The sequence below is a fragment of the Actinocrispum wychmicini genome (assembly GCF_004345645.1).
GTDB classification, from domain to species: domain Bacteria; phylum Actinomycetota; class Actinomycetes; order Mycobacteriales; family Pseudonocardiaceae; genus Kibdelosporangium; species Kibdelosporangium wychmicini.
On sequence record NZ_SLWS01000003.1, the window covers coordinates 457,054 to 514,724 of the forward strand.

19 protein-coding genes and 2 pseudogenes (2 of these 21 only partly in view) are annotated in these 57,671 nt (G+C 70.0%); 13 read left to right on the forward strand and 8 right to left on the reverse strand.

Features of this window, described 5'->3' with window-relative positions; translation table 11 throughout:
- From EV192_RS53820 to EV192_RS16300, 4 genes and pseudogenes are all read right to left on the reverse strand, one after another.
- A pseudogene (locus EV192_RS53820) lies at positions 1-4,025 on the reverse strand (SDR family NAD(P)-dependent oxidoreductase); its annotated part reaches 1,144 nt to the left of the window's first position; the annotation flags it as partial.
- Between the two features lie 20 nt (positions 4,026-4,045).
- Entirely contained in the window at positions 4,046-19,384 is a 15,339-nt protein-coding gene (locus tag EV192_RS54790) for a type I polyketide synthase (protein WP_207926079.1), read from the reverse strand.
- 37 nt (positions 19,385-19,421) lie between these two features.
- Positions 19,422-24,086 (reverse strand): annotated as a pseudogene (locus tag EV192_RS16295) (type I polyketide synthase); the annotation flags it as partial.
- Between the two features lie 28 nt (positions 24,087-24,114).
- Positions 24,115-37,200 (reverse strand): type I polyketide synthase, encoded by a 13,086-nt coding sequence (locus tag EV192_RS16300; RefSeq protein ID WP_132116052.1) that lies wholly within the window; start codon positions 37,198-37,200, stop codon positions 24,115-24,117.
- A 276-nt stretch (positions 37,201-37,476) separates the two neighbouring features.
- Between EV192_RS16300 and EV192_RS16305 the strand changes: the two genes are divergently transcribed.
- From EV192_RS16305 to EV192_RS16355, 11 genes are all read left to right on the forward strand, one after another.
- Positions 37,477-38,637, forward strand: coding sequence for an acyl-CoA dehydrogenase family protein (locus EV192_RS16305; RefSeq protein WP_132116054.1), 1,161 nt, complete (start codon positions 37,477-37,479; stop codon positions 38,635-38,637).
- A gap of 18 nt (positions 38,638-38,655) precedes the next feature.
- Complete coding sequence (locus EV192_RS16310) at positions 38,656-39,861, forward strand: nucleotide disphospho-sugar-binding domain-containing protein (protein WP_132116056.1); 1,206 nt, start codon at positions 38,656-38,658, stop codon at positions 39,859-39,861.
- Positions 39,862-39,864: 3 nt separating this feature from the next.
- The gene (locus EV192_RS16315) at positions 39,865-41,019 is read left to right on the forward strand and encodes a DegT/DnrJ/EryC1/StrS family aminotransferase (RefSeq protein ID WP_132116058.1); all 1,155 of its coding nucleotides are present in this window, start codon (positions 39,865-39,867) and stop codon (positions 41,017-41,019) included.
- Complete coding sequence (locus tag EV192_RS16320; RefSeq protein ID WP_132116060.1) at positions 41,019-42,062, forward strand: ketoacyl-ACP synthase III family protein; 1,044 nt, start codon at positions 41,019-41,021, stop codon at positions 42,060-42,062. The genes EV192_RS16315 and EV192_RS16320 overlap by 1 nt, the downstream gene beginning before the upstream one ends.
- Positions 42,063-42,090: 28 nt before the next feature.
- Complete coding sequence (locus EV192_RS16325; RefSeq protein ID WP_132116062.1) at positions 42,091-47,265, forward strand: type I polyketide synthase; 5,175 nt, start codon at positions 42,091-42,093, stop codon at positions 47,263-47,265.
- Positions 47,266-47,301: 36 nt separating this feature from the next.
- Positions 47,302-48,648 carry an NAD(P)/FAD-dependent oxidoreductase gene (locus EV192_RS16330; protein WP_132116064.1) on the forward strand — a complete coding sequence of 449 codons (1,347 nt, stop codon included), beginning with the start codon at positions 47,302-47,304 and terminating at the stop codon, positions 48,646-48,648.
- Positions 48,649-48,673: 25 nt separating this feature from the next.
- The gene (locus tag EV192_RS16335) at positions 48,674-48,940 is read left to right on the forward strand and encodes an acyl carrier protein (RefSeq protein WP_132116066.1); all 267 of its coding nucleotides are present in this window, start codon (positions 48,674-48,676) and stop codon (positions 48,938-48,940) included.
- Between the two features lie 32 nt (positions 48,941-48,972).
- Entirely contained in the window at positions 48,973-50,022 is a 1,050-nt protein-coding gene (locus EV192_RS16340; protein ID WP_132116068.1) for a ketoacyl-ACP synthase III family protein, read from the forward strand.
- Between the two features lie 379 nt (positions 50,023-50,401).
- Entirely contained in the window at positions 50,402-51,133 is a 732-nt protein-coding gene (locus EV192_RS16345; RefSeq protein WP_243726870.1) for a thioesterase II family protein, read from the forward strand.
- A complete protein-coding gene (locus EV192_RS16350) occupies positions 51,130-51,900 on the forward strand; it encodes an AfsR/SARP family transcriptional regulator (protein ID WP_132116072.1) in 771 nt (256 codons plus the stop codon). The genes EV192_RS16345 and EV192_RS16350 overlap by 4 nt, the downstream gene beginning before the upstream one ends.
- 43 nt (positions 51,901-51,943) lie before the next feature.
- Positions 51,944-52,492, forward strand: a complete 549-nt coding sequence (locus EV192_RS16355) for an allene oxide cyclase barrel-like domain-containing protein (RefSeq protein ID WP_132116074.1) — start codon at positions 51,944-51,946, stop codon at positions 52,490-52,492.
- 59 nt (positions 52,493-52,551) lie between these two features.
- Here the strand turns inward: EV192_RS16355 and EV192_RS16360 are convergent, their stop codons facing one another.
- Both EV192_RS16360 and EV192_RS16365 read right to left on the reverse strand, forming a co-directional pair.
- On the reverse strand, positions 52,552-53,586 hold the full coding sequence (locus tag EV192_RS16360; RefSeq protein ID WP_132116076.1) for a methyltransferase: 1,035 nt from the start codon (positions 53,584-53,586) through the stop codon (positions 52,552-52,554).
- 49 nt (positions 53,587-53,635) lie between these two features.
- Positions 53,636-54,106, reverse strand: coding sequence for a carboxylesterase family protein (locus tag EV192_RS16365; RefSeq protein WP_165960409.1), 471 nt, complete (start codon positions 54,104-54,106; stop codon positions 53,636-53,638).
- Here EV192_RS16365 and EV192_RS53830 point away from each other — a divergent pair.
- Together EV192_RS53830 and EV192_RS53835 are read left to right on the forward strand one after the other, a co-directional pair.
- On the forward strand, positions 54,093-54,458 hold the full coding sequence (locus EV192_RS53830; protein ID WP_165960410.1) for a hypothetical protein: 366 nt from the start codon (positions 54,093-54,095) through the stop codon (positions 54,456-54,458). The genes EV192_RS16365 and EV192_RS53830 overlap by 14 nt on opposite strands.
- Positions 54,455-54,877, forward strand: coding sequence for a PucR family transcriptional regulator (locus EV192_RS53835; protein WP_165960411.1), 423 nt, complete (start codon positions 54,455-54,457; stop codon positions 54,875-54,877). Before EV192_RS53830 ends, EV192_RS53835 begins: the two co-directional genes overlap by 4 nt.
- Here EV192_RS53835 and EV192_RS16375 read toward each other — a convergent pair.
- Both EV192_RS16375 and EV192_RS16380 read right to left on the reverse strand, forming a co-directional pair.
- Complete coding sequence (locus EV192_RS16375; protein ID WP_132116082.1) at positions 54,874-56,664, reverse strand: ABC transporter ATP-binding protein; 1,791 nt, start codon at positions 56,662-56,664, stop codon at positions 54,874-54,876. The genes EV192_RS53835 and EV192_RS16375 overlap by 4 nt on opposite strands.
- A protein-coding gene (locus EV192_RS16380) for an ABC transporter ATP-binding protein (RefSeq protein WP_207926080.1) crosses the window boundary here: on the reverse strand, positions 56,661-57,671 show its 3' portion. Its footprint extends 666 nt past the window's final position; only the last 1,011 of its 1,677 coding nucleotides appear in the window; the start codon falls outside the window, past its right edge; the stop codon is at positions 56,661-56,663. Before EV192_RS16380 ends, EV192_RS16375 begins: the two co-directional genes overlap by 4 nt.

Consider the following 57,671-nt stretch of genomic DNA (forward strand, 5'->3'; position numbering starts at 1 on the left):
CCGCGGCGGCTGGCGAGCAGCAGACGCTGCACGCCGTGCACGTCGACAAGGTGCCTGGCGAGGAGCGTGCCGAGAGCGCCCGTGCCGCCGGTGATCAGGACAGTGCCGTCCGCGAACTCCGGAATGGCGCCCTGGGGCCGGACTCGCTCCAGCCGAGGCACGAACAAGTTCCCGTCGCGTACCGCGACTTGCAGCTCGCCAGTTGCCAGTGCCCGGGGCAACGCGGCAGGGTCGTCCAAGTCCACGAGGACGAACCGACCGGGATGTTCGGTCTGCGCCGAGCGGACCAGGCCCCAGACCGCGGCCCCCGCCAGGTCGCGGACCTCGCCGGGCGGGACCGCGCCTTCGGTGACGATGGCCAGTGTGGACGAGTCGTGTCGCGGGTCGGCCAGCCAGTCCTTGACCAGCGTCAGCACTTCGCGAGTAGCCGCGTGGGTGTCGCTGACCGGATCGCCGCCCGAGTGGCCGGGCCGCACGACCACGACATCCGGCGGTGCCTCACTGGACGGTTCCGGAATCCGTGTCCACGCCAGGCCGAAGAGCGCATCCTGGGTGAACCCGTTCGCGGCCTGGAGCACGACGGTGAGCTCGGCGACGGGCGTGTCCTGCTCGTCGGTCAGTGTCACCGCGACCTCGTGGTCGGCGACCGTCAGCCGGGCGCGGACCGTGGAACCGGTTGCGGCGTAGGAGGAAAGTCGGGTGATGGCGACCGGGAGCCGGAGCGTGTCCAGTGCGGGGTGCAGGACCGCGTCGAGCAACGCCGGGTGGACGTGGAAACCCGCCGCGGTCAGATCCTCTGGCAAGTCCGCCTCGACGAGGATGGACGTGCCGTCCTGCCAGGCCGCCCGGACGCCCTGGAACGCGGGGCCGTGGCTGAAACCCGCCTGGAACAGGCGCGCGTACAGCTCGTCCACGTCGATCGGGGTCGCCCCGGCCGTGGACCAGGCGCCGGCCGGGGTCGGGCCGTCCTGCGGCACGAGGGTCGCGGTGGCGTGGCACGTCCACTCGCCAACGCGTTGTCTACTGTATATCTTCAGCGACGGTCCGGCGGTAACCCGTAGCCACACCGGTTCGGTGAGCGATAGTGGCTCGTCCAGGGTGAGGTCGCGGAACCCGTTGTATCCCAAATGGTCGGCGGCATGCAGGGCGAGCTCGACGAACACGCTGGCCGGGACCACGACACGGTCCAGTACCTGGTGGTCCGCGAGCCATGGGTGCGTTTCGGTCGACAGTATGCCGGTGAACACCGTCCCGTCGGGCAGGTCGACGGCGGCGGAGAGCAGCGGATGCCCGGCTGGAGCGAGCCCGGCGGACGTCACGTCACCCGCCGCGGCCGGGAGGTCGAGCCAGTACGGCCGGTGCTGGAATGCGTACGTGGGCAGCTCCGCCGCCGGACCGTCCGAACTGGACACAGCGGCCATGACCGCCGGCCAGTCGACCGTCACGCCACTGACATGGGCGTGCGCGACAGCGGTCAGAACACCGTCCGGCTCCGGCACGTTCGCGCGGATCGACGGGATCAGCGTCGCGTCGGGCAGGGTTTCGTCGGCCATCGCGGTGAGGACGCCGTCCGGTCCGAGTTCGAGATACGTGGTGACACCGTGCGCGGAGAGCGTGCGGATGGTGTCGTGGAAGCGCACGGCTTCACGGATGTGCCCCGTCCAGTAGTCCGGGGTGGCGATGTGGTCGGGTTCGGCGATCCGGCCGGTGAGGTTGGCGACGATCGGGATCGTCGGCGGCCGGTAGGTCAGTTTTTCGGCCGTGCGGGCGAACTCGTCGAGCAGACCGGCCATGTGCGGCGAGTGGAACGCGTGGCTGACCTTGAGATTCTTCGTTTTGCGGCCGGCGGCCTGGAAGTGCGCGACGACCTCGGCCACCGCGCCGGTGTCGCCGGAGACCACAGTGGACTGAGGTCCGTTGAGGGCGGCGATGGCGACCGTGTCGGGGTTGAGCAGCGGCCGGATTTCCGACTCGGTGGCCTGGATCGCGGCCATCGCACCCCGGACCGGCAGCTGTTGCATCAGCCGGGCGCGGGTGGTGACGAGCAGGCTGGCGTCGGGCAGGTCGAAGACCCCGGCGACGTGCGCGGCGGTGAGTTCGCCGATCGAGTGGCCGGCGAGGTAGTCGGGGACGACGCCCCAGGACTCGACCAGCCGGTAGAGCGCGGTCTCCAGGGCGAACAGCGCGGGCTGGGTGTACTGGGTCTGGTGCACCAACTCGCCCTCGAACATGACCGCGCGCAGCGGCCGGTCCAGGTACTGGTCGAGACTGGCGCAGATCTCGTCGAATGCCTCGGCGAACACCGGGAACGCGTCGTACAGGCCCTGGCCCATCCCCGGTCGCTGGCTGCCCTGTCCGGTGAACAGGAACGCGGTCCGCCCGCCGACCGGGACCGTGCCGAGCATCGCGTTCCCGGTGAGCTCACCGCGGGCCAACGCGTCGAGTTCGTGAAGGAACGTGGCGCGGTCGTCGGCGATGATCGCGGCACGGTTCCGGTGATGCGCCCGGGTGGTGGTCAACGCGCGGGCGACCTCGCCCGGCCGCAGGTCCTCCCGCGCGACATGATCACGCAGGCGGGCGGCCTGGGCGCGCAGGGCTTCGGCCGTCTTGGCGGACAGTAGCCACGGAATAGTGCATACAGTATCCGATATGGACTGTTCGGCGGGTGGGGCTTGCTCCAGGATGAGGTGGGCGTTGGTGCCGCTGATCCCGAAGGACGACACGCCGACCCGGCGTGGCCGGCCGGTGTCCGGCCACGGCACCGGCTCGGTCAGCAGCGCGACCGAGTCCGTCCAGTCGGCCTGGGTCGTTCGCTCGGCCGCGTGCAGTGTCCGGGGCAGTTGGCCGTGCCGCATGGCCTGGACCATCTTGATCACTCCCGCGACCCCGGCCGCGGCCTGCGTGTGGCCGATGTTGGACTTGACCGAACCGAGCCACAGCGGCACGTCCCGTTCACGGCCGTAGGTGGCCATGAGCGCCTGCAGTTCGATCGGGTCACCGAGCGGGGTGCCGGTGCCGTGCGCCTCGACCGCGTCGACATCGGTAGGCGCCAACGCGGCCACCCGCAACGCCTCCCGGATGACCCGTTGCTGGGACGGCCCGTTCGGCGCGGTCAGCCGGCTGCTGGTGCCGTCCTGGTTGACCGCGGACCCGGTGACCAGAGCGAGCACCCGGTGGCCGCTGGCCTGTGCGTCGGACAGGCGTTCCAGGAACAGCAACCCGGCGCCTTCGCTCCAGCCGACACCGTCGGCCGACGCGGCGAACGACTTGCACCGGCCGTCGGGCGCGAGCCCGCGTTGCCGGCTGAACTCGACGAACGCCATCGGCGTGGCCATCACCGTGACCCCGCCGGCCAACGCGAGGTCACATTCCCCGGCCCGCAGCGCCTGTGCGGCCATGTGAACGGCCACAAGGGACGATGAACAAGCCGTGTCGACGGTGACCGCCGGGCCCTGCAAGCCGAAGGTGTACGACAACCGGCCGGACGCGATGCTGGGCGCACTGCCGGTGCCGATGTACCCCTCGAAACCGTCGGGCACGTTCCGGTGGAACCGGGCGGCGTAGTCGTTATACATTATACCGGCGAAGACGCCCGTTCGGCTGCCGCGCAGTGAATCTGGCCGGATACCGGCGCGTTCGAACGCCTCCCACGCGGTCTCCAGCAGCAGCCGCTGCTGCGGGTCGACGGCCAGCGCCTCGTGCGGGCTGATGCCGAAGAACTCCGCGTCGAACATCTCCGCGTCGTGCAGGAAACCGCCGTGCCGGGTGTAGCTCTTGCCCGCGCTGTCCGGATCCGGGTCATACAGCGACTCCGTCAGCCAGCCGCGGTTGCCCGGGAACGGTGTGATGGCGTCTCTGCCCTCGGCGACCAGCTGCCACAGGTCCTCCGGTGACCGCACGTCGCCTGGATAACGGCACGCCATCGAGATGATCGCGATCGGTTCCCGCGCGCGTTCGGCGAGCCGGCTGTGTTCCAGGCGCAGCCGTTCGTTCTCCAACAGAGACGCGCGCAGCGCCTCGACCACACGGTCCGGGGCGGTCGATGTCACGGTGTTCCCCTCAGGTCATGGCCGGCCAGGGCCCGCTGGACGAGGTCGTCCACGTCGGCGGTCCGGATGTCGTCCAACAGGTCCACGTCCGGCCCGGTGTCGGCGCCGGCCAGCCTGGTCAGCGCGGCCAGCAGGCCGGCGTCCCGCAGCCGCGCGAGCGGGATGGCGGCGATGGCCTGCCGCAACGTCTCGTCCTCGGTCGGCACGTCGGGAAGGAGTTCGGCACGCAGGTGCGCCACCAGCGCGGCCGGGGTGGGGTGGTCGAACGTCAGCGTCGCCGGCAGCCGCAGGCCGGTGGCCTGGCTGAGCATGTTGCGCAACTCGACCGACGTGAGCGAGTCGAACCCCAGGTCCTGGAACGGCCGCGCCGGGTCGATCGCGTGGGCCGAACCGTGGCCGAGTACGACCGCGATCCGGGAAGCGACCAGATCCAGCAGCGTCCGGTCCTGCTCGGCCCGGGACAGGGTGGCCAGCCGGGTGTCGAGCCGGCCGGGCTGCGCGACCTCGACCCGTCGGGCCGGGACGAGGTCGCGCAGGATCGGGGGGAGAGCGCCGGCCATTCCGCGCAACGCCGCCAGGTCGACCCGGGCGGGCACGAGCAGCGGTTCGTTCGCGCCGAGCGCCGCGTCGAACAGGGCGAGCGCTTCCTCGGTCGGCAGCGGCTTCAACCCGCCACGGCTGAGTCGCTGCTGGTCGGTCGCGCTCAACTGGGTGGTCAGCGCACTGTCGGCGGCCCACTGACCCCACGCCAGCGAGATCGCCGGCAGCCCGTTGGCCCGGCGGTGCGCGGCCAGACTGTCCAGGAACGTGTTGGCGGCGGCGTAGTTCCCCTGGCCGGGGTTGCCGACGATGCCGGCGGCCGAGGAGAACAACACGAACGCTGACAGGTCGTGGGTGAGGTCGTGCAGGTTCCAGGCAGCGTCCACCTTGGACGGTAGGACCGTGTCGAAGTGCTGTGCGGTCAGGCTGGTGGTGACGGCGTCGTCAGTGACACCGGCCGCGTGCACGACCGCGCTGATCGGATGCTCGGCGAGCAGGGAGGCGAGGGCATCGCGGTCGGCGATGTCGCATTTCGCGATGGTGACATCCGCGCCTTGTTCGGACAGATCCGCCTTCAGCTGGGCCGCGCCTTCGGCGTCCATGCCACTCCGGCTGACCAGCAGAAGCCGCTCCACGCCGTGCTTGTCAACGAGATGACGGGCCAGCAGGCCACCGAGAGTGCCCGTGCCGCCGGTGATCAGGACCGTCCCGTCCAGGGACACCGGGTCGGCGGTCACGCGGGCCAGTCGCGGCACCAAGGTCGCGCCCTCGCGGAGCGCGAACTGTGGTTCGCCGGATCCGAGCGCGGCGGCAAGCGCCTCTTCCGACTCGACGTGATCGTCGACGTCGGCCAGGACAAACCGGCCGGGATGCTCGTTCTGAGCCGTGCGCACCAGCCCCCAGACCGGCGAAGCCGCCAGATCGCGGACATCTTCGTCGCCGGCCGCCACCGCACCGCGCGTCACGATGGCCAGACGGTCGTTCGCGAACCTGTCGTCCGCGAGGAATGCCTGCACGAGCGCGAGTACGCGATGCGCGGTCTCATCCGGCGCGGTCCCGTTCTGCCGGGCGATGATCACCATCGGCTCGTCGGATTCGGTGATCGACGCCAGATCGCCGTCGAGGACCGCCATCCGGCAGGAACCGGTCGGGGTCACGGTGTGCCAGCGCAGACCGAACAACGACTCGTTGCGGACCGGCGCGAACCGGCTCGGGTCGACCGGACGCACCGCCAGTGCGTCCACAGTGAGCACTGGGTCGCCCGTGGCGTCCGCGACGCTTAAGGCAATGGTGTCTTTCAGTGTCAGACGGACACGCAAAGCCGCGGTGCCAGGGCGATGCTGGGTCAGTCCCGTCCACGAGAACGGCAACTGGACCGTGTCCCCGCCCGCTTCGAGCGCGAGCAGGTGCAGCGCGCTGTCGAGCAACGCGGGATGCACGGCGAACCCGGTCGGGTCCGACGGCAGTTCGACCTCGGCGAACAACGTGTCGCCCTGCCGCCACGCGGCGCGAAGACACTGGAAGTCCGGGCCGTAGTCGAGCCCGAGGTCGGCCAGCCGCTGGTAGCAGTCGGTGAGGTCGACCGGAGTGGCGGCCGGCGGCCACACGGCCAAGTCAGCGGGAGCGGCCTGGGTGGGCGAGCCAGCGAGGTTGGCTGGAGCGGGGGAGCCGGCTGGGCCTGCGAGGCTGGCGGACGCAGCCGGAGCGGCCAAGCCTGCGGAGTCCGAGGGCTCGGCTGAGTCGAGTGTGCCCGTGGCGTGCCGGACCCACTGGCCTTCTTCGTCCGCCGGACAGGAATGCACCGACAGCGACCGTGTCCCAGCTTCGTCCGGACCGCCGACCGTCACCTGCACCCTGACCGAACCGTCCACCGGCAGGACCAGCGGGGCCTCCAAGGTCAGGTCCCGCACGTGAACGCCGCCGACCCTGTCCGCCGCGTGCAGCGCGAAGTCCACGAACGCGGTGCCCGGCAACAACACAGTGCCGTGCACGGCATGGCCCGTCAGCCAGGGGTGGGTGTGCCGGGAGACGGTCCCCGTGAACAGCAGGCCGCCGGTGTCGGGCAGGTCCGTGCCGGTGCTCAGCAGCGGATGCCCGGACGGCCGCAGACCGACACTGTCCACAGGGGACATGGGCAGCCAGTAGCTGTCGCGTTGGAACGCGTACGTCGGCAGGGTGATCCGGTTGGCGCCGGTGTGGGCGAACACCCGCTCCCAGTCGACGGGCAACGCGCCGCGAGTGTGGGCCGCCGCGATCGCGGCCATCGCTGTGCCCGGCTCGTCCCGCCCACGGCGCAACACCGCCACAGGGACGGCTTGGCCGGTGTCGAACAGGCTCTCCTCGACCATCGCGGTGAGCACACCGTCCGGCCCTAGCTCCAGGTAGGTTGTCACGCCGTGCGCGTTGAGGGTGCGGATGCCGTCGTGGAAGCGCACGGCTTCGCGGACGTGCCGGACCCAGTACTCGGGTGTGGCGATCTGGTCCGGCTCGGCGAGGTGACCCGTGACGTTGGACACGACCGGGATGGTGGGCGGCCGGTAGGTCACTTTTTCGGCCGTGCGGCCGAACTCGTCGAGCATCCCGGCCATGTGCGGGGAGTGGAACGCGTGGCTGACCGTCAGTTTCCTGGTTTTCCGGCCGATCGACCGGAAGTGGTCGAGGATCTTGGCCACCGCGTCCGCGTCGCCGGAGACCACAGTGGACTGAGGTCCGTTGAGCGCGGCGATCGTGACTGTGTCGGCGTTGAGGTGCGGCAGGATGTCGGTCTCGGTGGCTTCGATGGCCGCCATGGCGCCGTGGGTCGGCGCTTCCTGCATCAACCTCGCGCGGGTGGTCACGAGCAGGCACGCGTCGTGCAGGTCGAAGACGCCGGCGATGTGGGCCGCGGTCAGCTCGCCGATCGAATGCCCGGCGACGTAGTCGGGGGTGATGCCCCACGACTGGACCAACCGGTGCAACGCGACCTCAAGCGCGAACAACGCGGGCTGTGTGTACCGGGTCTGGTCGAGCAGCGCGGGATCGATCTCCCGGATCGGCTGGTCCAGATGCTGGTCGAGAAGGGCGCAGACCTCGTCGAACGCCTCGGCGAAGACCGGGAACGTGGCATACAGGCCTTGGCCCATGCCGGGGTGCTGGCTGCCCTGGCCGGTGAACAGGAACGCGGTCCGGCCGGCGCCGAACAGGTTGCCACGGCTGGTGGTCGGGTGCGGGACGTCGGCCGCCACCGCCGCCAGCCCGGCCACCAGATCCTCGCGGTTGTCCGCGGTGACGGACGCGCGGTACCGGTGGTGCGTCCGGCCGGTGGCCAGCGACCAGCCGATGTCGGCGATCTGGACCTCCGGTCCAGTTTCGGCGAAGGCGCGCAGCCGGGTGGCCTGGTCGCGAAGTGCGGCCGGGGTCTTGGCGGACAGTAGCCACGGAATCGTGCATACAGTATCTGATATGGACTGTTCAGTGGGTGGGGCCTGTTCGATGATGAGGTGGGCGTTGGTGCCGCTGATGCCGAACGACGAGACGGCGGCGCGGCGCGGATGCCCGTTCTCCGGCCACGGGACGGCCGAGGTGAGCAGGGAGACGCCGTCGGTCCAGTCGACGTTCGGTGTGGGTTCGTCGATGTGGAGGGTCTGGGGGAGTTCGTTGTGCCGCAGCGCCTGGATCATCTTGATCACGCCGGCGACGCCGGCGGCGGCCTGGGTGTGGCCGATGTTCGACTTCACCGAGCCGAGCCTGAGCGGCACCGCCCGGTCGCGACCGTAGATCGTGATCAGGGCCTGGGCTTCGATGGGGTCGCCGAGCGTGGTGCCGGTGCCGTGGGCCTCCACCGCGTCCACATCGGACGGGGTCAGCCTGGCGTTCGCCAACGCCTGCTGGATGACCCGCTGCTGGGACGAGCCGTTCGGGGCGGTGAGGCCGTTGCTGGCGCCGTCCTGGTTCACCGCCGAGCCACGGACGACCGCGAGCACGTGATGGCCGTTGGCCTGCGCGTCGGACAGCCGCTCCAGCAACACTAGGCCCGCGCCTTCGGAGAAGCCGGTGCCGTCGGCCCCGGCGGCGAAGGACCGGCAGCGCCCGTCCGGCGACAACGCCCGCTGTCGACTGAATTCCGTGAACAACGTGGGCGTGGCCATCACGGTGACGCCGCCGGCCAGCGCGAGATCGCATTCGCCGCCGCGCAGGGCCTGTGCGGCTTGGTGGATCGCGACCAGCGAGGACGAGCACGCGGTGTCGATGCTGATGGCTGGACCTTCGAAGCCGAACGTATACGATATCCGCCCGGATGCGACGCTCTGCGAACTGCCGGTGCCGATGTATCCCTCGAACCCCGGCGGGATCCGACTCAGGAGGCGACCCGCGTAGTCGTTATACATTATGCCGGCGAAGACGCCGGTTCGGCTACCGCGCAGTGAATCCGGCCGGATACCGGCGTTCTCCAGGGTCTCCCAGGTGATCTCCAGCAGCAGGCGTTGCTGGGGGTCGATGGCGAGGGCTTCGCGGGGGCTGATGCCGAAGAAGTCCGGGTCGAAGTGGTCGGCGTCGTACAGGAACCCGCCGGTGCGGGCGTATGTCTTGCCGGGCTTGTCCGGGTCGATGTCGTACAGGTCGTCGACATTCCAGCCGCGGGTGCTGGGGAACTCGCCGATGGCGTCCACCCCGTCGGCGACCAACCGCCACAGGTCGTCCGGTGTGCTGACGCCGCCGGGGTAGCGGCACGCCATCGCGACGATCGCGATCGGCTCGTCGAGCATCGCTGCCGCTGCGGGAACCACCGCGGCTGTCTCCCCGGTGACGAGCAGCGTACGGAGATAAGCCGCGAGAGCCGCAGGGGTCGGGTGGTCGAAGACGAGAGTGACCGGCATCCGTTGACCGATCGTCGTCCCCAGGCGGTTGCGCATCTCGACCGACGTCAGCGAGTCGAAGCCGAGCTCCTGGAACGGCCGGTCCGCGTCGATGCTGTCCGGGTTGTCGTGGCCGAGGATCGCCGCGGTCTGCGCCCGGACGAGCTCCACCAGCACCCGCAGCTGCTCGGCGTCGGCCAGCCCGGCGAGGCGCCGCAGCAGAGCACGACCCGGCTGATCACCGCGCCGCGTGGACGTGGTGATCAGTCCACTGAGGATCGACGGTACCGAGCCCGACGCACGCAGCGCCCGGAAGTCGAGCGCGGCAGGCACGAGCGTGGCCCTGTCTGCGGCCAGCGCGGCGTCGAACAGGGCAAGGCCGTCGGCCGTGGTGAGCGCGGTGAGACCGTTACGAGTGATGCGACGGTGGTCGGTCGCTGTGAGTGACGCGCTGGACGCCGAAGTCTCGGCCCACAGTCCCCAGGCGAGTGAGGTGGCAGGCAGTCCGTTCGCGTGCCGGTGGACGGCGAGGGCGTCCAGGAAGGCGTTGGCGGCGGCGTAGTTGGCCTGGCCGGGGTTGCCGAGGGTGCCGGTGAGGGACGAGAACAGCACGAACGCGTCCAGGTCCTGGGTGAGTTCATGCAGGTGCCATGCGGCATCCGCCTTGGCCCGCAGGACTGTGTCGAGCCGTTCCGGGGTCAGGCTGCCGACGATGGCGTCGTCGAGCACGGCGGCGGCGTGGATGACCGCGCTGACGGGATGTTCTGCGAGCAGTCCGGCCACGGCGTCCCGGTCGGCGAGGTCGCACGCCCGGACGATGACGTCCGCGCCGAGCGCGGTGAGCCGGGCCGTGAGTTCAGGTACTCCGGCGGCGGCCGGGCCACTGCGGCTGACCAACAAGAGCCGCCGCACATTGTGCCGGGTCACGAGGTGCTCGGCGACCAGGCCGCCCAGCGTGCCAGTGCCGCCGGTGACAAGGACCGTCCCTTGAGGACTGAACACTGTGGTGTGGTCGTCGAGTTCGGGGCGCACGAGCCTCGGGGCGTACGCGACGCCTTCGCGGACGGCCACTTGTGGTTCACCGGTGGCCAGGGCCTCGGCCAACCCGTCGCGCTCGCTGCCTGGGAGGTCGACCAGGACGATCCTGTCCGGCGTTTCGGACTGCGCTGCGCGGACCAGGCCCCAGACTGCGGCCGCGGCTGGGTCGACGTCCTCGCCGTTGACCGCGATCGCGCCTCGGGTCACCACCACGAGGTGGGTCTGGTCCTCGGTGGCCAGGAAGTCCTGGAGGACGGCCAGGATTTGGTGGGTGGCGGTGTGGGCTTGGGCTTCGGGGGTGCCGGGGGTGGGGGTGTACTCGGCCACCACGACGTCCGTCGGCGCGGCGGTCCGGGTGGGCACCGGGTTCCAGACGACGTGGAACATGGAGTTCCGCAACGGGCCGAGTTTGTCGGACTCAAGCGGCCGGACCGTCAACGCGTCGACCGTGACGACCGGAGTGCCGGTGCTGTCGGCGACGAGCAACGCGATCGTTCCGTCGGCGGCTGGGGTGAGACGCACGCGCAGGGCCGTGGCGCCGGTTGAGTGGCGGGTGACTCCGGCCCAACTGAACGGCAGCCGGATGATGTCGTCGTCGGCGCCCAGGGCGAGCGGATGCAATGCCGTGTCGAGCAGTGCCGGGTGTATGCCGAACCGGGCGGCGTCCGCTTGCTGGTCCTCGCCCAGGTCGACCTCGGCGTACACGGTCTCGCCGCGTTGCCAGGCCGCGCGGAGGCCCTGGAACGCGGGTCCGTAGTCCAGGCCGCGGTCGGCCAGGCGCGGGTAGGCGTCGTCGACGTCGATCGGGGTGGCACCCACGGGCGGCCAGGCACCCAGGTCGTCGACGTCGGACGACTCCGGCCCGAGCAGGCCGGTCGCGTGCTCGATCCAGACCGAGTCGTCGCCGGTAGCTCGACTACGGATAGTGATCGTTTGAGTGTCGCCGGGCGGTCCGGTGACGACCTGCAGCTGCACGGCACCATCGGCGGGCAGGAGCAGCGGCGCCTGAAGCGTGAGTTCCTCAACGCGGCCGCCGCCGGCCGCGTGCAGGGCGAGTTCAAGGAATGCCGTGCCAGGCAGCAGGGGCGTGCCGCCGACGGCGTGTTCGGCCAGCCAGGCGTGGCTGGCGAGGGAGATCCGGCCGGTGCACAGGTGGCCGCCGTCGGGCAGTTCGGTCACCGCGCCGAGCAGCGGGTGATCGGTGTGGTCCAGGCCGGCCGCGGTGACGTCCGAGCCGCCCGCCGCACGGTCCAGCCAGTACGGCCGGTGCTGGAAGGCGTACGTCGGCAGGTCGACCTGCTGCGCGGGTCCGAGGAGCCGTTGCCAGTCGACGTGCACGCCGTTCGCGTGCGCCTCGGCGAGCGCCACGTGGACGCGGGGCTCGCCGCCTTCGCCACGGCGCAGTGTGCCGAGCACGCCCGCGTCGATGTCGCGGTCGGCGGCGGTTTCCTGCACCGAGCTGACCAGCATCGGGTGTGGGCTCGGCTCGACGAACGTCCGGTGCCCGTCGGCCAGCAACGCCTGGACGGCGTCGTAGAACAGCACGGGTTCGCGCATGTTCCGGTACCAGTACGCGGTATCGAGCCCTGCGGTGTCCATCTGGGCACCGGTGACCGTCGAGTAGAACGGGATGTCGGATGTGCGCGGGCTGAGCCCGGCCAGCACTGTCAGCAGGTGTTCCCTCAGCCCGTCGACCTGCGGCGAGTGCCCGGCGGTGTCGATGCCTTTGATCGTGCGGGTGTGGATGCCCTGGTCGGTCAGGTGCGCGCTGAGTTCGGCGAGAGCCGCAGGGCTTCCCGCGACCGTGGTCAGCGTAGGGCTGTTGACCGCCGCGATCGCCAGGTGTTCGCGCCACGGTTCGAGGTGCTTGTCCAGCCGGGCGGCGTCGGCGTTCACCGAGATCATCCCGCCCTGGCCGGCCAGAGTCAGCCATGCCTGACTACGCAGAGCGACGATCTTCGCGGCGTCGTCGATGGTCAACCCACCGGCGACACAGGCCGCGGCGATCTCACCCTGCGAGTGCCCGACCACGGCGTCCGGCTGGATTCCGTGGCTCTGCCACACCCTGGCCAGCGACACCATCATGGTGAACAGCGCCGGCTGGACGACGTCCACACGGGACAGTGGCGGCGCGTCCGGCGCGCCGCGCAGGACGTCGAGCACCGACCAGTCGAGATACGGCCGCAGTGCCGCGTCGCAGGCCTCCGCGTTCGCCCGGAACACGGCCGACGATTCGAGGAGTCCGGCGGCCATCTCCGGCCACTGGGATCCCTGCCCGGGGAACACGAACACGGTCCCACCGTCGCGGACCCGGCCGCGGACGACCCCGACCGGCAGCTCACCGCCGGCCAGCGCGGACAGCAACTGTGCGCGGTCCGCGCCACTCACCGCGGCCCGGTGGTCGTGGTGCGTCCGCGTAGTGGCGAGGGTGTGGGCGATCTCGGCGACATCGACATCCGGGTTCGCGGTGACGAACTCGGCCAGCCGACTGGCCTGGTCGCTCAGCGCGGCCGGTGTCCTGGCGGACAGCAGCCATGGAATTATGCATACAGTATCCGATGTGGATTGCCTAACAGGTGGGGCTTGTTCGAGGATGAGGTGGGCGTTAGTGCCGCTGATGCCGAACGAGGAGACGGCGGCGCGGCGAGGATGTCCGTTCTCCTGCCACGGGACTGGCGAGGTGAGCAGTGAGACCCCGGAGTCGGCCCAGTCGACGTTCGGGGTGGGTTGGTCGATGTGCAGGGTGCGGGGGAGTTCGTTGTGCCGCAGGGCCTGGATCATCTTGATGATGCCGGCGGCGCCGGCGGCGGCCTGGGTGTGGCCGATGTTGGACTTGATCGAACCGAGCCACAGTGGACGGTCCGACGGCCGGTTCTCGCCGTACGTGGCGATCAACGCCTGAGCCTCGATCGGGTCGCCCAGTTTGGTGCCGGTGCCGTGTGCCTCCACCGCGTCCACGTCCGCCGGGGTCAGCCCGGCGTTCGCCAGTGCCTGCCGGATGACGCGCTGCTGGGCCGGGCCGTTCGGGGCGGTCAACCCGTTCGACGCGCCGTCCTGGTTCACCGCGGAGCCCTTGATCAGCGCCAGCACCCGGTGCCCTTTGGCCTGGGCGTCGGACAGTCGCTCCAGCAGCAGCAACCCGGCGCCCTCGCCCCAGCCGGCGCCGTTCGCGGTCGCGGCGAAGGACTTGCAGCGCCCGTCGGGCGACAGCGCGCCCTGCCGGCTGAGCTCGACGAACGGGCCTGGTGTGGCCATCACCGTCGCGCCGCCGGCCAACGCCAGGTCGCATTCACCGGTCCGGATGGCGTTCGCGGCCAGGTGCAGCGCGACCAGCGACGACGAGCACGCGGTGTCCACAGTGATCGCCGGGCCCTCGAAGCCGAACGTGTACGAGATCCGGCCGGACGCGATGCTGTACGAGCTGCCGGTCCCGAGGTAACCCTCGAAGCCGTCCGGCGCTCGGTCGAGCAGCCGGCCGCCGTAGTCGCCGTACATGATCCCGGTGAAGACTCCGGTTCGGCTGCCGTGCAGGGTTTCCGGTGTGATGCCGGCGTTTTCCAGGGTCTCCCAGGTGATTTCGAGCAGCAGGCGCTGTTGTGGGTCGATGGCGAGGGCCTCGCGGGGGCTGATGCCGAAGAACTCCGGGTCGAAATGGTCGGCGTCGTACAGGAATCCGCCGGTCCGGGTGTACGTCTTGCCTGTCTTCTCCGGGTCGGCGTCGTACAGGTCGTCGACGTTCCAGCCGCGGGTGCGGGGGAAGTCGCCGATGGCGTCGACCCCGTCGGCGACAAGCTGCCAGAGCCTTTCCGGTGACGTGGCGCCGCCGGGGTAACGGCACGCCATGCCGACGATCGCGATCGGCTCGTCGGAGGCGGACACGACAGTGGTGCGCGGGTCGGTCTTCGCGCCCAGCAGCCGGTCACGCAACTGCTCCGCGAGCGCGACCGGGGTCGGATAGTCGAAGATCAACGTCGCCGGGAGCCGCAGCCCGGTGACGGTGCCGAGGCGGTTGCGCAGTTCGACCGCGGTGAGCGAGTCGAAACCCAGGTCCTGGAAGCTGCGGCCGACCTCGACGGAATGACCGTCCTGGTGGCCGAGGACCGCGGCGATGCTCGCCCGGACCAGGTCCGCCAGCCGTTGCCGCTGCTCGTCCTCGCTGAGCCCGGCGAGCTTCCCTGCCCACGACTCACCCGCGGCCCGCCTGACGGGCTTGCGGACGAGCCCGCGAAGAGGCGCGGGCACGTCGGGTCGGGCGCTCAACGCGGCGAGATCGAACCTGACCGGGATGGCGTGCGCCGGACTGCCCTGCTGGAGTGCCGCGTCGAAGTGGGCGAGGCCTTCCTCGGTGGTCAGCGGCACGAGCCCGCGCCCGGCGATGCGCGCGGTGTCGAGTTCGCCGGTCATGGCACTTGTCTGCGCCCACAGCCCCCAACTGAGCGAGGTGGCCGGCAGCCCGGCCGCGCGCCGGTGGACGGCGAGGGCGTCCAGGAAGGCGTTGGCGGCGGCGTAGTTGGCCTGGCCGGGGTTGCCAAGGGTGCCGGCGACGGACGAGAAGAGGACGAACGCCGCCAGGTCCTGGGTGAGTTCGTGCAGGTGCCAGGCGCCGGCGGCCTTCGGTGCCCACACCGCGTCGACCTGGTCCGCGGTTAGGCTGGTGAACGTGGTGTCGGCGAGGGTGCCGGCCGCGTGGATGACGGCGGTGAGCGGGTGTTCGGCGGGGACGTCGGCCAGCACGGCGGCGAGCGCGTCCCGGTCGGCGAGATCACATGCCTTGACCGTGACCTCGGCATCCAGCGAGGCCAGCCGGTCGTTGACGCGTCCACTGCGGCTCAACACCAGCAGCCGCCGGACGCCGTGCTGGGTAACGAGATGCTCGGCGACAAGGCTGCCGAGGGTGCCCGTGCCGCCGGTGACCAGGACCGTCCCTTGTGGATCGAATACGATCGGTTCGCTGTCCGGTTCGGTCACGCGGACCAAGCGCGGGACGGACAACGTGCCGTTCCGCAGCGCGAAGTGGGGTTCGCCGGTGGCCAGCGCCGCCGGAAGCAGGTCGAGTGAGCCGTCGATGTCCGCCAGCACCAGCCGGCCGGGGTTCTCCAGCTGGGCGGACCGGACGAGCCCGCGCACACCGGCCGCGGCCAAATCGTCGGCTTGAGTGAGCACCACGAGTGGGGTGTCCACGAACCGCTCGTCGGCCAGGAACTTCTGGATGACGTCCAGCGCGGCAAGAGTGAGTCGACGCGCATCGCCTTCGGCGCCACGGAACCACATCGCCGGAACGCCGTCGACGTTCTCAAAGTCATCGACCACGGCCACCGGGACCGTTTCGGCGGGGAGCGGCAAGGGCCGCCATTCCATACTGTATGAAGTCTGCTGGCTACCGGGGATCGCGAGCAACGGCCGGAACGCGACCGTGGCGACCTCCGCGACCGGCGCCCCAGCGGGGTCGGTGACGGTCAACGAGAACGCGTCGGTTCCGTTGGGGGAGAGCCGTACGCGGACGCTGGCGGCGCCGGTTGCGTGCAAGGTGAGGCCGGTGAACGCGAACGGAACCCGGACGCCGTCCGTGATCGCGGCGAGCGCCAGTGGATGCAGCGCGGCGTCCAGCAGCGCGGGGTGGATACCAAAACCGTCGACATCCGTTCCGTCCGGCAGCGACACCTCCGCGAGCAGGTCGTCGCCGTGCCGCCAGACCGACCGGAGTCCCTGGAACAGCGGGCCGTAGGCGAGTCCGATCTCGGCGAACCGCTCGTACACGTCGACCAGTTCCACCGGTTCGGCGCCCGGTGGCGGCCACGCTTCACCGGAGACAGCAGGCATTGAGCCGGCTGTGGAGAGCACGCCAGAGACGTGCCGGATCCATTCACTATCCAGTCGGGTGTAGACATTTGCCGGACGGCGGCCAAACTCGTCGGCCGCGCCGATGGTGACACGCAGCTGGACGTCGTCGTCCGGCGGGATGACAAGGGGGTTCTCCAGCGTGAGGTCCGCGACCTCGGTGCACCCGGCCTGGGCCGCCGCGTGTGTCAGCAGGTCCGCGAAGGCGGTACCGGGCACGACGACACTGCCGTGCACCGTGTGGTCGGCCAGCCATGGGTGTGTGCGCAGCGACAGTCGGCCGGTGAACACGTATCCCCCGTCGCCGGGCAGTTCGACCACGGCGCTGACCAGCGGATGCCCGGCCGCGTCCAGGCCAAGTCCCTGCGGGCTGCCCGTGGCCGCCGTCGCTTCGAGCCAATACTGCTCACGTTGGAAGGCGTAGGTCGGCAGTGCGACCGGCCGAGCGGAAGGCAAGACCGCCTTCCAGTCCACGTCAACGCCGTTGACATGGACGACAGCCAGTGCATTGTATGCGGTATCCAGTTCAGGCCGGTTGGGACGCAACACGGATACAGCGGCCGACGGCTCGTCGCCTTCGGCGACGAGCGTGCTCAACGTCGAGTCCGGCCCCAGCTCCAGGAAGGTCACGACGCCGGCGGCGCGCAGAGTCTGGACGCTGTCATGGAAACGGACGGCTTCCCGGGCGTGGCGCACCCAGTATTCGGGTGTGCGCAGCTCGTCGGGGTCGGCGAGCTGTCCGGTGCGGTTGGACACGATCGGGAGCGTGGGCCGGTGGAACGTGAGCCCCGCGGCGACGGCCGCGAACTCTTCGAGCACCGGGTCCAGGTGCGGCGAGTGGAACGCCCGCTCGACCCGCAGCCGCTTGGTCTTGCGGCCTTCGGCACGCCAGTGCTCGGCGATCTGCTCGACCACGGCCGGATCGCCGGAAATGGTGGTCGACGACGGCGAGTTGAGCGCCGCGATGGACACGGCGTGCTCGTGCCCGGCCAGCGAACCGGCGATCTCCTCCTCGTTCGCCTGCACCACGACCATGGCGCCGGACGGCAGCCCGTGCATGAGCCGTGCCCGGGTGGCGACGAGCAGAGTCGCGTCCGCGAGGTCGAGCACGCCGGCGACGTGGGCCGCGGTGATCTCGCCGATCGAGTGCCCGGCCAGCATGTCCGGCGCGCAGCCCCAGCTTGTGAGCAACCGGTACAACGCCGTTTCCAGGGCGAACAGGCCGGCCTGGGTGTACCTGGTGTCGGCCAGCAGGTCCGCAGCGTGGTTCGACCTTTCCGTGCCGAACACCACGTCTTTCACGGGAAGATCGAAGTGCTCGCAGACGTCGTCAAACGCCTGGGCGAACACCGGGAATGCGGTATACAACTCCTGGCCCATGCCCGGCCGCTGGCTACCCTGGCCGGTGAACAGGAACGCCACCTTGCCGGGCTCGACGGTCGCCGCGCGGACGATGTCCGGTACGGTGTCGCCATCGGCGAAGGCGGACAGCGCTGTGACAATCCCGCCGACCATCCCGTCGCCGACGAGCACCGCGGCCCGCAGTTCGTGGTGGGCACGCGAGGTCGCCAGAGCGTGCCCGACTCCGGGCTCAGGGTGGGCCGCCACGTGGTCGGCCAGCCTGGCAGCCTGGGCGCGGAGCGCGGCCTCGGACCGGGCGGAGATCAGCCACGGTACCGATACGTCTACAGTGGACTCTTCGGTGACCGGAGCCTGTTCGAGGACGACGTGGGCGTTGGTCCCGCTCACCCCGAACGACGACACCGCTGCCCGCCGCGGACGACCAGTCTCCGGCCACGCATGGAGCTCGGTGAGCAGCGCGAGCGCACCAGAATCCCAGTCCACAGCGGACGTTGGACTGTCCACATGCAACGTCTTGGGCAGGTGGCCGTGGCGCATCGCCTCGACCATCTTGATCACGCCGGCCACCCCGGCGGCCTGCTGCGCGTGCCCGATGTTCGACTTGACCGAGCCGAGCCACAGCGGCACAGCCCGGCCCTGACCGTACGTGGCCAGCAGGGCCTGGGCTTCGATGGGGTCGCCGAGGGTGGTGCCGGTGCCGTGCGCCTCGACCGCGTCGATTTCCGACGACGCCAACCGGGCATTGGCGAGCGCGGCGCGGATGGCCCGTTGCTGGGACGGGCCGTGCGGCGCGGTGAGGCCGTTGCTGGCGCCGTCCTGGTTCACCGCGGACCCGCGGACGACCGCGAGCACGGTGTGACCGTTGGCTTCCGCGTCCGACAGGCGCTCGACCAGCAGCAGGCCTACGCCTTCGGCGAAGCCGGTGCCGTCGGCGCCCGCGGCGAACGACTTGCAGCGGCCGTCCGGGGAAAGTCCTTGCTGGCGGCTGAACTCCGTGAAGGTCGCGGGCGTGGCCATGATCGCGACGCCACCGGCCAGGGCCAGGTCGCATTCGCCGGTCCGCAGCGACTGGACGGCCATATGCAGAGCGACCAAAGAGGACGAACACGCGGTGTCGATCGACACCGCCGGGCCTTCCAGGCCGAGCACGTACGCGATCCGGCCGGAGGCGACGCTCGTGGAGGCGCCGGTGAGCAGGAAACCGTCGGCCTCGGGCTCCGGGTAACGCAGCGACGCGTACTCCTGACCGGTGACACCGGCGAACACACCGGTCCGGCTGCCGCGCAACGCGACCGGGTCGATCCCGGCTCGTTCGACGGCCTCCCATGCCGTCTCCAGCAGCAGCCTGTGCTGTGGGTCCATGATCCGTGCTTCGCGGGGGCTGATCCCGAAGAAGGCCGCGTCGAAATGACCAGCGTCGTCGATGAACCCGCCGTGCCGCACATAGCTGGTGCCGCGTGCGTTCGGGTCCGGGTCGTACAGCGCGCTGAGATCCCAGCCGCGGTCGGTGGGGAACTCGGCGATCGCGTCCCGGCCGTCCGCCACCAACGCCCACAGCTCCTCCGGGGAGGATACCCCGCCGGGGTACCGGCAGGCCATGCCGACGATCGCGATGGGCTCGACCCCCGCCGCCTCGGTGTCCCGCAGCCGCCGCTGCGTGGTCCGCAGGTCCGCGGTCACCTTCTTGAGGTACGTCAGTAGCTTCTCTTCGTTGTCACTCATTCGTGCCAATCCCCAGTAATCGAAGAAGCCTGGCCGGTCAGGAACTGCCGAGCTGCCGGTCGATGACCTCGAACATCTCCTCGGCGGACGCCGAGTCGAAGTCGCCGCCGTTGTCGTTGTCGCCGTCGGCCGGGGCGTCCCGCAGCCGCCAAAGCAGCGCTTCGAGCCGTTCGACGACCTTCGTGATGTCCTCGCCATTCGCGGTCCGCTCGACCAACGCGTTCTCCAGCGCGGTCAGCTCGTCCGGTGCCGACTGGCGGATCCCCTCGTGCAGGTGTTCGGCGAGGGCCTGCGGTGTCGGGTAGTCGAAGACGACGCTTGCCGGCAGCCGCAGCCCGGTCGCCGCGGTGAGCCGGTTGCGCAGCTTCACGGCGGCCAGCGAGTCGAAGCCGAGTTCCTTGAACGCACGCCCCGGACGTACCCGGTCGCCGTCCGTCTCGCCGAGCACGATCGCGGCCTCGGTCCGCACGGACGCCAGCAGCAGACCGGCTTGTTCCGGCTCGCTCAACCCGTCCAGCAGGCGCGCCAGATCGCCCTCGGGCTCCTGGATGTCCTGGTGGGCCTCGGAAATCTCGGCCAGCAGGGTGCTCGGACGTACCGCGGTGAAACTCGGCACGAACCGTGACCAGTCCAATCCGGCCACGGCCAGGAACGTCTCGTCGTCTTCGACGGCGTGCAGCAGCGCGGTCGTCGCCTGCTGTGGGGACATTTCCAGGACCCCGCGTTGAGCCAGGTATTCGCTGAGGCCCTCCACCGCGGACGCCATGCCTTCACCCGCCCAGGCGCCCCAGGCGATGGACGTCGCTTTGAGCCCACGTGCCCGGCGCTGGTACGCCAGGGCGTCGAGGAACGCGTTGCCGGCCGCGTAGGCGCCGTTCCCGCCGCCGCCCCACACCGCCGCGGTGGAGGAGAACAGCACGAACGCGTCCAACTCGGTGTCGCCGAGCAACTCGTCGAGATGACTGGCGCCGGCCACTTTCCCGGCCGTGACACCGTCGAACGCATCCAGATCGGTGTCTACAATATGCGAAAGACGCTCCGCGACCCCGGCCGCGTGTACAACTGCTGTGAGCGTGCCCGGTACCTCGGCGAGGAGCCCGGCGACGGCCTCTCGGTCCGCCATGTCACACGCCACGACCGTGGCAGTGGTGCCGAGGCCGGTCAGTTCCCGCACCAGTTCGGCGGCGCCAGGCGCGTCCGGCCCACGACGGCTCGCCAGTAGCAGGTGCTCGGCTCCGGCCGTGGCGAGCCTTCGGGCGACCTGCGCGCCGACCCCGCCCGTGCCGCCGGTGACCAGGACTGTCCCGTGTGGACGCCACGGTTCACGTGTGGCTTCTCGGGGAGCACGGACCAGCCGCCGTACGTACACGCCGTTGTGCCGTACGGCGAGCTGGTCCTCATCGCCGGCACCCGCGAGGATGCCGGCGAGCGCGGTGGCGGCGGGCTTGGTGACCGTCGCGGGCAGGTCGACGAGCCCGCCCCACAGGTTGGGGTGTTCCAACGCGGCCACCCGGCCGAGGCCCCACAGCTCGGCCTGCGCGGGCGAGACGGCAGGGTCCCCGTGTCCGGTGACGACACCGCCTCGGGTGGCGCACCACAGCCGTCGACCGCCGCTGGAAGCCATGGTCCGCAACAGATCCAGGGTCGACGCGACCCCGGCAGGCACGGCCGGGTGGTCTGGGTGAGGGGTGTCGTCCAACGCCAGCAGGGACAGGATCCCGCCCGGCTCGTCAATGGCGGACAGGTCTCCGTTGTGGACAGTGAGGGTACGAACTGTCCCGCCATGTTCCGCGAGCGCGTCCGCGCACCCGGTCACCCACGGGTCGTCGGCGTGCGTCTCGGGCACGAGCAACCACCAAGTGCCCGACAATGCGGCAGGCGTGACTGGCATCTGACGCCACGCGACGCGGTATCGCAGATCGTCCGACCCGGCGTTGTCGCGGCGGTGCCGCCGCCACGCCAACAGGACCTCACTCAGCGACTGGCCAGCGAACTCGTCCAGGTCGCCGCGCTCCACCGCGGCCCACAGTCCGCCGTCCGGCTCCGGCGCGTCGAGCCAGTAACGGCTGCGCTGGAACGCATAGGTCGGCAAATCGGCAGGTCGGGCGGCCGGGAGGATCGCGGGCCAGTCGACGGTGATGCCGTGCGCGTGCGCGGTGGCCAGGGCGACGTGGACGGCCTGGGCCTCCGGTGTGGACGGGCTCAGGGTGGGCAACAGGACGGGCTCGGCGGGGGAGTCGGCGAGCCCGTCCGCTGCCAGAGCGGTCAAGACCGCGTCTGGTCCCAGTTCGAGATACGTGGTGACGCCCAGTGCGTCGAGTGTACGGATGGTGTCGTGGAACCGGACCGCGTCGAGGATATGCTGTATCCAGTATTCGGGTGTGGCGATCTCGGCCGACGCCACCCGGCCGGTGACGTTGGAGATGACCGGGATCGTCGGCTGACGGTAGGTCAACTCGGCCGCGGCGGTCCGGAAGGCTGCCAGCATGCCCGTCATGTGGGGTGAGTGGAAGGCGTGGCTGACCCGCAGGCGCCGGGTGCGGCGGCCCAGGCGCCGCCAGAGGTCGGCGACCTCCTCGGCGGCGTCGCTGTCACCGGAGACGACGGTCGCGGACGGCCCGTTCACGGCGGCGATCGCGAGGTCGGCCCGTCCGCCGAGAGTCGCTGAGATCTCTTCTTCCGAGGCCTCCACGGCAATCATGGCGCCGTGCGTGGGCAGCGCCGCCATCAGACATGCCCGCGTGGCCACCAGAGTGCAAGCGTCCTCAAGGGACAGTACGCCGGCGACGTGGGCGGCGGTGATCTCACCGACCGAGTGGCCGGCGACGTAGTCCGGTGTCACACCCCACGACTCGAAAAGGCGGTACAGCGCGACTTCGAGCGCGAAGAGCGCCGGCTGGGTGTACTGGGTCTGGTGCACCAGTTCACCCTCGAACATGACCGTGCGCAACGGCCGGTCCAGGTGTTGGTCGAGGCGGGCACAGACTTCGTCCAGCACCGCGGCGAAGACGTCGAACGTCTCGTACAGTTCGCGACCCATGCCCGAGTACTGGCTGCCCTGGCCGGTGAACAGCATCGCGATCGAGCCGGGTTCACGGACCGAGGCCCGCACGACGCCGGGCCCGTGGCCGGTGGTCGCGAGCGCGTCGAGCCCATTGAGCAACGCCTCACGACTACCCGCCACGACAGCGCCGCGATGGGCGTGATGGGCACGGCCCGTAGCCAGCGAGCGCGCGATGTCGGTGATAGTGAGCTCGCTGTGGTCGCGTACGTGGGCGGCCAGCTTCGCGGCCTGTGCCCGCAATGCGTTGCCGCTCTTGGCGGAGACGAGCCACGGCAGCGATCCGCCCGACACCTCGACCGGCTCCACCGCGTCGGCGGGGGCTTGTTCGAGGATGAGGTGGGCGTTGGTGCCGCTGATGCCGAACGACGAGACGGCGGCACGGCGGGGGTGTCCATTCTCGACCCACGGGACAGCTGAAGTGAGCAAGGCGACCCCGGTCCAGTCGACCTTCGGGGTGGGCTGGTCGACGTGCAGCGTTCGGGGAAGCTCGTTGTGCCGCAGGGCCTGGATCATTTTGATGACGCCGGCGACGCCGGCGGCGGCCTGGGTGTGGCCGATGTTGGACTTGACCGAGCCGAGCCACAGTGGACGGTCGGCAGGCCGGTTCTCGCCGTATGTGGCGATGAGCGCCTGGGCTTCGATGGGGTCGCCAAGAGTGGTGCCCGTGCCGTGCGCTTCCACCGCGTCCACATCGGACGGTGTGAGATCGCCGGCCCGTAGTGCCTGCTGGATGACCCGCTGCTGCGCGGGACCGTTCGGGGCGGTCAGCTGGCTGCTGGCGCCGTCGGAGTTCACGGCGGAGCCACGGATGACCGCGAGGACGGGGTGGCCGTTGGCCTGCGCGTCGGACAGTCGCTCCAACAGCAGCACCCCAGCACCTTCGGAGAAGCCCGTCCCGTCGGCGTCGGCGGCAAACGACCGGCAACGGCCGTCTGGCGACACCGCGCGCAACCGACTGAATTCGACGAACAAAGCCGGAGTGGCCATCACGGTCACGCCACCGGCCAACGCCATGGTGCATTCACCGGTACGAAGTGCTTGGCACGCTTGATGAACCGCGACCAACGAAGACGAGCAAGCGGTGTCGACGCTGACCGCCGGGCCTTCCAGGCCGAACGTATACGCGACTCGCCCGGACGCGACGCTGAACGCGCTCCCGGTGCCGATGGACCCCTCGAACTCCGCCGGCAGCTGGCCCAGCCGCGAACCGTAGTCATTATACATTATGCCGGTGAAGACCCCGGTTCGGCTACCGCGTACGGTCGCCGGGACGATGCCGGCCCGTTCGAAGGCCTCCCACGACAGTTCCAGCAGCAGCCGCTGCTGCGGGTCCACCGCGAGTGTGTCGTGTGGACTGATGCCGAAGAACTCGGCGTCGAACATGGCGGCGTCGTGGAGGAAACCGCCGACCCGGGTGGACGACCTGCCGGACTCGTCCGGGTCCGGGTGGTACAGCCCGGTGTCCCAGCCGCGGTCGCGGGGGAAGTCCGCCATGACGTCCCGGCCGTCCGCGACCACCGACCACAGGTCGTCCGGCGTGTCCACCCCGCCGGGGTAGCGGCAGGCCATGGCCACCACCGCGATCGGCTCGGTGGTCGCGGCCAGCTGCCGACGGGTCTGGTGCAGCTCGGCGGCAACGCGCTTGAGGTACTCGCGGAGCTTGTCCTCACTCATCGTGCGACCCCGATTCCTCTCCAGGCGTTGGGCTGACGCCCAGTTCGTTGTCGATGAAGTCGAAGACCTCTTGGTCGGTCGTCGAGCCGAGCAACGAGGTCACTTCGTTGTCGGTGGTCAGCCGTTGCAATACGGCCCGGAGCCGGTCGTCGATCGTGCGGCGGAGTTCGGGGCTGAGGCCGGCGAGGTCGAGCCGGTCGACCTCAGCGAGCAGCGGGTGCTGCGCCGGCTCGGCGGACAGCAACTTGGCCCGGAGGAACTCGGCGAGCAGCCCCGGCGCGGGGTAGTCGAACACGAGTGTCGTGGGCAGCCGCAGTCCGGTGGCGACAGTGAGCCGGTTGCGCAGCTCCACCGCGATCAACGAGTCGAAGCCCATGTCCAGGAAGCCACGGTCGACGTCCACCTGCTGCGGCGAGTTGTGCCCCAGTACGGCGGCGACCGAGGTTCGGACGTACTGCAGCATGGCCTTGCGCTGCTCCTCTTCGGTCAACCCGGCCATCAGCTCGACCGGGCCGGTCCGTGGCCCTGCGGCGGGCCGCCGCCTCGCCATCAGGCCACGCAACGGCGGCGCGACGTCACCGGAGTCCGCGAGTTGCCGGACGTCCAGCCGGGCGAAGACCGCGCCCGGTGCCTCGTCCGCCATGGCGGCGTCGAGCAGGCCCAACGCGTCCGCCACCGGCAACGGCTGGATGCCGTTGCGCCGCAGCCGCTGGTGGTCGGTGTTGGTCAGGTCGTCGGTCATCCCGGTGGCCGGCGCCCACAGGCCCCAGGCGAGCGAGGTGGCCGGCAGGCCGGACGCGCGCCGGTGGACGGCGAGGGCGTCCAGGAACGCGTTGGCGGCGGCGTAGTTGCCCTGACCAGGGTTGCCGAAGACACCGGCGGCGGACGAGAACAGCACGAACGCGTCCAGGTCCCGCGTCAGCTCGTGCAGGTGCCAGGCGGCGTCCACTTTGGGACGCAGGACGGTGTCGATCCGTTCCGGAGTCAAGCTGCCGATCACGGCGTCGTCGAGCACCGCCGCCGCGTGGACGACGACGCTGACCTGGTGTTCGGCGAGCAGGTGGGCGAGGGCGTCCCGGTCGGCGATATCGCACGCCCGGACCGTGACCTCAGCGCCGAGCGCGGTCAGTCGGTCGGTGAGGTCCGGTGCGTTGCCGCCACGGCTGACCAGCAGCAGCCGCTTGGCGCCGTGCTCGGTGACGAAGTGCTCCGCGACCAGGCCGCCCAGCGTGCCGGTACCGCCCGTGATCAGGACTGTCCCTTGAGGACGGATTGCCCGTGTGGGCTCCGGGGCGCGGCGGGCGAGCCGGGGGACCAGGACCGTGCCGTTCCGCAGCGCGATCTGAGGTTCGCCACCCGCCAAGGCGGCGGGCAACACGTCACGTGAAGCGTCCGTGTCGTCGGTGTCGACGAGCACGAGCCGACCTGGGTTCTCGGTCTGCGCCGAACGCACCAAACCCCACACCGCGGAAGCGCCCAGGTCGCTGATGCCGTCGACGGCGACCGCGCCGGATGTGAGTACGACCAGTGTCGTGTCGGCCAGCCGTTCGTTCGCCAGGAAGTCCTGGACCAGCTTGAGCACACGGTGAGTGATCGCGTGCGCTGCCGCGACCGGGTCAGTGCCGTCGGACACGACCGGTGCCACCACGAAGTCGGCGTGCACGTCATCGCTCAGGAAGGCGACCGATCCACGGGGGCTCGGGGTGTCGACCGGTGTCCATTCGAGCCGGAACGCCGCCCCGCCCGTGGTCTGGCCGAGCTGGCTGGGGCTGATCGGACGCACCGCGAGCGAGTCGATCGCGGCCACCGGCGCACCGGACGCGTCGAACAACCGCACGGTCGGGTCGCCGGTCGCACTGGTCGACAGGTGCACCCGCAGCCGGGTCTCGCCGCGCGACCAGAGCGACACGCCGTTCCACGAGAACGGCACCGGCAGGCCGTCGTCCAGCACACCTGGGCGCAGCAGGACGGTGTGTATGGCCGCGTCCAACAACGCCGGATGCATGCCGAAACCGGGGTTCTGTGCGTCCTCGGGCAGTTCGACTTCGGCGTAGACGTCGTCACCGTGAGTCCAGGCGGCACGGAGTCCCTGGAACGCGGGTCCGTAGCCGAATCCGGCGTTGGCAAGCCTGTCGTACAAGGCAACGGTGTCGACCTTCTCGGCGCCTCGCGGCGGCCACTGCTCCGCAGTGCTGGCAGGCGCCGGCATGTCACGAGCGAGAGTGCCTCGGGCGTGCCGCGTCCACGTGCCGTCGTTGACACGGGAACGGATGGTGACCGTGGATCGCCCGTTGTCGTCGGGCCCGGTGACGACCTGCAGGTCGACCGGCTCACTGCCGAGCACCAGCGGCGCCTCCAGGGAAAGCTCCACGATCCGGCCGCCGGCGTGCAGCGCGAGCTCGGCGAACGCGGTGCCGGGCAGCAGGACGGTGTCCCACACGGCGTGGTCCGCGAGCCACGGATGTGTCTCGGTGGAGAGCCGGCCGCTGAACAACTCGCCACCGTCCGGCAGCTGCGTCACGGCACCGAGCATCGGGTGGCCGGTCAGGTCCTGGCCGGCGGCCATGTCGACCGCTTCGACCGCGTCCGCCCAGTACGACCGGTGTTGAAAGGCGTACGTCGGCAGGTCGACCCGGCGGGCGCCGGAGTCCGCGAACACCTGGCCCCAGTCCACGTCGGCGTGGGACACGTGCGCCTCGGCGAGCGCGGAGAGCATGCGGCCGCCCTCACCCCGGCGGAGCGTGCCCATCGCGGAGACGACCACACCCGCGTCCTCAGCGGTCTCCTGCACGGCCATGGTGAGCACTGGATGCGGGCTGACCTCGATCAGCAGGTCGTGGCCGGCCCGCAGCAAGGACTGGGTGGCGTCGGCGAACCGGACCGTGCCGCGCAGGTTGCGGTACCAGTAGGCCGCGTCGACTTCGGCGACACTCAGGTCCCCGGTGACCGCCGAGTAGAACGGGATCGCCGGCTCCTGCGGGACGATCCCGGCGAGTGCCGTCCGGACGTCGTCCTCAATGGCTTCGACAGCCGGCGAATGGGAGGCGTAGTCGACGGCGACCAGCCGCGCCCGGACGCCGTTGGCCTGGCAGTGCTCGACGAATTCGACCAGGGGGCCGTGCGGCCCGGCGACGACCGTGGACGTCGGGCTGTTGATGCTGGCGATGACAATTCGAGGGTCACGTCCGTCGAGCAGCTCGGTGACGTCGTTCGCGGGCAGCGGAATCGACGCCATGCCGCCCTCGCCGCGAAGCTTCACGATCGCCTTGCTGCGCAGTGCAACCACGCGCGCCGCGTCCTCCAGGGACAGCGCACCGGAGACGTAAGCCGCTGCGATCTCGCCCTGGGAGTGCCCGGCGACAGCGTCCGGGAGGACGCCGTAGTGCTCCCACAACCGCGCCAGCGAAACCATCACCGCGAACAATGCCGGCTGCACCACGTCGACCCGATCCAGCGATCCTTCACCGCCGCGCAGGACGTCGAGCAACGACCAGTCGGTGTGCGGCGCGAGCGCGTCCGCGCAGCGACGCAGTTCCGCGGCGAACACCGGCGAGGACTCCAGCAGTTCCGCCGCCATCCCGACCCACTGCGCGCCCTGCCCTGGGAAGACGAACGCGATCTTGCCCCGGCGGGTGCCTTCCGGGCTGAGCAGCACGTTGGCGGCCTGCCTGCCGTGCGCCAGGTCGTCCAGATCCCGAAGAGCCTGCTCGCGGTCGGCGACCAGGACCGCCGCCGTGTGATTGTGTCGGTCGCGGGCGGTGGCCAGGGTGAAGCCGACGTCGACCGGGTCCAGCTCGGGTTCGGCGCGTAGCACGTCCCGCAGTCGCGCCGCTTGGGCCGGCAACGCCTGCGCGCTACGAGCCGAGACGAGCCACGGAACCGTTGTCCCAGTGAACTTGCGCGCGGGCTCGGGCTCGCTCGTGGCCGGGGCTTGTTCGAGGATGAGGTGGGCGTTGGTGCCGCTGATGCCGAACGACGACACCGCGGCCCGGCGCGGATGTCCGTTCTCCTGCCACGGAACCGGTTCGGTGAGCAGCGAGACGCCCGAACCGGCCCAGTCGATGTGCGGGGTGGGTTCGTTGACGTGCAGGGTGCGGGGGAGTTCGTTGTGCCGCAGGGCCTGGATCATCTTGATGACGCTGGCGGCGCCGGCGGCGGCCTGGGTGTGGCCGATGTTGGACTTGACCGAGCCGAGCCACAGTGGACGGTCGGCGGGCCGATTCTTGCCGTATGTCGCGATCAGGGCTTGGGCCTCGATCGGGTCGCCGAGGACGGTGCCGGTGCCGTGCGCGTCGACGACGTCGACGTCAGCGGGGGTGAGTCCGGCGGCGGTCAGCGTCTGGTGGATGAGACGTTCCTGGGCCTGGCCGTTCGGCGCGGTGAGGCCGTTGCTGGCGCCGTCCGAGTTCACGGCTGTGCTCCGGATGACCGCGAGGACCGGATGCCCGTTGGCCTGCGCGTCGGAAAGCCGTTCCAGCAGAAGCATTCCGGCGCCTTCACCCCACGCCGTGCCGTCGGCGGCTTCGGCGAACGGCTTGCACCGGCCGTCCGGAGCCAGCCCGCGCTGACGGCTGAACTGGACGAACTGGACCGGCGTGGCCATCACGGTGACGCCACCGGCCAGCGCGAGGTCACACTCACCCGACCGCAGTGACTGCACCGCCAAGTGGGCCGCGACCAGCGAAGACGAACACGCGGTGTCCACAGTGATCGCCGGTCCCTCGAAACCGAACGTGTACGCGGCACGCCCGGACGCGACGCTGTACGCGCTGCCCACCGGCAGGTGGCCCTCGATGTCCTCGGGCGCGCCCCGCACCAACCGGGCGCCGTAGTCGCCGAGCATCACCCCGGAGAACACGCCGGTGTTGGTGCCGCGCAACGAGTCCGCGGTGATCCCGGCCTGTTCGACGGTCTCCCAGATGATCTCCAGCAGCAGCCGCTGCTGGGGGTCCATCGCGGTCGCCTCACGCGGGCTGATGCCGAAGAACTCGGCGTCGAACATGGCGGCGTCGACCAGGAAACCGCCGTGGCGGACGTAGCTGCGGCCGGCGGCAGCGGGGTCCGGGTCGTACAGCTCCTCAAGGTCCCAGCCGCGGTCGGTGGGGAAGCCGGTGATCGCGTCGCGCCCTTCGGCGACGAGGTCCCACAGGTCGCTCGCGGACGTCACGCCGCCGGGGAACCGGCAGCCCATCGCCACGATCGCGATCGGCTCGGCGGAATCGACGACCTTGGCCGGCGTGAGCGTCCTTTCCTTGGCGGACAGGGCTTCGGTCGCCAGCGCATGCAGGTGGCCGGCGAGCGCGGCCGGCGTCGGGTGGTCGAACACCAGGGTCGGCGGCAGGTTCAGGCCGAGCTGCTTGTTGAGGGCGTTCCGCAGCTGCACGCCGGTGAGGGAGTCGAAGCCGAGCTTCTTGAAGTCGAGATCCGGTTCGAGGCCGGCGGCCGTGGTGTGCCCGAGGACCGCGGCGACGTTCGTCAGCACCAGGTCGAGCGTTTCGCGAGCCGACCGCGCAGTCGGAGCGGTGCGTTTGACCGCCACCGGTGCTTTGGCTTTCGGGACGGTGTCGATGCGGGCGGGCACCACGGAGTCGCCCGCGTACGTGACGTCGAACAGCGACAACGCGTCCGCCTGCGGCAACGGCCTCAGGCCGGCGGCTGCCAGCCGGGACAGTTCGGCCTCGCCGAGCTTCCCGGTGATGCCGGTGGCGCCTTCCCACAAGCCCCACGCGAGCGAGGTCGCGCGGTGCTGGGCGGCAAGCGCGTCCAGGAAGGCGTTGGCGGCCGCGTAGTTGCCTTGGCCGGCCGTGCCGAGGGTGCCGGCGATCGACGAGAACAGGACGAAGGCATGCAGGTCAAGGTGTTTGGTGAGGTCGTACAGGTGCCAGGCGGCGTCGACCTTCGGCCGTAGCACTGCGTCGAGCCGCTCGGGGGTCAGGGCCGTGATCGGGGCGTCGTCGGTGACACCGGCCGTGTGGATGACGGCCGTGAGGGGATGTTCTGCGGGCACGGCCGTGAGCACACGCAGCAGTTGACGGCGTTCGGCGGCGTCTCCGGCGACGATCGTGACGGTGGCGCCCGCCTCGGTGAGTTCGTCGCGCAACGCGTCCGCGCCGGGTGCGTCGGGACCGCGGCGGCTCAGCAGGAGCAGGTGACGGACGCCGTGTGTGGCCACGAGATGCCGGGCCAGCAGCGCGCCGAGCCCGCCGGTGCCGCCGGTGATGAGCACGGTTCCGTCCGGATCGAAGGGCTCTGGCGCGGTGGCGGTGGTTCGGGTCAGCTGTGGCACGAACACCTCGCCGGCCCGGATCGACAGCTGGTCGGCGCCTGTGTTGACGGCAGCCTGCAACAACTCCTGAGACGGCTCGTCGACGTCGACGAGCACGAAACGCCCTGGGTGCTCGTTCTGCGCGGACCGCACGAGACCCCACACAGCCGCCGCCTCGACGGCGCGTGAGGTGACGATGGCGAGGTGGGCGGGGGAGTCCGTCTCGATGAAGTCCTGCAGGACGGCCAGCACGTCGTGGGTGAGCTGGTGGGCGCGCGCCGCTGGATTGCCTCCGGCGCTTTCGGTGTGTATCGAGAACACGACCTCAGGCGCGTCCGGCAGCGGAGTGAGCTCAAACGGTACCCATTCGAGGCGGTACAGGTCGTTCTGCTCAGCGAATCGGGCGCTGCGAAGGGTCAGGCTCTCCACTGACAGGACAGGCGTCCCGTCGGGATCGGTCGCGACGAGACTGACCGAGTCCGAAGCACGCGACAGGCGTACTCGCAAGATGGTGGCGTTTCTTGCATACAAGGCGACGCCTCGCCACGCGAATGGTAGCCGGAGGCCTTCGCCCGTGAGGGGGAGCAGGTGCAGGGCGGCGTCGAACAACGCGGGGTGGATGCCGAACCCGTCCGGCGACTGCTGGAGCTGGACTTCTGCATACAGCTCATCGCCGTCTTCCCAGGCCGCGGTGAGGCACTGGAACGCGGGGCCGTACTGAAAGCCGAGGTCATACAGTCGACTGTATGCGTTATTGAGATTCAGCGCCGAGGCCCCGACCGGCGGCCATACAGTATTCACATCCAGCGTCGGCGTGTCCGGCAGGATGGTGCCTGAGGCATGCTGGGTCCAGGTGTCGGCCGTTTCCGGACGGCTGCGGACGATGAACGAGGTCCGGCCGGCAGCGTCCGGCGGCTCGGCGACGACCTGTAGTTGCACCGCTGTCTGCAGGAAAAGGGGAGCCTCCAGCGTCAGATCGTCGAGGTATCCGCCGAGGTGGAGTGCGAGGTCGGCGAACGCCGTGCCGGGCAGCAGGGCGGTACCGGCGACGACGTGGTCGCGCAGCCAGGCGTGGTCGTCGAACGACAGCCGCCCGGTCAGCAGGCGGGTGCCGTCGGGCAGGTCGACCGCGGCGGGCACCAACGGGTGGCCGGTCGAGTCGAGACCGGCGGTCCCGTTCGGCGCGGTCGGGTGCAGCCAGTACGGCGCACGCTGGAACGGGTATGTCGGCAGCGCGGGCACCCGTGCCTTGCGGTACGGCGCGAAGAACGCCTGCCAGTCGACCGGCACGCCGTGACCGTGCGCCTGGGCGAGGGCATCGACCAGGGACAGCGGTTCGAAGCGGTTGCGGCGTACCGCGGCGATCAGCACGGCGTCAGACAGCGTCTCACCGGCCATTGTGGACAGTGCACTGCCGGGGCCGAGCTCGATGTACGCGGTCGTGCCGCGTGCGGCGAGGGTACGGATCCCGTCGGCGAAGCGCACCGCGTGCCGGATGTGGTCGGCCCAGTATTCGGGTGAACAGAGCTGGTCGGCCAGGGCTCCGGTGACGTTGGAGATGACGGGGAGCTGCGGCGGCCGGAACGTCAGACCCCGTGCGACGTCCAGGAAATCGGCCAGGATCGCGTCGGTGTGCGGCGAGTGGAAGGCGTGCGCGACGTCGAGCCGCTTCGTCTCGTGGCCTCGCGTTCGCCAGTGCTCGGCGACCTGCTCGGCGGCGTCGGGGTCACCGGAGATGACGGTGTTCGCCGGGCCGTTGATGGCCGCGATGGCCAGCCGGTCCTCGAACCGCACTACGGACTCGCGGACGTCCTCCGCTGAGGCCTTGATGGCGATCATCACGCCGTCGGACGGCAACGACGCCATCAGCCGCGCCCGAGCGGACACCAACGTGCACGCGTCCTCAAGGGACAGCACTCCGGCGACGTGCGCGGCGGACAGTTCCCCGATCGAGTGACCTGCCAAGTGGGTGGGCGTGACACCCCAGGCGGTCAGCAACCGGTATGTGGCGACCTGGAACGCGAACAGTGCGGGCTGCGTGTAGCGCGTGTCGTTCAGGAGCGTGCCATCGAACATGACGTCACGCAGCGGCTCATCGAACTGGGCACAGATCTCGTCGAGCGCCTGCGCGAACACGGGGAACGCGGCGTACAGCTCACGGCCCATGCCGGCGTGCTGGCTGCCCTGACCGGGGAACAGGAACGCGATCCGCGGCTGCTCCTCGGCGACGCTCTCAGCCAGTCCGAACGCGGTCTCGGAGCCGTCGAGCGCGGTCAGGGCGGCGACGAGTTCCGCGCGATCGACACCGGTCACGGCCACGCGGTGCTCGTGATGTGCTCGGGTCGTGGCGAGGGCGTACGCGAGGTCGGTCGCACTGGCGTCTTCAGCGAATGCCGCCATTTCATGGACTTGGGCTCGCAGCGCCTCGGGGCTCCGTGCGGACAGCAGCCACGGAACCGCCGCGGGCTCGGTGCCGTCCTTGGGAGCTGGGGCGGTCGGGGCTTGTTCGAGGATGAGGTGGGCGTTGGTGCCGCTGATGCCGAACGACGAGACAGCGGCGCGACGAGGACGGCCGCTCTCGGGCCACGCGGTCGGCTGGGCGAGCAGCGCGACGCCGGTCCAGTCGACGTACGGGGTGGGCTGGTCGATGTGCAGGGTGTGCGGGAGATGGGCGTGCTGGATGGCGTGGACCATCTTGATGATGCCCGCGACCCCGGCGGCGGCCTGCGTGTGGCCGATGTTGGACTTGATCGAGCCGAGCCACAGTGGACGGTCCGACGGCCGGTTCTGGCCGTACGTGGCGATGAGTGCCTGGGCTTCGATGGGGTCGCCGAGAGTGGTGCCGGTGCCGTGGGCTTCGACCACGTCCACATCGGACGGTGCCAGTCGCGCGGCGGCGAGGGTCTGGTGGATGAGCCGTTCCTGGGCTTGGCCGTTGGGGGCGGTGAGGCCGTTGCTGGCGCCGTCGGAGTTGACGGCCGTGCCCCGGATGACGGCGAGAATGGGGTGGCCGTTGGCCTGGGCGTCGGAAACCCGCTCCAGCAGGAGCATTCCGGCGCCTTCGGCCCAGACCGTGCCGTCGGCGGCCTCGGCGAACGGCCTGCACCGGCCGTTGGGCGACAACGCCCGCTGCCGACTGAACTCCACGAACGTCGACGGTGTGGCCATCACGGTCACGCCACCAGCCAACGCCATCGTGCATTCACCGGCGCGAAGTGCTTGGCACGCCTGGTGAATCGCGACCAACGAGGACGAGCAGGCGGTGTCGACGCTGACCGCCGGGCCTTCCAGGCCGAACGTGTACGCGACCCGCCCGGACGCGACGCTGTGGAAGCCGCCGATGCCGAGATACCCTTCGGCCTCCTGCGGCGGCCGGTGGGCGAGCCGTCCGGTGTAGTCGTCGTACATGATCCCGGTGAACACACCGGTTCGGCTGCCCCGCAACGAGTCCGGGCTGATGCCGGCCCGTTCCAGCGCCTCCCAGGACGTTTCCAGCAGGAGCCGGTGCTGCGGGTCCGTCGCGAAGGCTTCTCGTGGGTTGATGCCGAAGAAGGCGGGGTCGAAGTGGTGCGCGTCGTGCAGGAACCCGCCCTGTCGCACGTAGCTCGTGCCTGGGTGATCCGGGTCGGGGTCGTACAGGTCGCCCAGCGGCCAGCCGCGGTCGGTGGGGAAGTCCGTGATCGCGTCCCGGCCTTCGGTGACCAGTGCCCACAGCCCCTCCGGCGAGGATACCCCGCCGGGGTACCGGCAGGCCATGCCGACGATCGCGATCGCACCACCGTCCACTGTGGCCTGAATCTCCGGCGCTGACGGCTGCTCCTCGGCCAGCGCGGCGCGGATGAACTCGATCAGGGCGGACGGCGTGGGGTGGTTGAACAACACGGTCGCGGGCAGCCGCAGGCCGAGCGCGTCCGCGAGTTTCGTGCGCAGTTCGACGGCGAGCGCCGAGTCGAACCCGAGTTCCTTGAACGTCCGGCGGACGGATACTGTATCCGCCTCAGAGTGCCCCAACGTGACCGCGACCTTGGCGCGGACCAGCTCGGTCAGCGCGAATTCGGCCTCGGCCGTGGGCATCGCCGCCAACCGGGCGGCCAACGTCACCGGGGCCTCGACGACCTCCTCCGGCTCGTTCACGACCGCGACCGGCTGCGGTATACCGTCTACACGCGGCCGTGGCCAGTACCGGCGGCGCTGGAAGGCGTAGGTCGGCAGCGCGACCCGGCGGGCGTCGGCGGGGAAGGACCAGTCGACGTCCGTGCCCCGGACGTGGACCCGGGCGAGCGCGGTCAGCAGGGTCGGCCAGGCGTCCTCGTCCCGCCGCAGCGACCCCACGACCAGCGGCGTGGCGTTGACCTCCTCGGCCGTCTCCTGGATCGCCGAAGCCAGCAGCGGGTGTGGGCTGACCTCGACGAACGTCTGGGTGTCCCCGGCCAGGGCACGGATCGCCGGGGCGAAACTCACCGGCTCCCGCATGTTGCGGTACCAGTACGCGGCATCGAGCCCGGCCGTGTCGAACAACCCGCCGGTGACCGTCGAATAGAACGGGATGGTCCCAGTCCGCGGCGCGACCGGGGCGAGCACGTCCAGGAGGTGCTCGTGGAACACATCGACCTGGGCAGAGTGCCCGGCGGTGTCGATCCCACGGATCACTTTGGCCCGGACGCCCTCGTCCACGAGTTCCTGGACGAACTCGGCCAGCGCGGTCGGGTCGCCGGCGACGGCGGTGCTGTGCGGGCTGTTGACGGCGGCGATCGACAGCGCGTCGCCCCAGCGTTCCAGCCGTGGCCGCACCAGGTCGGCGCCCGCCGGCACCGCCGCCATCCCGCCGCGGCCAGCCAGTCGAAGCCACGCCTGGCTGCGGGTGGCGACGATCCGGGCGCCGTCGTCGAGCGTGAGCCCGCCCGCGACGACCGCGGCCGCGATCTCACCCTGGGAGTGGCCGACAACCGCGTCCGGGACCACCCCGAACGACGCCCAGACTCGGCTGAGCGACACCATCATCGTGAACAGCACGGGCTGGACGACGTCCACCCGGTCGAGCGAAGGAGCACCCGGCACCCGGTCCAGGACGTCGAGCACGGACCAGTCGAGGTACGGGACCAACGCCGCGGCGCATTCCTGCACGGCCGCGCGGAATACTGTGGACACAGTCGACAGTCCGGCGGCCATGTCCATCCACTGCGACCCCTGGCCAGGAAACACGAAGACCGTTCCGCCGTCACCGGGCGCGCCCTGCACGAGACCAGGCGCGTCCGTGCCGCGAGCCAACGCGTCCAGGGCGGCGAGCGCGTTCTCCCGGTTGTCGGTCAGGACGACCGCACGGTGTTGGAAGGCCGAGCGCGTGTTCGTGAGCGACCAGCCGACGTCGGCCAACGCCAGGTCGTTCTGCTCGATGTGCGTGCGTAACCGGTCCGCCTGCGTCCGCAACGCACCCTCGTCCTGCCCGGACAGCACCAACGGAACTACCGAGTTGTCATTCGACGCGGGCAAATCGACCGAGGCTGTGTCTTCGAGAATCACGTGGCAGTTGGTCCCACCCATACCGAACGAGCTGACCCCGGCCAGCAGCGCCGCGTCCGGGTTCGGCCACGGGGTGAGCGCGGTCTGCACCCGCATGTTCAACGCGGTCAGGTCGATCTTCGGGTTCGGGTGGTCGAAGTGCAGGCTCGGCGGCAGCTGCCGGTGCCGGATGCTCAGCGCCACCTTCAGCAGGCCGACCATGCCGGACGCACCTTCGAGGTGACCGACGTTGGTCTTGGCCGAGCCCACCGGCAGCGGGCTGCCGACCGGCCGTGCGATGCCGAGCGCGGCGCCCAGGCCGGACGCCTCGATCGGGTCGCCTACTGGCGTCCCGGTGCCGTGCAATTCGACATACTGGATCCCGGCCGGGTCCACACCGGCGCGCGTGTATGCATCACGGATGACATCCGCCTGAGCCTGCGCGCTGGGGACGGTCAGGCCAGCGGTCGCGCCGTCGTTGTTGACCGCGCTCCCACGGATCACGCAGTACACGGTGTCGCCGTCGGCGATCGCCCGCGACAATGGCTTCAGGACAACGAAAGCGCCGCCTTCACCACGGACGTACCCGTTCGCCCGGACGTCCCAGGTGTAGCAGCGGCCGTCGGGGGACAGGCCGCCGAAACCGTCCGCGCGAGCTGTGCTCTCCGGACCGAAGATCAGGTTGACCCCGCCGGCCAACGCCAAGTCGGACTCGCCCCGGCGCAGGCTCTCGCAGGCCAGGTGCACGGCGACCAGCGAGGACGCCTGCGCGGCGTCGACGGTCAGGCTCGGCCCGCGTAGCCCTAATGTATACGATATCCGGTTCGCGATGATGCCGCGGGTGGTCCCGGCCAGCGAGTGCGCGGTGTACGCGTCGCGGCTGCGGGCCAGCACCCCGGCGTAGTCGTCCGCGATCGCGCCGACGAACACCCCGGTCCGGCTGTCCGCGACGTTCGCCGGGACGATCGCCGCGTCCTCCAGGGCCTCCCAGCCGAGCTCCAGCATCAACCGCTGCTGCGGATCCATCTGGACGGCCTCGCGCGGGGAGATACCGAAGAAACCCGCGTCGAACCCGTCAACCCGGTCCAGCATGCCGCCGCGCCTGTTGCCGGCCGTGACCCGCCCGGCCGGGTCCTCGTCGGCCCACCGGTCGCCGAGGGTCTCGGTGACCGCGTCGACGCCATCCGCGAGCAGGCGCCAGAACGCGACGGGGTCGGCCGCCAGCGGCAGCCGGCAGGACATGCCGGTGATCGCGATCGCGTCGCCGGCGGTCGGTAGGTCGGAACGGTCACGGTTGGCGGGCTCAGTGGGCATCGTCGGTTCGCGGCCTTCCCTGGCTCAGCTGACATGGGTCACTCGGGGCGGACACTTCGAACAGCCTCGCTGTCCCGGCTAACGATGATCTTGACCGCGTCTAAATTCGCCGGCGTCCCATTTCCACGCGCATTTCCCTGCCCCGCGGGCGACATTTTTCGACAGATTCCCGGCACTGTCCGCAGGAGCCCGCTTTGGACCGGCTCAGTGTCCGCTTCAGGCCCGGCTGGTCAGCTGGTGCCCAGTTACGTGACCCGCCGATTCGAGGAGCGTCCGATGTCCGCCAGCGTGGTGCTGCAGCAGGCCCGGGAGTTCGCCGCCGCCGAGCTGGTCGGGCGGCAGGCGCTGCTCGACTCGTTCGCCGACGCCCCGCTGCCGCTGTACCGGTCGTTCGCCGACCTGGGGCTGGCGAACTGGTGGCTGCCGGCCGACGTCGGCGGCCTGGCCATCGGCCTTGAGGGCAGCGTCGGCGTCGTCTCCGAACTGTCCTATGGGGACGCGGGCGCCGCGTTCACGCTGTTCCTGTCGGTGCTCGGCACCACCATCGTCGACCTCTACGGCTCGCCCGAGCTGCGGAAACGCTACCTTGCGCCGCTCGCGGCGGACGGCGGGTTCTGCGCCACGCTCGGCAGTGAGCACGAGGCGGGCAGCGAACTCACCAGAATGTCCACCAGCGCCGCCCGGCACGGCGACGACATCGTGCTCAACGGCGAGAAGTCGTTCTCCACCAACGTCGCCTTCGCCGATTTCCTCGTGGTCGTGGCGAAGTCCGCGGACGCGCCGGGGGAGCACGTCGCGGTCGTGGTGGACCGGGACACGCCCGGAGTCCAGGTCGTCAAGCGGTGGGAGATGCTCGGGCTGCGCTCGTCGGCCACGTACCAGGTGCGGTTCGCCGACTGCCGGGTGCCGGCCGCGAACCTGTTGGCCGGCCCGGGGATCCGGCTGCTGGAGGTCGCGCTGAACGCCAGCCGGACGCTGATCGCGACCACCGCGGTCGGTGTCGCCCGACGGATCCGGGACCTGTGCATGGACTATGCCGAGACCAAGACCGTCCAGGGCGCGCCGCTGGTCGGGCACCCGGTCTTCGGCGGGAAACTCGGCCAGATCGAGATGCAGATCGAGGTCATGGCCAACCAGTGCGCCGCCGCCGGCAGGCGGTTCGACCAGATCATGGCCGGCCCGGCGGCCGCCGACGAGTTCCTCCGGCACGGCACGCTGCGCGCCGCGCTCGCCGCCAAGATGTTCTGCGGGCAGGCCGGCTGGGAAATCGCCGGGGTCGGCTCGGAAATGTTCGGCGGGTTCGGCTACACCCGCGAGTCGGACATCGGAAAGCTGCTGCGCGACATGCGTTACGTGTCCCTTGTCGAAGGCGGCGACGACGTCACCAGGGACCTCATTTTCAACCGGTACGTGATTCCCGTCATGAAGCGCGTCTGAGGACAAGGAGTCGGTTTCGTGAAGGTCTTGATGATCCCGTGGGGCCTGCCGCCGCACTATTTCCCGCAGGTGCCTCTTGTGTGGGCGTTCCGCGCGGCCGGGCATGACGTGCGGATCGCGGCACAGCCGTACGCGTCGAGCGCGATCATGGCCTCGGGGCTGACGGTGTCCGAGGTCGGGCACGCCTACGACCACGCGACCGTGATGAAGGAGAACACCCCTAGAGTCCTGCAGTTCTTGAAGGACAACGATTTCGGCAAGGGACTGGATGAAGACGGGCGCGTGGCGTTCGTCGACCAACTGCATCGGCTGGTCGGCGAGGTGTACGTGCGCAGCGCCGAAGCCATGCTCGGCGATCTGTTGACCCTGGCCCGGTCGTGGCGGCCGGACGTCCTGGTGGGCGACCCGCTCGTGCTGGCCGCCCCGCTGGTCGCCGCGGATCTCGGCATCCCGATCGTGCACCACCTGTGGGGTGACGTGCTGACCCCGCAGTTCGGCATGCCCGGCAAGGCGATCACGCACGGCGTGTTCGCCGAGGACATCCGACGGCTGTACGAGCCGTTCGGCGTCGCACCCGGTGCCGACGCACTGTATACATTAGACCCCTGCCCGGACGACCTGCAGGTGCCCGGGGTGCCGGAGCGCCGCTCGATCCGTTACGTGCCGTACAACGGGCCCGGGGTCGTGCCTGAGTGGCTGACCGAGCCGGCGTCCCGGCCGCGGGTGTGCGTGCTGCGCAGTGGGACGACGTCCCGGATCGCCGGCACCATCTCGACCGTGATCCCGCAGGTCGCGGCCGGCCTGACCGACCTGGGCGCGGAGGTCGTGATCCCGATCAACAAGGCCGACCGGGACGCGCTCGGCGACCTCGGCGCCGACGTCCGCATCGCCGAGGACCTGCCGCTGCACCTGCTGCTGCCCAGCTGCGACGCGATCGTGCACCACGGCGGCTCGGGCACGATGCTGACCGCCGCCGCGCTCGGCGTGCCGCAGATCGTCATCCCGGAGATCAACGACCAGTCGATGAACGGCACCCGGCTGGCCGCGATCGGCGCCGGCGCGTGGATCGCGGAGCAGGACGTGTCCTTCGACTCGGTCCGGTCGGTGGCGGACAAGGTGCTCACCGGCGGCGCGGCCGCTGAGGCCGCCGCGAAGCTCGCCGCGTCGATCGCGGCCGAGCCGTCCCCGGCCCAGGTGGTCGCCGGCATCGAAGAGTTGGTGTGAGCCATGTTCGACGAGCCACTCCATGTCGGGCGTCCCAACATCGGTGACCGCGCCCGCCTGCGGGAACGCATCGAAGGCGCACTCGACCGGCACTACCTGAGCAACGGGCCGCTGGTCGTCGAGTTCGAGCGGAAGATCGCCGAGGTGGCGGGCACCGAGCACGCCATCGCCGTCTGCAACGCCACGATCGGCATTCAGGTCGCGGTCAAGGCGCTCGGCCTCGGACCCGGTGACGAGGTGATCATCCCGACGTTCACCGCGCCGCCGACGGCCCACGCGCTGAGCTGGATCGGGCTGGTGCCGGTGTTCAGCGACGTCGACGAGGACACCGGCAACATCGACCCGGCGCACGCGGAGAAGCTGATCGGACCCAACACGCGCGCCATCATGGGCGTGCACATCTTCGGCCGCCCGTGCGCGATCGACGACCTCACCGCGCTCGGCGAGCAGTACGGGCTGCCGGTGCTGTTCGACGCCGCGCACGCGATCGGCAACACGTACCGCGGCCGGGCGATCGGCGGGTTCGGGATCGGCGAGATCTTCAGCTTCCACGCCACCAAGTACATCAACAGCTTCGACGGCGGCGCGATCGTCACCAACGACAAGCAGTACGCCGACCGGGTCCGCGCGATGCGCAACTACGGTATACCGGCAGATCGTCAACCGTATACTGTAGACTCGATCGTTTCCTTGGGCACCAACGCGAAGCTCAGCGAGCCGAGCGCGGCGATGGGCCTGACCGGCCTGGAGGACATGGAGCGGTTCGCCGAGATCAACCGCCGCAACTACGAACGGTACGTGGTGGAGCTCGCCGGGGTGCCGGGAATCCGGCTGCTGTCCCAGTTGGACAACGAGCGGGCCAACCACCAGTACGTCGCGATCGAGATCGATCCGCACGCCGCTGGGACCGACCGGGAGGGCATGTACGACGCGCTGGTCGCCCGGAACGTGTTGGTACGCCGGTACTTCTACCCGACCTGCCATCAGCTGGAGCCGTACCGCGGCGCGCCGGACGTGCACGCGCGGCTGCCACTGCCCCGGGCGGAGACACTGGCCGACCGTGTGCTCGCGTTGCCGACAGGCACCGCAGTCGGGCTGGAGGAAGTGGCGAAGGTCTGCGAAATCATCCGGAATGTCGCGGGAAAGCGGAGGCGGTAGTGCGTACGGCTGACATGTACATCAAGAGTCTCGGGGTCTACCTGCCGGACTCGGTGAGCATCGAGCAGGCGGTCGCGGAAGGCCGCTACCCGGCTGAGGACGTCGAGGCGCACCAGCTAACCGGTGCCGCGGTCGCCGGCGAGGTGTCCGGCCCGGAGATGGCGTTGTCCGCCGCGCAGGACGCGTTCAAACGCTGCGGGATACCGCCGGAGGACATAGACCTGTTGCTGTATACCGATTCCTGGCATCAAGGCCCGGACGGCTGGCAGCCGCAGTACTACCTGCAGCGCTACCTGCTGGGCGGCGACTGCCTCGCGGTGGAGACGCGGCACGGCTGCAACGGCGCGTTCAGCGCGTTGGAACTGGCCGCGAGCTACCTGCGCGCCGACGACACGCGGACGGACGCGCTCGTCGTGACCACGGACAACTTCGGTACGCCCATGGTGGACCGCTGGCGGATGGGCCCGGGGTACGTGCTCGGCGACGCTGCCTGCGCGGTCGTGCTCAGCAAGGAATCCGGCTTCGCCCAACTGCTCTCGGTGGCGAGCATAGCGGTGCCGGAGGCGGAGGAGGTCCACCGCAGCGGCGAGGCGATGTTCCCGCCCGGACCGACGGTGAGCGCCCCACTGAACTTCACCGAGCGGACCGCCGACTTCAACCGCCGCGCGATAGCCGACGGCACCGGCACCGGGATCTGGCTGACCGTGCACACCCAGATGCTGGCGGTCGTCGACGAGGCGCTGGCGGACGCCGGGATCGAGCTCGGCGACATCACCCGCGTGGCGTACATGAACTACTCCAAGGACATCGTCGAACAGCGGTGCATGGCCGCGCTCGGCCTGCCGATGTCGATGTCCACCTGGGAGTTCGGCCGCGGCGTCGGCCATCTCGCCGCGAGCGACCAGCTCGTCTCGCTCGACCACCTGCTCACCACCGGCGAGCTCGGACCGGGCGACCACTTCCTGATGATCGGCGTCGGGCCGGGGATCACCGTGTCCAGCGCGGTGGTCCGGATCGTCACCCCGCCGCCCTGGACGGCCTGACCGCTACCGGACGAAGGACGGAACTTCGATGGTTGATGGGAATCGCGTAGGACCCGCCGCCGAACCGGTGGCCGTGGTCGGCATCGGGTGCCGGTTCGCCGGCGGGGCGGACACGCCCGAGGCGTTCTGGGAGCTGCTGCGGTCCGGGACGTCGGCGACCGGTGAGGTGCCGCCGGACCGGTGGCGGCACTACCGGGAACTGCGGCCGGACTATGCCGCCGTGTTGCGCCGGACCACCAGCCGGGGCGCCTTTCTCGACGACATCGAAGGGTTCGACGCCGACTTCTTCGGCCTGACCCCGCGCGAGGCCGGCCTGATGGACCCGCAGCAGCGGATCCTGCTCGAAGTGGCCTGGGAGGCGCTGGAACACGCCGGGATCCCGCCGCGTGCCCTGGCCGGCACGGACGCCGGGGTGTTCGTCGGGGTCGGCTCGGACGACCACAGCCGGCAGGTGCTGGAGGACCTGCCGCGGATCGAGGCGTGGACCGGTATCGGCGCCGCGATGTGCGCGGTCGCCAACCGGATCTCGTACGCCCTGGACCTGCGCGGCCCGAGCCTGTCCGTGGACACCGCGTGTTCGGCGTCCCTGGTCGCCACACACCTGGCGTGTCAGAGCCTGCGCCTGGGGGAGAGCACGATCGCGCTGGCGGCCGGGGTCAACCTGATGGTCGGGCCTGGACTCACCGTCACGTTGGACGCAGCGGGCGCGTTGGCCTCCGACGGACGCAGCAAGTCGTTCGACGCGTCCGCCGACGGTTACGGCCGCGGCGAGGGCTGTGGCGTGCTGGTGCTGAAGCGGCTGTCGGACGCGCAGCGTGACGGTGACCGGATCCTGTCGGTGATCCTGGGCAGTGCCGTCAACCAGGACGGTCACACCAACGGCATCATGGCCCCCAGCGGCACCGCCCAGCAGCACGTGCTCGACCGTGCCTGCCGGCACGCCGGTGTGGCGCCGGGCTCGGTGGACTACGTGGAGGCGCACGGCACCGGCACCCGAGTGGGTGACCCGCTGGAGGCGTCGGCGCTGACCGCTGTGTACGGTGTAGACCGGCCTGGTGAGGACCCGTGCCTGATTGGCTCGGTGAAGTCCAACATCGGCCACCTGGAGGCCGCCGCCGGAGTCGCCGGACTCATCAAGGCGATCCTCAGCCTCGATCACGCCGAGATCCCGGCCAGCCTGCACTACACCGCGGGCAACCCCGCCGTGGACTGGGCGAACGCCGGGCTGAAGGTCGTTTCCGAACACCGTTCGTGGCCGGAGCGCGACCATCCTCGCCGGGCCGGTGTGTCCGGGTTCGGCTACGGCGGCACCATTGCACACGTCGTCCTGGAGCAGGCGCCGCAGACCGCGGGCACGCAGCACACTGTCGAGCAGCACACTGTCGAGCAGCACACTGTCGAGCAGCACACTGTCGAGCAGCACACCGAGCCTGACGCGGTCCGCCTGTACCCGCTGTCCGCCGCCTCCGAGGCCGCGTTGCACCAGTACGCAGCGGAACTCGCGGAGTGGCTGGAGAACGGGGATGTGTCGCTGGCCTCGCTGGGGCACACCTTGGCGTTGCGCCGCTCGCCGCTGGAGCACCGGGCCGTGGTCCTGGCCACCACCAAGGAAGAACTGGTCGCCCGCCTGCGGCTGCTGGCCGCCGATGAGTCGTCCCCGGAGGTGGTCACCGGGCGCAGCGTCGCGACCGGTGCCCCGGTCTGGGTGTTGTCCGGGCACGGCTCGCAGTGGATCGGGATGGGCCGCGACCTGTTGGCCACCGAACCGGCCTTCGCCGCCGTGGTCGACGATCTGGAGCCAGTGTTCCAGGCGGAGATCGGGTTCTCGCCCCGCCAGGTACTCCTCGACGGTTCATTGGATTCGGTCGACCGTATACAAGCGATGATCTTCGTGATGCAGCTCGGCCTCGCCGAGGTCTGGCGCACGTACGGGGTGGTGCCCGGCGCCATCATCGGACACTCGGTCGGCGAGATCGCCGCGGCCGTGCTCGCCGGCGCGCTGTCCCGTGTGGACGGCGCCAAACTGATCTGCCGCCGGTCGAACCTGCTGACCAAGGTGGCCGGCCAGGGTGCCATGGTGATGGCGTCGCTGCCATTCGACGAGGTCCGGGCCCGGCTCGCCGGCCGAACCGACGCGGTCGCCGCGATCTGGTCCTCCCCACTGTCCACAGTGGTCTCCGGCGACCCGGCGGCGATCGAGGAACTGCTGACGAGCTGGCGCGCCGAAGGCGTGGCCGTCCGGCGGGTGTCCTCGGACGTGGCGTTCCACAGTCCGCACATGGATGTGTTGCTGGACGGCATCGTCGAGGCCGCAGCCGACCTGTCGCCGAACGTCGCCGCCGTTTCCTGGTACAGCACGGCACTGGAGGACCCGCGCGCCACCGTGAAGGCCGACGGCTCGTACTGGGCGACCAACCTGCGCCAGCCTGTGCGCCTGGCCGGGGCGGTCCAAGCTGCCGCCGAGGACGGACACCGCGCGTTCCTGGAGCTCTCAGCGCATCCCGTCGTCGCGCATTCCATCGGCGAAACGTTGCCGGACCAGGAATTCGATGTCTTCGTCGGCACGACGCTACGGCGTGAGCGCCCTGAGCAGGCGACCCTGTTGGCCGCGATCGCCGCGGCGCACTGCCACGGCATCGACGTCGACTGGACCCGGTTGCAGCCCAGTGGCGGGCTGGTCACCCTGCCGCCGCCCGCCTGGCAGCACCGCCGGCACCGGACAGAGGTCTCGATCGGCACGGGCACCGGCGGCGGCCACGACATCGACTCGCACACCCTGCTCGGCTCGCCGACCGCGGTGGCGGAGCAGCGGTTGCGGCTCTGGCAGACAGTCGTCGACGAGACTTCGCTGCCGTATCCCGGCAACCACACGATCAACGGCGTCGAGATCGTTCCGGCCGCCGTGCTCATCAACACGTTCCGTCAAGCCATGTCGGCGGACCTCAACGACGTCGACCTGGTGCGGCCGTTGACCGTCGCCCCGGCCCGTGAGGTCCAGGTCATCCGGGACGGCACCGCGTTGCGGGTGGCGTCCAGGGAGGGCGAAGGCCCGTGGGTCACGCACACCACCGCCGTCGCGGCCGAGTCGGACAACAGCCCGCTGGGGGTGCTGACCGGGGATGGGCCTGCCGACCAGGTCGATCCGGACACGATCGTCCAGCATCTCGCGTCGGTCGGCGTGCCGACCATGGCTTTCACATGGACCGTGGACTCAATCGCGCGGGGGACAGGTGCACTGCGTGCCCGAGTCACCGTCGAACAACCGTCAGGCGCGCCCGCGACCTGGGCTCCCGTGCTCGATGCCGCTCTGTCGGCCGCGCCGCTCGGCTACCCCGGTGAGCCGGTGCTGCGGATGGTCGCGCACGTCGCCGAGGTTCGACTGACAGAGTCCGTCCCCGAGCAGGTGATCATCGACGTCACCGCCCGCGAGGATACTGTAGACATTCTCATCGCCGACACCGAATACAGTATGGTCGGGCGACTCACGGGTGTCCGGTACGCGACGATGGACGAGAAGCCCGCTGCCCGGCCGCAGGATCTGGTGCACGCGCTGGAATGGCGGCCGCTGGAGTTGCCCGAGGCGGCCCCGCACACCGGCCGCATCGTGCTGGTCGGGCCGTCCGCGGGGGAGTGGACGCGGTTCACCGACAGCCTGGTGTCAGCCGGCGCCGATATCGCGCTGGCCGTCGTTCCCGACGCGTTGGCCGACCTCGACGCTCCCTGCGATGTCGTTGTCCTGCCGCCCCAAGGGGACGCGGCCGGTGCCACCTGGCTGGCGACGGCCACGGCCCAGATGGTGACGAAGGTCAAGGACGCCCGGATGTGGATCGTGACCTCGGGAGTCCGCGACAGCCGGGACGAGGCCGCGTTGGCGCACGCCCCACTGTGGGGGCTTGGCCGGATCATCGGTGGTGAGCACGCGGAATCCTGGGGCGGTGTCGTCGACATCGACGATCCCAGTGCGGCGGCGCGTACGTTGCTCGCGATCATTGGCACGACGCCGGGCGAGGACGTGATCTCCGTGCGCGGTGCGGGCGCGGAAGTCGCGCGGCTGGCGCCCATGACGGACCCGGCTGGCGGCGCACCGCTGTCGTGCCGCGCGGACGGTACGTACCTGATCACCGGCGGGCTCGGCGTACTGGGCCTGGAGATCGCCCGGTGGATGGCCAATCGTGGCGCGCGGCGACTCGTTCTCGCCGCACGCCAGGCGTTGCCCGCGCGGTCCACATGGGACAGTGTCGTCGACGAGGAGACCCGTCGACGGATCGACGGCGTGCGCGCACTGGAAGCGCTCGGCGTCACCGTCCGGGTCGTAGCGGTCGACATCGCGAGCGCGGCAACCGCAGCCGCCGCGCTGGACATGGACGAGCTTGGCCTGCCGCCGATCCGTGGCGTTGTGCACGCCGCGGGTGTGCTCGACAACCGGATGCTCGCGGACGTTGACGAGGCGTCGGTGCGAGCGGTGCTGCGGCCGAAGGTCGAGGGCGCGCTCGTGCTGCACGACCTGTTCCCGCCCGGCAGCGTCGACTTCCTGGTGCTGTTCTCCTCGTGCGGCCAGTTCCTGTCCCTGCCCGGCCAGGCCACGTACGCCTCGGCGAACGCCTTCCTGGACGCGCTGGCGAGGCATCGCGGCGCGGGCACGCTAAGCCTGGCGTGGACGTCATGGCGTGGCATGGGCATGGCCGCCAACCGGGTCGTGGAACTCGAACTGCGGGCTCGCGGGGTCAGCGACATCTCGCCGGACGAGGCGTTCGGCGCCTGGGACGACGCGAACGCCCGCGGCGACGCGTTCTTCGCGATCCTGCGGGCGGTCACGCCCGAACCGGCTGGGCCTCGGGCGCCTGTGCTCAGTGAGCTGGTCACCGACGAGACCGGCGACGGCCCGGAAGAGTCCACTTCAGACGCTGGGCTGCTGGCCGAACTGCCGCCCGAGGAGCTGCACGAGCGGCTGGTGGACGAGGTCCGGACGCAGGTCGCCGCCGAGATGCGGCTGGCGTCCACGGATATCGACCCGCGGCGGTCGCTCGCCGAACAGGGGCTCGACTCGGTGATGACGATCGTGATCCGGCGGCGCCTGGAGAAGCGGTTCGGCCACAGCCTGCCCGCGACGCTGCTGTGGCACCAGCCGACCGTCTCGGCGATCGTCGCCCACCTGACCGAACTCATTCGACCCGCCGGCGCGCCCGAACCGGTCGCTGTGTGATGTCCCATCCCCACGTTCACGAGAAGGACTGACCAGATGGAAAAGGACTTCGACGTCGCCATCATCGGCGGCGGCCCGGCGGGCTCCACCGCGGCCACCTACCTCGCCCAGGCGGGCCTGTCCGTGGCGGTGTTCGAGAGCGAACTGTTCCCCCGCCCGCACGTCGGCGAGTCGCTGGTGCCGGCGACCACGCCGGTGCTGACCGAGATCGGTGTCTTCGACGACGTCGAGGCCGCGGGCTTCCCGCGCAAGTACGGCGCCGCGTGGACGTCGGCCGAGTCGCGGGACATCCCGCACAACGGGTTCTCCGGGCTGGACCACGACTTCAGCCTGGCCGAGATCATGTTCGTCGAACGCGACCAGCCCGAGGTGGACCGGGACTACACGTTCCACGTCGACCGCGGCAAGTTCGACCTGATCCTGCTCAAACACGCGGAGAAGGCCGGCGCCAAGGTGTTCTCCGGCGTGCGGGTGCGCAAGGTGGACTTCGACGACCCCGAAGGTGTCGTGCTCAGCTGCAAGTTCGGCACCAAGACCGTGGAGTTCACCGCCGGCATGGTGGTCGACGCGTCCGGCCGGCAGACCGTGCTCGGCCGCCAGCTCAAGACCAAGATCCCGGACCCGGTGTTCAACCAGTACGCCATCCACACCTGGTTCGAGGGACTGGACCGGCCGGGGCTGGCCGCCGACTCCGGCAAGGAGGACTACATCTACGTCCACTTCCTGCCGATCGAGGACACCTGGATGTGGCAGATCCCGATCACCGACACGATCACCAGCGTCGGGGTGGTCACCCAGAAGAAGCGGGTGGAGGCCGCGGCCGCGGACCGCGAGGAGTTCTTCTGGAACACCGTGTCCAGCCGCCCCGACCTGCACAAGGCATTACAGAACGCCACCCGGGTGCAGCCGTTCAAGACCGAGGGCGACTACAGCTACGCGATGTCCCAGATCACCGGCGACCGGTACGTGCTCATCGGGGACGCCGCCCGGTTCGTCGACCCGATCTTCTCCAGCGGCGTGAGCGTCGCCCTTAACAGCGCCCGGATCGCGTGCAAGGACATCGTCGCGGCGCACAAGGAAGGCGACTACAGCCGGGAGCGGTTCGCCACGTTCGAGGGCAAACTGCGGCGCGCGGTCCGTAACTGGTACGAGTTCATCTCCATCTACTACCGCCTGAACATCCTGTTCACCGCGTTCGTGCAGGACCCGCGCTACCGGATCGACGTCGTCAAGATGCTCCAGGGCGACTTCTACGACGGCGAGGAACCGGCCGCCCTCAAGGTCATGCGCGAAACCATCGTCGCCGTCGAGAACGACCCCAGCCACCTGTGGCACCCGTATCTCGGCACGCTGCGCGCCCCCGCCATGGAACCCGTTTTCTAGGAACAGCAGAAAAGGACAGAGGACAATGGACGAACTCACCGGCAAGATCGTCACGTTCATCCGGGAGAGCCTGCTCACCGACGTGGACGGCGTCACGGTCGACGCGGACACCCAGTTGCTCGAAATGGGCCTGCTGGACTCGCTGAAAACCGCGATCCTGCTCAACTACATCCGTGACGAGATCGGCACCCCCGTCCCGCCGGCCAAGCTGACCTCGGCGAACTTCGCCAGCCCGCGGGACATCGCCGCGACCGTCCGGGACTCCGTTGTGGACACCGTCGCCCTGAGCTGACCCCGTCCGAGTCGAACCTGGGGGGAGAACCCTTGCGCACGTCCGACATCCACATCAGCGGTCTCGGAGTGTTCCTGCCGGACACCGCGACCATCGCCGAAGCCGTCGAAGGCAGCGGCTACCCCGCGGCGAACGTCGAGTCCCACGGCTGGACGGGTGTCGCGGTCGCCGGGGACCTCCCGTCACCGGAAATGGCCCTGCGAGCCGCCACCAACGCGCTGGAGCGGGGCGGCGGCCAGGCCGGCGAACTCGACCTGCTGCTCTACGCCGACACCTGGCACCAAGGCCCGGACGGTTGGCAACCGCAGTACCACCTGCAGCGCAACCTGGGGTGCCCACGCGCGCTGGCGGTCGAGTGGCGGCACGGGTGCAACGGCATGTTCAGCGCCCTGGAGATGGCCAGCAGCTACCTGCGTGCCGTACCGAAACGCAAACACGCGCTGGCCACGTTCGCGGACAACTTCGGCACGCCCATGATCGGCCGGTGCACGGTCGGCGAAGGGCTTGTCGTGGGGGACGCCGCCACCGCGGTCACGCTCAGCACCGAGGGCGGGTTCGCCCGGCTGCTGTCGGTGTGCTCGGTGACCGTGCCGGAGGCTGAGGAGATCCATCGCTGCGGCGAGCCGTTGTTCCCGCCGGGCGCCACGGTGGGGCGGCATCTGGACTACGCGCCGAGGCTGGCGTTGTACCAGGAGAGGGAGGCCGCCAACACCACGTCCGCACCCGGTTTCATGAAGGTTCAGCAGCAGCTGGGCGCCTGCCTCGATCGAGCGCTGACCGAGGCGGGCGTCACCATCGCCGACATCAACCGGGTCGTGCTGATGAACACGTCCAGGCAGCAGACCGAAGAGCGGTTCATGAAGATGTTCGGCCTGCCCCTTGAGGCGTGCGGCTGGGAGTTCGGCCGGACGGTCGGGCACATCAGCGGCAGCGACCAGCTGGCCGCCTTCGACCACCTGCTGACCACCGGCGGCCTCAGCGCCGGCGACCACCTGCTGATGTTCAGCCTCGGCCCGGGGATCACCCTGTCGTTCGCCGTGGTGGCGATCGACGAGACCCCACCCTGGCTCGCCTCCCCATAGATAGGCGGCCCCTGTTCGCGAAAGCCCCGGCTCCCCCCTGGCCGGGGCTTTCGCCCTGTCCGGGGTACGTCGGCGAAACCCCTGCTCCCCGGGCCGCGGCGGGGCCGCTCGCGCGCCGCCCGGGCCGCTGCCCCTAGCGGCCCTTTGAGCAGGTAGGGGCCAATGCCTTAAGACTCGGGTTAGGGGTTCATGTCCGGGTGGCGAGCGGACACGATCGAAGACAGCCAACCCGAACCGAGCGCGAAGGCCGAGGGAAATCCCTGGTGACGCCGCTTTTCCGGGATCGATCGCTTCGAGAAGGAACATCAACTAGGGGGACCCGCACATGGTGAACTCTTCGGGCAAGAGTGGCCGGTGGATTCAACGCTTCCAACCTGACATGGACAGTGTCGCGCGAGTGATCTGCTTCCCGCACGCCGGTGGGTCGGCGAGCTACTACTTCCGGATGTCGCGGGCGCTGGCTCCCGAGGTCGAGGTGCTCGCCGTGCAGTATCCGGGCCGGCAGGACCGGCACGCCGAACAGATGATCGACAGCATCCCCGAGCTCACCGGACGGATCGTCGACGCGCTCGGCGAGTACGACGACCGGCCGTTCGCCTTCTTCGGCCACAGCATGGGCGCGCTGGTGGCGTACGAGGTGGCGAGGACGCTCCAGGGCCGCGGCGGCACGCTCCCGCGGTGCCTGTTCGTGTCCGGGCGGCAGGCCCCTTCGGTGCCACATCGTGGGAAGACGCACGCGACCGACGACGCCGGCCTGCTGGAGGAACTGCGCCGGATCGGCGGCACCGACCCCAGGTTCCTGGACGAGCCGGACCTGGCCGCCGCGATCGTCCGGGTGACCCGCAACGACTACCGGGCCGTGGACCGCTACCGGTGGGCACCAGGGCCGCCGCTCGAGTGTCCGGTCACGGCACTGACCGGCGCCAACGACCCCCAGGCTGCGGTCGACGAGGTCGCTGTGTGGCGTGAGTTCACGTCGGTCGGGTTCGACCTCCGGGTCTTCCCCGGCGGGCACTTCTACCTGGACGCCTGTCGTGCGGGCGTCGCAGGTGCCGTGTCCGACGCGCTGTGCATGAACACCGTCGCCGTGACTGAGGGGAGCTCGCTGTGAGGTACGACGTTCTGGGGACCCTGCGAGTGGTTGACGGGCCGACACAGTCGTTCATCAGCGCGCGGAAGGTCGAGACCGTGCTGGCGGTGCTGCTGATCCGCGCCGACCACGTGGTGACGATGGACCAGCTGATGGCCGAGATCTGGAGCGAACGCCCGCCGGCGCGGGCCGCGGCCGGGCTGCACGTGTACATCTCCCAGCTCCGCAAGTTCCTGCACGGACCGGACCGGGACGTGCACCGGGTGGTCACCCACTCGCCCGGCTACCTGCTGCGGCTGGGCGGCGACCAGCTGGACTGCGACATCTTCCTGGACCTGGTGTCCCAGGGCCGCTCCTGCGTGCGGGAGGGCCGCCCGGAGGACGCCTGCGACCGGTTCGAGCAGGCGTTGGGGCTGTGGCGCGGTCCGGTGCTCGGCGACCTGCGCAGCGGGCCGATCATCAACGGGTTCGTCACGTGGCTCGCGGAGGCCCGGATCGAGTGCCTGGAGACCCTGATCGACCTGCGGCTGGACCAGGGCGAGCACCGTGAGCTGGTCGGCCGGCTGTACGCGTTGACCGCGGAGAACCCGTTGCACGAGGCCTTCTACCGCCAGCTGATGCTCGCCCTGTACCGGTCCAACCGCCAGGCCGACGCCCTGGGCGTCTACCGCATGGCCCGCGCGACGCTCAACGACGAGCTCGGCGTCGAACCGTGCCGTGATCTTCGCGAGCTGCAGCGGGCGATCCTGTTCGGCGACCAGCAACTGGACCTCGCCGCCCGGCGGTGAGTCGCTGTATCCACTTCAGGACAACGGAAAAGGAAACACTGCCATGCGATTCTCCAGTCGGCGGCTGACCGGCGCGACCGTGCTCGGCGCGGCCTGTGTCCTAGTCAGCCTGGCCGCGGGCGCCTCCGCGGCGTCGGACCCCCAGCCGGGCGCGGCCGGCCACGGCTGCGTCGTGGTCGACAACGTCACCGAGCAGACCATCAGGCACGAGTCGGTCGGCGCGGGCGGCCTCGGCATGCACGTGGGTGACGCCGCGACGTTCTACGACAACATCTACGACGGCAACAGCAACACCGTGGTCGGCAACGTCGTCGGGATCGTCGGCGCGGTGTCGACGCGGCCGTCGGACGGGCACCTGATGACGCACTACACCGACGACGTGCTGTTCCCGGACGGTGCCATCCGTGCCGACGGCATCGCCGACCGGAACCTTGTGCTGACAGGCAAACCCGTGCGCTATCCGGCCGTGGGGCTGACCGGGCGGTACGCCGGCAAGTACGGCTACCGGGAATGGAACACGATCATCCCGCAGACGCCGCCGACCAACCCGGGTGACATCCGGATCCAGCTGAAGATGGTCCTCTGCGGCTGATCCGCGGAACGCGAAAAGGGTGGGGAAGCGAAGCTTCCCCACCCTTTGTTTCGTAGGCCTTACTTGTAGCCGACGAGCAGCGCGTGGCGGTAGCCGACGCCCTCGTAGGACTCGATCCGGCTGAAGCCGGCGTCGGTGAGGGAGGCCCGCATGTCCTGCTCGGAGTAGACCATGCCCTCGCCGGACGCGACGGTGAGGAAGTAGACGGACATGAACGCGGCCGACACCGAACCGGTGTTGTCGTTGTCGGACACGAAGTTGTAGACCAGGACGCAGCCGCCGGGCGGCAGGGCGTCGTAGCACTTGGCCAGCAGCTCGGTGTTGCGTTCCAGCGACCAGATCTCGAAGATGTGGCAGAACAGGATCCCGTCGGCCCCGGTCGGCAGCGTGTCGGTGAACAGGTCGCCGGGGGAGCCGTGGAACCGGTCCCCGACACCCGCCTCCACCGCGTTGCGCTTCGCGATCGGCAGCACGCTCTCCTGGTCGAAGACGGTCACCTCAAGCTCGGGGTACCGCTTCGCGAGCTCGATGCCGTTGCTGCCGTCCCCGCCGCCGATGTCGATGACGTGCCGCAGCTTGGAGAAGTCGAAAGTGCGGGCCACGAGCGGGAAAGTCTGCCGCGACGCGTGTCCCATGTTGTTGTAGAACACCTGCTGCAGGTCGGGGGCCACGGTGACCCGCTCGTACAGCGTGGTGCCGGGGCCCTCAAGGTGCCGCAGGCCGACGTTGGTGTCGCGGCGCATGGACTCCGCGAAGTCGCGCAGCCCGGGGTTGGTGATCTTCTCCTGGATCTCCACCAGCGGGCCGAGATACCCGGGCCGGGTGGGCAGCAGGCTCCGCTTGGTGACCGGGGCGTTGACGTACGTCTCCCCCTTCTTGGTCAGTAATCGCAGCGAAGCCAACCCGAGCAGCAACACCCGGGCGGGCTGCTCGGGCACGCCGAGCCGCCCGGCCACCCCCGCGAGGTCGAGGCCACCGTTGTCCTCGATCAGGCGGAACAGGTCGAACTCGATCGCCGTGCGCAGCAGCTCGAACGCTGTCGCCCCGTGGATGATGGTCTGGAGATGATCTGACTCGGCATCGAACACGAGCATCCTCCTTAGGTCAGATGGGACAACCTTGCCGAAGGGGGCTCAATACGACCTAAGCCAGACCTTTCGTGGCCGCCCAGACCTGGTGGCCGGTGGGCTCCAGCAGCATCGTCGACCTGGTCGCGGGCGGGTAGCGGGGCCAGTCGTGGGCGGGTCGCCCGTCGGTGACGAAGGCCCGCCACATGCTGTTGACGACGTCGGCGAACTCCGGGTCGTAGTCACCGGCGAGGCGACGTCCGATCTCGCTGTCCGTCGCGAAGACGTAGGGGAGTTCGGCGCCGTGCGGTGCGCCGAGATCTCGTCCTTTGTAGATGGTCGGCCGGTCGTACCGGTAGGCGTAGACGTTGTCGTGGTCCGCCATCGCGGTGGCGATCGCGATGGTCGGCATGCGGAATCCGGCGTCCGTGGTGACCGCGACCGCCACTTCGAAGTCGGTGGCTTCGGGGTGGACCGCGCGGAGCCGGTCGACAGGATGCCCGACGGTGGAGCACGGCGCGACCGTCCTGGCCGTGGAGCTGTCCAAGGAACGTACCGCGCAGGACGTCGAGTGGCGGCTGGGCGGCGAACTGCTGGAGGAGCTGCTCAAGCGGTCGGAGCCGATGGACCGGCGGCTGGCGGCTCGCGCGGCCCGGTTCGACGTCGACGTCCACCAGCCGCATCGCGTCGCGGTGTTCGAGACGGGCAACGACGACGTCGACGTCCGCGCGATGCGAGTCGCGTCCGCGCGTGTGCTCGCCGACCAACCACGAGCGGTGTTGGTGACAGCGCTGCCACCCGGCCGGGTGGTGCTGGCGGTGCCGCGTTCGATGGACGGTTCGGTGGAGTCGTTGCTGCGGGCCCTGTCCGTGGCTGGCGGCGGGTGCGCGGTCGGGTGAGCCGGTTGACGGTGGACCTGCGGCGGAGGCTGCGTGAGGCGTTGGCCTGCGCTCGGTTCGCCCTGCTGTCCGGTCGGGTCGACGCGACCGTGCGAGCCGACGAACTCGGCGCGATGCGCTTCCTGGTCGCCCTGGACGATCCGGCGCCGTTACACGACTACGTGGCCGAACAACTCGGTGCCTTGCTCGGCCGAAACGGCGCCGACCTCTTCGAGACACTGCGCGCCTTCCTGGAGACGGACGGGCATCACGCGACGATCGCCGAGCGGTGCCACGTCCAGAAGAGCACGGTGAAGTACCGGCTCGCGCGGATCGCCGAGATCCTGCACCGTCCGCTGAGCGACCCCGAAGTCCGGTTCGAACTTCACCTCGCGGTGGCGCTGTCCGACGTCCTCACCGTGCTCGCCTTCACCCCTTAGCTGTAGGCCTTTTGCTGTAACGCGTACAGTTCGGCGTAAAGCCCGCGTGCGGCGATGAGCTCGGCGTGGGTGCCTGTCTCCACCACGGTTCCCTTCTGTAACACTACGATGAAGTCCGCCATGCGCACGGTGGTGAACCGATGGGACACCAGCAGGGTCACGTGGCCGCGGTTGGCGCCCGCCGCCGCGATCCGCGCGAAACGTTCGAAAGTGGCGTGCTCAGTCGGTGCGTCCAGGGCGGCCGTCGGCTCGTCCAGGACCACCACCAACGGGTCCTCGGCCATCACCGCCCGGCCGAGCGCGAGCTTCTGCCACTGCCCACCCGAGAGGTCCACACCGCCCCAGGCTGTGCCGAGTTGGGTGCGCAGTCCTTGCGGTTCGACCTCCGCCATCTCCGCCGCGCCAGCGCGGGACAACGCCGCGACAACCGCCTCCTGGTCGTCCATTCTGGGCATGTCGCCGATGCCGACCGTCTGGCCGAGCAGCAGTTCGAACCGGGCGAAGTCCTGGAACGCGCCCCTCGCCCGGCGTTGCCACTCGGCAGGCACGAAACTGTCCAGCCCGACACCGTCCACTGTGATGGTCCCCGAGGTCGGGCGGTACATCCCGGTCAGCAGTTTCACCAAGGTCGTCTTGCCGGATCCGTTGTCGCCCACCAGGGCCACCACCGCTCCCGTGGGCAGGGTCAGGTTCACCCGGTCCAGGACGACTTTCTCGGTGTCCGGATAGCTGAACGACACGTCCTTGAGCTCGATCCCGGACGTGAGCCGAGCCGGCACCGGCGTGTGCTCGCCGTCCCGCCTGGTCGCGCCCGCCGCGTAGTCGGTCAACCACACCAGGCGCTCGGCTGTCTTCAGGACCTGCTGGAAGTACGTGCCGGACTGGACGACCGACGACACCTGGCTGTTGACCAACGCGGCCAGCGCCACCGCGAGCACGACCGAACCGACCGACGCCAACCCGTCGATCGCCTCGCCAAGCACGGTCGCGGCCGCCCCGATGTACCCCACGGCGAAGATGAGCGACGACACCAGCGACAGGACGACACCTCGCAACGAGGCACGCGTCGCGGTCCGTTCCATGGCGTCCGCTGTGGCGCGATGCCGTGCGACGAACTCGTCGGTCAGCCCGTACACGCGCAGTTCCTTGCCGGCGGCCGGGGATGACGCGACCTTGTACAGGTGGTTGCGCAGCAACGTGGGCTGCGCGTTGGCCTGCCTGGCTTTGAGCGCGAGCTTCGTGCTGCGTCGATGCGCGAGCAGAGCGGGCACCCCGAACACCGGCAGCAGGAGCAGCCACGGGTCGATCGTGCCGAGCAGGACGACCGCGCCCACCAAGTACAGGAACGACTGCAGGTTCAACGCCATCGCGTTCATCATCTGCGCCATCACCCGGCGTTCCTGCCGGACCAGGGTCATCTGGTCGACATAACGCGGCCGTTCGTAGTGATCGACCGTGGGGACGCCGGCCGCCAACTCGATCAGCTTCGCGTCGATCAGCAGGCCCGCCCGTTCCATCACCGAGGCCGTCAGAGCCACAAACCCGCGGCCGCACAACGACGCCAGCGCCACCGCGACAGCGATCACGCCGGCCGCGATCATCACTCCGTGGGTGTCGCCGCGGGACGCCGAGTCCACCAACGGCCTGACCCCTACGGTCGCGGTCAGCTGCAGCACGTTGATCGCGATGGCGTAGCCGAACAGCGTCAGCGAACGCCTGAGGTCGGCGCGGAAACACAGCGTGAAGAGCATCGCCACGCTGCGCCGCCAGGTGGCGAACCTGCTCATTTCGGCTCTCCTGGGGTCTGGTCGAGGAAGTGGTCGGACTGCGACGCGAACATCTCCGCGTAGCGCCCTCTCTTGGCCAGCAGCTCGTCATGTGACCCGAGTTCGAGCACTTTGCCGCCGTCGACGACGCAGATCTGGTCGGCCTTGCGCACCGTGGAGAACCGGTGTGAGACCACGATCGTTGTCACTCCCTGCGTCAACGCCAGGAATCGTTCGTAGAAAGCGGCTTCCGCGCGTACGTCAAGGTTCGCCGTCGGCTCGTCCAGGACGAGGATCTTCGCACCGGCCTCCACCGCGAACAGCGCCCGCGCCAGCGCGACGCGTTGCCACTCACCGCCGGAGAGTTCGGCGCCGCCGGCCCGTTGCCGGGTCAACAGGGTGTCCCAGCCGTGGTCCAATGCTTCGACACGTTCCCGGATCCCGGCGCGCTCAGCCGCGCGACGCAACAGTCTTTCGTCGCCCGCGTTCCCGATCGCGCCGAATGTCACGTTGTCCCGCACTGACAGTTCGTACCGGGTGAAGTCCTGGAATATCGCGGCGATCCGGCGCTGCCACTCGTGGGCGTCGAACTCGCGGACGTCCACACCGTCCACCGTGATCTGTCCGTCGTCCGGGTCGTACAGCCGGGCGAGCAGTTTCACCAGGGTGGTCTTGCCGGCTCCGTTGACACCGACGACCGCCATCGCGCGCCCACTCGGGATGACGAGGTCGAAGCCCTTCAGCACCGGCGTTGTGGCACCCTGGTAGGCGAACGTCACGCCATGGAAGGCAACCTCGGACTTCGGCACGTCCACCGGGACAGGCCGTCCTGACACGGTGGGGACACCAGCCGCCGCGGCCTCCAAAGCCAGCAGCGCCGGGATGGCCGCGACACCGTGGCTGATCTGGAGGTCCTGACGCCCGCGGGTGGACACTGTGGCGACGCTCATTACCGCGCGGAGGAAGATGACCAGCGCGCCGAGACCGATCGCCTGGCGTGCCGCGTCCCAACCGAGCAGGAAGAACGC

Coding starts and splice junctions, on each gene's coding strand:
- EV192_RS16300 (WP_132116052.1), bottom strand. CDS start 37,200: ATGCCCACTGAGCCCGCCAACCGTGACCGTTCCGACCTACCGACCGCC.
- EV192_RS16330 (WP_132116064.1), top strand. CDS start 47,302: ATGGAAAAGGACTTCGACGTCGCCATCATCGGCGGCGGCCCGGCGGGC.
- EV192_RS54790 (WP_207926079.1), bottom strand. CDS start 19,384: ATGAGTGACAACGAAGAGAAGCTACTGACGTACCTCAAGAAGGTGACC.
- EV192_RS16360 (WP_132116076.1), bottom strand. CDS start 53,586: ATGCTCGTGTTCGATGCCGAGTCAGATCATCTCCAGACCATCATCCAC.
- EV192_RS16355 (WP_132116074.1), top strand. CDS start 51,944: ATGCGATTCTCCAGTCGGCGGCTGACCGGCGCGACCGTGCTCGGCGCG.
- EV192_RS16325 (WP_132116062.1), top strand. CDS start 42,091: ATGGTTGATGGGAATCGCGTAGGACCCGCCGCCGAACCGGTGGCCGTG.
- EV192_RS16375 (WP_132116082.1), bottom strand. CDS start 56,664: ATGAGCAGGTTCGCCACCTGGCGGCGCAGCGTGGCGATGCTCTTCACG.
- EV192_RS16305 (WP_132116054.1), top strand. CDS start 37,477: ATGTCCGCCAGCGTGGTGCTGCAGCAGGCCCGGGAGTTCGCCGCCGCC.
- EV192_RS16315 (WP_132116058.1), top strand. CDS start 39,865: ATGTTCGACGAGCCACTCCATGTCGGGCGTCCCAACATCGGTGACCGC.
- EV192_RS16345 (WP_243726870.1), top strand. CDS start 50,402: ATGGACAGTGTCGCGCGAGTGATCTGCTTCCCGCACGCCGGTGGGTCG.
- EV192_RS16335 (WP_132116066.1), top strand. CDS start 48,674: ATGGACGAACTCACCGGCAAGATCGTCACGTTCATCCGGGAGAGCCTG.